The organism is Novosphingobium endophyticum (assembly GCF_014640675.1).
Classification (GTDB): domain Bacteria; phylum Pseudomonadota; class Alphaproteobacteria; order Sphingomonadales; family Sphingomonadaceae; genus Novosphingobium; species Novosphingobium endophyticum.
The window spans coordinates 113321-170478 of the sequence record NZ_BMHK01000007.1 but is presented as its reverse complement, the minus strand read 5'-3'; the positions used below and the strand labels follow the sequence as shown (position 1 = coordinate 170478).

The window sequence follows — 57158 nt, the reverse complement described above, 5'->3', positions numbered from 1 at the left end:
CCGCCACGCTCAGCCGGTATCCTCATCGGTATTTTCATGCCGCGGGAGGTGGCGCGAGACCGATCGTGCCCTGGGCGGGCGCGGCGGACTTGTCGCTGAACCCGCCTGCGGCGGTATATCCGCCATCGACCGCGAGCGTCTGGCCGGTAACGTAGGGCGACAAATCCGAAAGGAAAAAGGCTGCCGCCTTGGCAATGTCATCGACCTCACCCCGGCGCTTCATCGGCACGCGCGCCATGCCCTCACGTTCGCGCGCGCGCGACCCCAGCGGTATGCGCGGGGTCACGATGCCGCCCGGGGCAATGCAATTCACGCGTATGCCGGCCTCGGCCCATTCGGTCGCCATGGTCTTGACCAGATTGATCAACCCGGCCTTGGCGGCACCATAGGCGGCATGATTGGGGGCGGAACGTAGGCCATCGACGGAAGCGACCGCGACGATCGTTCCCTGCGTCTTGCGTTCGATGAGCCGGCGGGCGATCTCGCGTGCGGCGAAGAAGAAGTATCGCAGGTTGCGCCGATGATCGCCGTCCCAGGTCTCGGCGCTCAGTTCTAGCAGCGTACCCCATCCCGCCATGCCGACGACGCTGACCATACCATCGAGTGGGCCGAACTCGCGCTCGGCCCGATCGATGGCGCGTTCGGTCGCCATCTCGTCGGTGACGTCCGCCGCGATCGAATAGGCGGCGCCACCGGTGGCGCGGAGCTTTTGGGCAACCTTCTCCGCGCGCTCGCATTCGAGATCCAGTACGGCGATGCCGCATCCCAGCTTCGCGAGGAGCGTGGCAGTGGCTTCGCCCATTCCCTGCCCTCCGCCGATCACAAGTATCCGCTTGCCGCTCAGGCCGAACAAACTGTCCATCGTTCTGCCTCCCTCAGTCTGGATAAAGCTCGAGCTTGACGTCTTCCGACCAGAGCGTCTCGGCGACCGACTTGCGGACCGCTTCCTGGATCTTTTGCTCGAGGCCTGCCGCGAGTTGACCCGATCCGCGCCGCTTGAGTTCGGGAATGACCCGCGTGCCCAGCAGCTCGATCGACTTCATGATCGCCTCGTGCGGCAGATATCCGAAGTTCAGATAGCAGAGGAGCTGATCGACGCCCGCGGCTTCGTAACGCAGCAGCTTTTCCAGCACTTCGTCCGGCGTGCCGACGATGACCATGTCCTCGCGGTCGAATTCCTCGATGTCGAATTCGCCGCGCGCCCGCGACTCCAGTAGCGGAAAAGCAGCCGCCTTCTGCTCTTCGGTCAGGTGCCCCATTTCCCATCTGAGGTGGAATTCTGCGAGGCCCTTGTACCACCACCACATCGACTCCCACAGGCGGTTCGTTTCGAAGTCATCGCGGCTTTCGGCACAGTGGACAAGCGTGTAGACCCCGACCTTGTTGGTGTGAACGCTGGTCAATGGTACCGCCGATTTTTGCGCCTCACGGTAGGCGTCGATCACCAGCTTGAGCTTGTCGAGCGGCTGCATGATCGAGAAGCACAGCAGGCCACAGGCGTTCTCGCCGGCCATGCGTGCCGAGGATTCGGTCGATGCGGCCATCCAGGCCGGCGGGTGCGGATACTGGTAGGGCTTGGGCGTGACCATCCGTGCGGGAAAATCGAGGTATTCCGAGTGCTCCTCGTAATACTGTTCTTCCCACATGCCGACGACGGTTCTTGCGGCAGCCTTCATCTTCTCCTTGCTGGCCGGGATATCGACTCCGAAGGCGATCTGTTCCATGGGCGTCGAACGGCCCATGCCCCAGACTGCGCGGCCGCCCGAGAGAAGATCGACTGTCGCGACCTTCTCCGCGATGCGTGCGGGATGAATGAACTCGTGCGGCATCAGCGCGACGCCGAAACCCAGGTTAATGTTGCGGGTGCTCTGCGACAGCGCTCCGAGGACAACCTCGTTGCACGGCATGTGGCTGCGGTTCTCGCGAAAGTGATGCTCAACCAGCCATACCGTGTCGAAGCCGAGCGTATCCGCCAGCACGATCTGCTCGATATTGTCGCGATAAGCTTTGCGCTCGGCCATTCGCTGACCCCAGGGGTGTTCGCCAGCCCAAGGTTGCGGAACGTCGAATTCGTATAGCAGGCCAAGTTCCATGTCTTTCTCCTCTCGCTGCGATTTCGAGGATGAGAAATAGGTGTGGGCGCCGGTTACCCTCAACAAATAGCGTGTTTTACGACTCAAATTCGTAATTACGCGAAACCATCCGCGTATATACGAATTTCGCGCCTTTCCGTCCCGGTCGCTTGACCCCTCCTGCTTCCGGCCCGCAGCTACACCCCGTTTGGAGAGATGACGGGAGAGGATCGTTGCAGGAAAATCTCGCCCAGGCTTTCACCCTCGATGGGCGCATAGCGGTGGTCACCGGGGCAGCCTCCGGGCTTGGACGCGAAACGGCCGTGGTCCTGGCGGAGGCGGGCGCCACTCCGGTGCTGTGCGACGTGAACGAAGCGGGGCTCGGGGAAACCGCGGCGCAGGTCCAGCGAGTGGGCGCCAAGGCGATCGTCTGCCCGGCGGACGTGGCCGATCGCGGCGCGGTGGAAATGGTAGCAGACAAGGCGGCTGCGCTCTCGGGCCGGGTTGATATCTGGGTCAACGTGGCCGGAATTCTGGTCAACCGTCCGGTGATCGAGGCGATCGACGAAGAGGTCGACCGGATGCTCGCCATCAATCTCAAGGGCGTCTATTGGGGCTGCGCAGCGGCCGGAAGGGTGATGTGCCCCAACCGCAGCGGGTCGATCATAAACTTCTCGTCGAGCGGTGCCGACAACCCGGTGCCGGGCCTTTCGCTCTACTCTATGACCAAGGCGGCGGTGAACATGCTGACCCGCACCGTCGCAAAAGAGTTCGGCGCCTACGGCATTCGCGCCAATACGGTCGCTCCGGGCTGGGTCGAGACCGCGATGGGCACGCATGGCTTCCGCGACGAAACCGGCGCGATCGACTCCGACAAGCGCGAAGAAGGCATGCGTCTGCGCGCCGGCGCGTCACCCCTGGGGATCGTCGGCACGCCGCGCGATATCGCGCTCGCGGTGCTGTACCTGGCCTCGGATGCCAGCCGGTTCGTGACGGGACAGATACTGAGACCCAACGGCGGAGTGAGCATGCCATGAGCGAAGCAGGCAGATTGAATGGCAAGGTTGCGCTGATCACTGGCGCGGCGCAGGGGATCGGCGAGGCCATCGCGCGCAAGTTCGCCCAGCACGAGGCGACTATCATCATCGGTGACGTGCAGACCGAAAGGGGCCGGGACGTTGCGCGAGGCATCGGCGCCAGCTACGTCGAACTCGACGTTACCGACCCCGTATCGTGGGCCGCTGCCCTCGCCGAAACCGGCGGGCTCGACGTGCTGGTCAACAACGCGGGTGCCGGCTGCGGCGGCCCGATTGAACACCAGGACGTCGACCAGCATCGCGCCATCGTCGATCTCAACCTCCATGGAGTATGGCTGGGCATTCGCGCGGCGGTTCCTGCAATGGCAGCGCGCGGCGGCGGTTCGATCGTCAACATCTCGTCGATCGACGGGTTGGCCGGAGTGGCGCATCTCAGCACCTATGTTTCGACCAAGTTCGCCGTCACCGGTATGACGAGGGCACTTGCGCTCGAACTCGGTGATCGCAACATCCGCGTGAACAGCATCCATCCCGGCATCGTCGAGACCACCCGTGACCGCGCCATGGCCCCCGCAGCCATGGCGCGACTTCAAAAGGCGATCGCCCGCCAACCGATCAAGCGAATGGCCCGCGCCGAAGAAATCGCCAATGCCGCACTGTTCTTCGCCTGCGACGAAAGTTCCTATTGCACGGGATCACAACTGCTGGTCGACGGAGGTCATCTCGCCGGACCCTTTCGCGATCCCATGGAGGGGTGACTCGACGTCTGTCGGCTCCGCATGTGAGAGATTGAGTTTGTGTGGACTGTAGATAGCTTCCCACACGAACTGGACACATCGGACGCGCGCTCGCTAGCAGCCAACGAATGAGCATCATCGCCACGATTATGAACACGGCAACTGGTCTGCCTATCCAGAAGATGAAGTTTGGCCGCATGCCCAAACCCTGGATCAGCTTTAACCTTGAGACGGGTGAGTTGGTCACTGCGGAGAGGATTGACGTGGGAAAGCCCGCGCCGGGTAAATTTTTGGCGCCGGTCGATATCTGGGTAACATTGAAGCCGAGGGAATGATGCGGCGTTCAGTTTGACGGCATAGATCTCGGACCCGGCAATCCGCAGTTTTCCGCTCGACTTTTCGCATGTTCGAAGCGCTGGTGATCGACCGGGTCGCGCCAGCGTGATGAGGATTTTGTTGACCTCGTCGGTGTCGCCGAAATCCCAGCAATCAAAAATGCTTAAGTGACTGTCGCTGCTGCGATTACGTTCTGTTCGTCCTTGTTCGGGGGAGCGGACGTCGCCACCATGCCGGGAGGCAGCGCGCGTTGTTTCCAGATCGGCCTTGTCTATCTCTGCTGTGACGTCACCCCGCCAGTTGCCCAGGGGAACGATTTGCGCCTGGCCCGGTTTCATCGAGGTATCGTGAAATCCGGGGGGCAAGAATGTGAGACGCTTCATTCCGGGCATCGTCATCGCTTTCGGGACTACCGCTGCCTCAGTCGTGGCCCAGGACACGCAGATGCCTGAAAGCGCGGATCGCCCGTCGTCAGATCCCTCGATCGAGGAAGGCGAGGCAAGGAAGGACCGGATCACGACCGCTGTCGGCGCAGCGGTCGTCAGCACGTACATTTCGAGAGGCATAAGCTTTTCCGAGGAGCCGAGCCTTCAGGCTTACGTCACGGTGACGGTGGATGTGCCCGAACTGACGGGCGGGGCGGTGACCAGGGTCCAAGTATTCGTCGGCAACTGGAACAGCATCAAGCTCGGCCCGGTAGAGCCGACCGAGACCGGTCAGTTGACCCGCTTCTATGAAAACGACCTCTACGCCGGAGCGAGGCTGGAACTGGGTCAGCGCTGGACCGTTTCGGCGACGTATTATCGCTATGAATCGCTGAGCGAAGCTTTTGAAGGCTACAACGATCTTGAACTCATTGTCGGGTTCGATGATACCGGGATTTGGGCTGGCGCCATCCCGCTCGATGCCTTTTCCCTCTCGCCCTCATTACGCATGGTCCAGGAAGCCGGCCGTCCCGGAAGGCCGGACGCTCTGTACACTCAACCGTCTCTTTCGCCCTCCTTTAACCTCGGCGATCCGGAAAGACCGGTGCGAGTCTCAGTCCCGCTCGTCCTCGGCATCTCCGATGAATATTACGACGACGTGCGCGGCGGGCATGAAACCGTCGGCTTCTTTCGCACCGGGATCACGATTGCGGGACAGCCCTTTGCAGACCGCATCCCGGCTTTGTCCGTCGATGGCGGGGTCGACGTCTGGTTCCTCAACGACCGCGTCGCCAACGGGCTTGGGAACAGCGAGTTGACGGGACGCGTCGGGATTGTCTGGAGTTTCTGAAGCGCCCCAGTCAAGCCCCAGCCAGCTGGCGGGTTTGTGGGATTATCGAACAAACCCGTCCGTCGTACAAAGTCCCACCATTCCGAAATCAGGTTGTCGAGCGCTTCGGCTGGCGCTGGCACGTCGGATTTCGTCAAGGCTTCCGCGCATTGGACGATATAGAAGATCGCACAATGTAGGGCGGCGTCACATCGCCGCGCCATTTGGTCGATCGGCGTATTTCGCCAGGAGACGAACCGCTCCCGCACATGCGGAAAATGAGACGAACCGTTAGGCGGTCTCAACCGCCGATTTCATGTGGGATGCCAAGTCTTCCCTTACAAAATTCGGCGTAAAAACAACCGTTTAGTAAGGGAATTGGCGGAGACGGAGGGATTCGAACCCTCGGTACCGGATTTACCAGTACGACGGTTTAGCAAACCGTTGGTTTCAGCCACTCACCCACGTCTCCGGATGCGGCTCAGGGCGGCCCCTATAGCGGCGGGGTCTCGGGGCATCAAGGGGCATTTGCGCATTGCCCTCGTTTTTGAAAAGCGGCGCCGATTCACGGCCTTGCCGATTCGGTCTGCCGCAAAACGGACTCGGTCCATCGCCCATTCATTGCAGGGTAAGGCGCGGTGGATTCTTGTCGCGTATCATAATTTTATCGCGCGCTCCGAGGGGGTTTTCGCATCGGATCGCGAGGAAGGATCGGAAGAATGTCTGTCTGCATGCCAACACTGGTCAGGAGCCGGAGAACGGCTAGTCGAAAGACCGGCGCGCGCGCTTCCCGATCGCTGATCGCGCTCGCGGCGGCCATGCTCGCCCTGGTTTCGCCGCTCGCACCGGCCATGGCGCAGGTCACGACCGTCGATCCCGATGCCGCGATCGATGGCGATCTGAACAGCGACGGGACCACGTTTTCGACCGCGCCTGCCGCCGAGCTTCCGCCGGAGAGCCCGGACGCCGCACCGACCGCCAACGGCACGCCGCCCTCCCCCGACAACGGGGTATCCACCTGGAACCCGGAAGAAATCGGCACTCCGCCCGCCGGCACCACCGCGCCGTCCGCCGACGGCTCGGCGACCTACCACGAGGACGACCTGATCGGCGCCGCCGAAGGCGTCTTCGGCAAGGGGGCAAAAGGCCTTGCCGATGTCATCAAGGATCTGCTCGCCAAGCAGGGTGAGCCCAACGGCTATATCGTCGGGCGCGAGGCGGGAGGCGCGATCGCCATCGGCCTGCGCTACGGGTCGGGTACGCTCTACCACAAGGTGGAAGGGCAAAAGCCTGTCTACTGGACGGGTCCCTCGATCGGTTTTGACGCGGGCGCCAATGCCGGCAACGCCTTCGTGCTCGTCTACAATCTCTATGACACCGAGGATCTCTACCATCGCTTCGGCGCCGGCGAGGGACAGGCCTACCTCATCGGCGGCTTTACCGTCAGCTACCTGCGCCGGGGCGACGTGGTGCTGATCCCGGTGCGCGCCGGGGCCGGACTGCGCCTGGGGGCGAATGTCGGCTACATGAAGTTCTCTCACAAGCAGCGCTGGCTGCCGTTTTAAGCATCGGTCCGCTCCCCATTGGATTTCCCTGAGCGGGACATCCAATGGGGAGTGGGCTGGTCCCGGTGCGGTGAAGGATCGCTCCTTCACCGCACCGGCGCTTTCCATCACCGGCACCGCAGGTACGCAGGCCGCTCAATTCTCGCGCGATCCCCTGTTGCTTCCATCTGCCGGCAAGAGTAAGGCCGCGCCCGCCATGCTTAGCAATCTTCAACAACAGCCCGCCGACGCGCTTCTTGCGCTGATCAAGCTCCACAATTCGGACCCGCGCGCCGACAAGATCGACCTTGGTGTCGGCGTCTACCGCACCGGTCAGGGCGAGACCCCGGTCTTCGGTGCGATCAAGGCGGCCGAGAAGAAGCTGGTCGAGACGCAGGATTCGAAGGCCTACCTCGGCCCCGAGGGCGACATGGCCTTCGTCGAGGCGCTGATGCCCTACATCTTCGGCAAGGCGAACCCGACCATGGATGGCCGCATTGAGGGCATGCAGACGCCCGGCGGCACCGGCTCGCTTCGCCTCGCGATCGCCATGGCCAAGCGCGCCGGCGTCAAGCGCCTGATCGTGGGCAAGCCCAGCTGGCCGAACCACAACCAGATCTGCGCCGATCTCGGCCTCGAGGTGCTGGAATTCAGCCACGCCACCGCCGAAGGCACGCCCGACATGAACGCGCTGCGCGGCGCCGTCGCGGCGGCAGAGGGAAGCGATGCGATTCTGCTCCACGGCTGCTGCCACAACCCCACCGGCATCGACTATTCGAACGACGAGTGGGACGAAATCGCCGGACTCCTCGCAGAGAAAGGCATCCTGCCGATCATCGACCTGGCCTATCAGGGCCTGGGCAACGGCATGGAGGAAGATGCCTACGGCGTGCGCCGTGTTCTCGCCGCCGTGGCCGAGGCCATCGTGTGCTATTCCTGCGACAAGAACTTCGGGCTCTACCGCGACCGTGTCGGCGCGCTCTACTGCATGGCCGCCGACAAGGCCGAGCTTGTGAAGATCATGTCGAACGGCCACGCCCTCGCCCGCGCGAACTGGTCGCAGCCGCCGGATCACGGCGGCGCGGCGGTCCGCCTAATTCTGGAAGACGAGGCGCTGACCGCGCAGTGGCTCGACGAGCTCGACCAGATGCGCGAGCGCATGCGCCAGGTTCGCGCCAAGCTGGCCGAGGCCGGCAAAACCGGCGGGGTCGATCTCTCCCCCATCGGCGGCCAGAACGGCCTGTTCTCGATCATTCCCTTCACTCCCGAACAGGTGCAGGCGATGCGCGAGAAGCACGGCGTCTATTTCGCCGGCTCGGGCCGCATCAACGTCGCCGGCCTGACCACCGGCAACATCGACAGGTTCATCGCCGCCGTCGCGGACGTGACGGCCTGACATGAACCGGCAGCCGGTCCTCGAAGGGGACCGGCTTCGCCTGCGTCCCTTGCGCCCCGGGGACCGGGATGCTCTCCACGCCGTTGCCCGCGACTCCGAAATCTGGGCGATGCACCCCTCGCGGGATCGCTGGCAGGAGCCGGTGTTTCGCCGGTTCTTCGACGAAGCGCTGGCGCGCGGCGGGGCGCTGGCGATCATCGACCGAGCGACCGGCGGGATTATTGGGTCGAGCCAGTTCGCCGAGCTGGAACCGGAAATCCCTGACGAGATCGAGATCGGCTGGTCGTTCCTCGCCCGCGCGTATTGGGGCAAGGGCTACAACGCCGAGTTCAAGCGGCTGATGCTTGTCCATGCCTTGCGCCATTTCGAGCGGGCGATCTTCCAGGTTGGCGAGGACAACCTGATCTCGCGCCGAGCGATGGAAAACATCGGCGGCGTGCTGACCGACCGGACCCGCACGTTCGAACGTACCGGAGTAATGGTCCGGCATGTGATCTATGAGATCACGCGCGACACCTTCGCAATCACCCCGCTGACGTGACGACACGCCATCACGCGCTTTTCCCGCGGTTCGCGGCGACACCCCTCCCCGCCCTCGGTTCAACGGATGCCTGACGCGGCACGCAGATAGCCGCTTGCGTTCAGCCGGGCTCCCACTGGTATGCCCGGAATGGATAATGCCCGTCGGACCGCCGTCATTCCGGTAACTGGAGGGGAGCATGATCTTCGCGTTCTTCGAGGAGGCGCTCGATGGGATCGGGCGATGCCCGTCGCCCGGATGTCAAACGCCCGAGACGCGCGCGATCGCGCTACAGGCCCCATGATCCGGCGCCGCACCACCCTGATCGTCGCGGGATTCGCGGCGGCATGGTTCCTGCCAATCCGCGCTGAGGCGCCGACAGTCCGCGTAGCGATGGCGGAAGCGGACAAGACGCGCGTGAAACACCCCCGGCCGGAACGCGGCTTTCACATGCCACCGATCGCCTTGCCGTCCATTCCGAAAGCCATTTCTTACAAGAGCATGGGGCCGTGGAAAATCCGATCCAGCTCGAACGGCTGGAAGCAGCTCCGCCTTGAAAACAATTGGCTGTTCGTGCGCGGCGGCGGCGCCTCCGGTCTGCGGCTGACCGACATCGAAGCCAGATCTCACGGCATCATTATGCGGGGAAGCAACCTTCCCAAACTCCGCGTGGAGCGCGTCCGCGTTGTACAGGGCCGGACATCGAGCGCGGGTGGCGGCATTGTGACGGTCTGGAACGGGGCGGACGGCGCGGTTTTCCGCGACCTCACTTATGTCGGCGATCCGAAGAGACCCGCACCCAATGGCTCCTCGCCGTGGGCAGGGATAGCCCTCGCCGGAAAAGACGCGAACGACACGGGCTCATTCTCGATCGAACGTTTCGATTTCAGCAATCTCGTCACTGAACCCGGCGATCGCTATCCCAATGCCGACGGGATCTCGACCGAAAGGGGTTACTCGGGGACGATCGCCAACGGACGCGTAACAAACGCGAGCGACGCCTGCCTCGATATCAAGGGCGATGTCTCGGTCGACAACGTCTATCTGTCCGGCTGCCGGGAAGGCATCAAGGCATGGTCCGACCAGAAGCACGGCCTGATCGCGATGGGAACCAACCGGGTGGCCGCCATCCTCGGGGCGGGTACGCCTTCCCGAAGCCGCTCCATGTACATCGAGACGCTGATCCTCGACGGGAACCCTGCCAAGCCGCTCCTGAGGGCGGAAAAGGGCATCTTCAACCTCACGATCGGCACGCTGGTCGCGGCCAGGGACCAGAAGCTGATGGACGAGAACTCCTTCAAGGGATCGTCGGTCAAGATCCTCCGCCGCGTTACGCGCTGACGGATCAGCTCACCGTGAACCCGCCGTCGACGGCAAGGACCTGATTGGTCACCAGCCGCGCCATGGGCGTGGCGAAGTAGAGCACGGCCGAGGCGATGTCGCGCGGCGTGCAGCGCCCCAGCGGCGGCATGCGGTTGCCCGGACCGACCGGCGGCGGCCCCTCGGCGGCCATGGAACCTGGCGTGCCGACACCGCCGGGCAGCACCGTGTTCACGGTGATCCCGTGCCCGGCAAGTTCGAAGGCCGCGCTCGTCGTCAGGGCCGCCAAGGCGCCCTTGGAAGCCATATAGGCCGCCAGCCCCTGAACGAACTGGCCCACCAGGCCCGAGGACGCGCAATTGACGATGCGGCCCCCTTCACCCTTCTCTATCATCGCGCGGGCAATCTCGCGTATCGTTAAGAACGGCGCGCGTGCGTTGATCGCATTGATGCGATCCCAATGCCGCGAAGTGCCATCGACAAGCATCTCCCGATGCTGCAACCCCGCATTGTTGACGAGCAGCCATGGCGCGCCATGACGTTCGACCACTTCGGCGCAGGCCGCGACGATCGAAGCCTCTTCGGCAAGATCGACGGTCACGAAATCGGCCGCTGCCCCCTCCTCGATCCGCGCCCTCGCCCCCGTCTCGTCGCGGTCGGCGATGACGACGCGGGCGCCGGCCTCAGTGAGGACTTCGCAGATTCCCGCGCCGATGCCGCTGGCCCCGCCGGTCACGAGCGCCACGCGCCCCGTCAGATCGAATGCTCCGCTCAAACCCTTTCTCCTACGCAGTCTCGCGCGCTTCACCGCACGCGCCGTCACAGTGCCTCGTCTGCTCCGGGATCACATAGCCCCCGCGCATCGCCTCGGTGATTGATGGGAAATCTGCAAACGAAAGGGCGCGGGAGAAGATGCCTCCCCGCGCCCTTCGTATCTTACGCCGAAAGTGAGCTTCAGGCTGCCTGCTTGTGTCGCGCCGCTGCTTCGAGATTGAGCAGGTCGGCCATTTCGAAGGCGAGTTCGATCGACTGCGCACCGTTGAGACGCGGATCGCAGTGCGTGTGATAGCGATCCGCCAGCGCCTCGTCGGTGATGGCGATGGCGCCGCCGGTGCATTCGGTCACATCCTGGCCGGTCATTTCGATATGGATGCCGCCCGCGTGCGTCCCTTCGGCGCGGTGAACGGCGAAGAAGCCGCGCACTTCGGCAAGGATGCGGTCGAACGGCCGCGTCTTGAAGCCGGTCTCGGTTTTGATGACATTGCCGTGCATCGGATCGCAAGACCAGACCACCGGATGTCCCTCGCGCTTCACGGCGCGGACCAGCTTGGGCAGGCCGTCCTCGACCTTGTCATGGCCGAAGCGGCTGATGAGCGTCATGCGGCCCGGTTCGCGCCCCGGATTGAGCGTGTCGAGCATGCGCAGCAGCGCTTCGGGCTCAAGGCTGGGTCCGCACTTCATGCCGATCGGGTTGCCGACACCGCGCAGGAATTCGACGTGGGCCGAGCCCTCGAAGCGCGTGCGGTCACCGATCCAGAGCATGTGGGCCGAGCAATCATACCAGTCGCCGGTCAGCGAATCGCGGCGGGTCAGTGCCTCCTCGTAAGGAAGCAGCAGCGCCTCGTGGCTGGTGTAGAAGCTGGTGCCCTGAAGCTGCGGCACGGTCGTCGGATCGACGCCGCAGGCGGCCATGAAGTCCAGCGCCTCGCCGATGCGGTCGGCCATCAGCGAGAACTTCTCGCCCCAGGGGCTGCGGTCGATGTGATCGAGCGTCCACTGGTGAACCTGGCGCAGGTTGGCATAGCCGCCGGTGGCGAAGGCGCGCAGCAGGTTGAGCGTCGCGGCCGACTGGCCATAGGCGCGCAGCATGCGTTCCGGATCGTTGCGGCGCGTCTCGGGCTCGAACTCGATGCCGTTGATGATGTCGCCGAAGTAGCTCGGCAGTTCCAGATCGCCGGACTTCTCCGTTGCCGCCGAGCGCGGCTTGGCGAACTGGCCGGCCATGCGGCCCACCTTCACCACCGGCTGCTTGCTGGCGAACGTCAGCACGACCGCCATCTGCAGCAGCACGCGGAACGTGTCGCGGATGTTGTCCGGGTGGAACTCGGCGAAGCTCTCGGCGCAGTCACCGCCCTGGAGCAGGAAACCCCGTCCCTCGGCCACTTCGGCAAGGTCCTTCTTCAACTCGCGCGCCTCGCCGGCAAAGACCAGCGGCGGGAACTTCGCGAGCGTGGCCTCTACCTCGCCCAGCTTCTCCGCATCGCCATATTCCGGAAGGTGGCGCGCTTCCTGCGCCTTCCAGCCGTCCGGGGTCCAGTTGCTAGCCACTTCAAGTACTCCTGATGCCGCCGCCCTCCTCCGGGCGCGCGCTCATATATATGCAAGGGCCGCGCCATAGCCGCCGCGAGCAATTATTGCAAAGCCGGTTTGACCGATCAGTGTGATCGGTTGCGTGGGAACCGGCGCGGCAATCGCGCCCACATCATCCCACGCTCTTCCCCGGGGCCGCTGGAAGGCCGATTGCCTTGCTCCTGCCGGTCTGTCTGCCGGCCCATCCTCAACGGCTCGCCACCGTTCCCGACGCCTTGCCTTCCGGCATGACCTCCAGCCGCCAGGAACTGTTCTTCCCGAGATAGCGAGCAGCCAGCGCCTGCATCTTTGCCGGCGTCGTTTCGGTGTAGTCGTACAGTACCGTGCGAATGGTTCCGAAACGCGAAGGCTCTCCTGTTGCTCCTTCGAGCTGGCTCATGAAGAAAGCCGTGCTCGAGGCGGCGCGCGTCACCTGCTGGCGAAGCGGTTCGGTCACCAGCGCAAGTTCCTCCGCCGTGGGCGGGTGGTCGATGAGGTCCTGCGCGATCTCGTCGGCGGTCTGGAAGAATACCGTGACCGACCTGGGATCGAGCTGCGCCATCGCCGTGATCGACCCGCCCGCCTGCAGATCGACCGGCCAGGATGAATAGACATAAGGCGCATAGCTGACGCCCAGCTTCTCACGCACGGCATCGAGCAGCCGGTTGGTGAAGAGCTGCGTCAGGATTTCGAGCTGGCGCGATTCACGGATGCCCATGGACCCGCCGCCGGTCGGCCAGGAAATGACGGCGGCCGCCTGATCCGGATCGCCATGATGGTGCAGCACGATCGGCTTGTCCGACGGGGGCGGCACGCTGATCCTGCCGGCATCGGCAGTCGAAACGGCCGGTTCCCGGGGCTTGAGCGCGCCAAAGGTCTTTTCCAGCGCGGCGATCGCCGCTGCCTTGTCGAAGTCACCGAATATCTGGACTTCGACAGGCCCCTCGCCCAGCGCCTTGCTCCAGACCTTCTTGAAGCCCTCCGCAGTGGTGGTTTCAATTCTGGCGGGCGTGGGCGTTGCGAAGCGCTGGTCCTCTCCGCGCTGGTAGAACTGCAGGTCACGATTGAGCACGCCCTGCGGCGAAGTTGCGAAAGTGTCGTACTGGATCTTCGCCGCGGCCTTGCCCCGCAGGAACGGACTCTGGTCCCAGCGCGGCATGTCGAGCTTCGCGGCGAAAAGGTAGAGCTGGTCGGCAAGGTCCGCCGGCCGGGTCTCGGCCGAGAACTGGAAAGAAGCATCCTGCACCTCGAAATCGAAGCCCAGCTTGCGGCCGGTGGCAATGCGGTCGAGGTCGTCCTGCCCCAGCGTCGCGACGCCCGAACCAACAAGCGCATATTCGCCCAGCGTGATGTACGGGGCATCCTTGGGATCGATCGAACGATAGCCGCCGCCGAAGCGCACCTTGACCATGACGCGCCCCGGTTCTTCCTGGACCGGCCAGAGCAGGACCTTGACGCCATTGGCAAAAGTCAGTTCGTCGATACCGAGCAGGCCGGTCGGCGCTTCCGTTTCGGGGTTCGCAGGCTTGCCGATGGCCGGCAGCTTGTCGAACGAGACCGGCGGGGCATTGATCGCCATGCGCGCGCTCTCGTCAGGCTTGACCGGATCGAGCAGCGCCTGCCGCAGCTCGGAATCGCTGGCCTTCCCGGCACTCTGCGTAGTGAACAGGGCGCGGGTTACCGTCCCGGTAAAGAGCTGACGCGTGTGCCTGAGCACGGCTTCAGGCGTGAACAGCGGCCTGGACTCACGGAAGATGCGCAGCACATCCTGGGGCGCGGCAACGGTTTCGCGGATGTCGAGGGCGTTGACCAGATCGTCGGCCAGCTTCGATCCCGGCAGGATCCGCTCCTGTTCGACCGGCACCTGGAAGGCGACGTCGAGTTCGGCCACTTCCCGATCGATCTCTTCCTGCGTCGGCGGACGGCTGACGGCATCGGCGATCACCGCGCGCACGTCGCGCAGGGCGGCTTCCCAGTCATCGCCGAGCGGCGTCACCGAAACGAATGTCGCATCGGCCGAGCGCGAGACATCGTCCTGATTGACCGAGGCTGAAAGGAAGCTGCCGCCCGCACGCGCCTTGGTTTCCAAGCGGCGGTTGATGATTGCCTGCGCGATCGCGTCGGTCATCAGCCCCTGATTGTAGACGATCGTATCGTCGACCTGACGCCACGGGCGCAGCACCGCGTACATCAGCGAGGGCGGAAGGTCCGGTTCGACGAGAACCCGCGTCTCTCCCACGGGGTTCTTCGGATCGACGCCCTGGGGAGCGACGGGATCGCCAAAGCTGGGCGCGGGTGCGCGCGCGCCGCTCGCCTTCCAGCCGTCGAACCATTTTTTCACATAGGATTCGAGCATCGCGGGTTCGGCATCACCGGCAACGATCACCACGACATTATCGGGACGGTACCAGCGTTCGTAAAACGCGCGCACCGATTTGGGCGTGGCCGAGGTCAGGCTTTCGACCGTGCCGATCGGCTCACGCTCGGCGAGCGGCTGACCGGCGTAGAAGACTTCCTGCATCGCTTTCTGCACGCGCTTCGCGGCGCCGCCGCGCTCGCGCATTTCGGCCATCACTATCGGCAGGTCCGCCTTGAGGTTGGAAGCCGAAAGGGTCGGCGCGGTCACCATGCCGGACATCAGCTTGAATGTCTCGTCGAGCGAGGTCGGCGCGGCATTGGGCAGGTCAAGCTTGAACACCGTCTGTGTGGTCGACGTCACCGCATTGGTATCGCTGCCGAACGTAGCGCCGAGGCGCTGGAACGCGGCTATCGCCGCCCCTTCGGGGATGTATTTCGACTGGCGGAACAGCATGTGCTCCAGAAGATGGGCGTAGCCGCGCTCCGAATCCTTTTCGTAAAGCGAGCCGGCATCGACACGGATGCGGATCGAGACCTGCCCCGGCGGGACGCCATTCCTGCGCACCGCGTAGCGCAGCCCGTTGGACAACTCGCCGAAGTGCCACGCCGGATCGGGCGGCACATCGCTGTTCCGGTACAGCCACGGAACTTCAGCCGCTTGAGTATGTTGCGAGGCGCCCTGCGCCAGGACAGGCTGGGCCGGAACCTGGACGAGAAGCAACAGGCAGGCGAGCGAGCGAGCGGCGCGCGGAATGATAGTCATCCCCCAAGCTATAGGCTCCGCGCGCCTTAAGGACCAGTGAATAGCGGCAATACACCGCGCCCTGCACTTGACCGGCCGCCCACTTGTCCTAAATCGAGGGGACCATGTTCATCGAAACCGAAACCACGCCCAATCCCGCCACGCTCAAGTTCCTGCCCGGACGGCAGGTCATGAGCGCCGGCACACGCGACTTCACCTCGCCCGAGGACGCTAGCGCGTCTCCGCTGGCCGAAGCGCTGTTCGACCTCGGCGACGTGACCGGCGTGTTCTTCGGACAGGATTTCGTATCGGTGACGGCAGCCCCCGGCGCCGAATGGCCCGCCCTCAAACCGCAGGTCGTCTCGATCCTGCTCGACCATTTCGTCTCCGATGCGCCCCTCTTCGTCGGCGGCGACGCCAGCGGCATTGCGGTTCCGGGCGAAGACGGGAGTAATTTCGACGATGATCCCGCCGATGCCGACATCGTCGCGCAGATCAAGGACCTGATCGAGACGCGCGTACGCCCGGCGGTGGCCAACGACGGCGGCGACATCATCTACCGCGGCTATCGCGAGGGCGTGGTCTACCTGGCGATGCAGGGCGCATGCTCGGGCTGCCCTTCCTCGACGGCGACGCTGAAGCAGGGGATCGAGAGCCTGCTCAAGCACTACGTGCCCGAAGTCACCGAAGTCCGGGCTGCCTGACGCGCGGCGGCGGCGCGGATAGAGCGGTGATCAGCCAGCGCACACTCGTTATCGACAGCGCCTCGGAAGCCTGTTCGGTCGCGCTGTTCGAGAACGGGAAACTTGTCGCCGGCGAGTTCCGCGTGCTCGGGCGCGGCCACGCCGAAGCGCTCGTACCCATGATTTCGGCGCTTCCCGGGCGCGGCCGGGCGACGCGTATCGCGGTCGCTCTGGGGCCGGGGAGTTTCACCGGCGTCCGGGTCGGCCTGGCGGCGGCCCGCGCCCTTGCGCTGGCCTGGGGAGCGAAGACCTGCGGCTATTCCACTCTCGCGATGATCGCGGCGATGGCGCGCGGCGAAGCGGGCGCACAGCCGGTCGGCGTGGCCGTGACCGGCGGACACGGGGAATGGTTCGTCGAAGGCTTCGACGCCCAGGGCGCCACGACACGCGCGCTTGCCTCCCTGCCGCCGGAGCAAGCCACTGCCGTCACCGCCGAGGCGCTTGTCGCCGGCAGTCAGGCCCGGAGTCTGGTCCATGCCCGCGGCACCGGCCGGACCATTGACGTGATGCCGGATGCCCGAGCCTTTCCGCTCCTTCCGGCGGGGGCGCTCCTGGAAGACGACCGCCCTCTCTATGGCCGCGCACCGGACGCGAAGCTGCCGACACGCACGACATGAACGACGACGTCGATCGGATCATGGCGGTCATGTCCGCCGGATTTGACCCATTTTGGGGCGAAGCCTGGAACCGCCGCCAAGTTGAAGACGCGCTAAGATTCGGAAACACCCACTATTTCCTTGCCTCTCCGAACGGCGAGCAGCCGGTGGGCGACGAATTTACCGCAGGTTTTTCTTTGTCTCGCACGGGTTTCGAAGAAGAAGAACTCCTCCTCCTTGCGGTCATGCCCGAGTACAGGAACAGGGGACTCGGTAGATCCTTGCTGAATACTCTCAAAATGACAGCGAGTGCGAGAGGAGCGAAACGCCTTTTACTGGAAATGCGAAAAGGAAACCCAGCGGAATCGCTCTACAGAGACTTCGGATTTCAAGTCATAGGTGAGCGCGCGGAATATTATCGAACTTCTGACGGCCAGCGCATTGATGCCATTACATTCGCCTGCGACATAACCCGATGATGGAACGGTACTTGAAAGCGCCGACTACACTTCTTTAATAAATTCCGTGCAAAGAGCACAATAAACTTGTATTCTCGATACACATGGTTCAGTGAATCGCGCCGGCAGGCGAATAAGCGCCGCCCCCTCGTTATGACGGTCGCAAAAGAGGCAGAAAATGGAAAATATTCAAACCGATACCAATGAGACGCTGATAACACTGACGTCTGACATCGTTGCTGCGCACGTCAGCAACAACAGCGTGTCCGTCGAGGATCTGCCGACGCTGATAACCAACGTCTACGGCGCTCTTGCCGGACTTGGCAGTGCCGCGGCCGTCGAGGAAGAAAAACCCGAGCCCGCCGTATCGGTTCGCGCCTCGGTAAAACCCGATTACATTGTCTGCCTTGAGGACGGCAAAAAGCTGAAGATGCTGAAGCGCCACCTCATGACTCACTACAATATGACTCCGGATGAATATCGTGCGCGCTGGAACCTGCCCGCGGACTATCCGATGGTCGCACCCAACTATGCCGAAAAGCGCCGCGAACTGGCCAAGAAGATCGGCCTCGGCCGCAAACCCAACGCACGTCGCGGCCGCAAGCCCAAGGCTGCCGCCTGATCGGACGAACGGGTTGTGATTGCAGGCGCACCGGCCTAACATGGCCGGCGCGCCTTCTTCATTTTTACAGGTCAAACGTGCATCAACCGATCGACATCGAAGCCCTTTGTCACGAACGTGGTCTGCGGATCACCGAGCAGCGTCGCGTCATTGCCAAAGTGCTTTCCGAAAGCACCGATCATCCCGATGTCGAGAAGCTCCATGAGCGCGCGACGGCAATTGATCCGGGCATCTCGATCGCCACGGTCTATCGCACCGTGCGCCTGTTCGAGGAGGCCGGAATTCTTGACCGTCACGATTTCGGCGACGGCCGCGCCCGCTATGAAGCGGCACCCGAAGCACATCACGATCACATGATCGATGTCGAGACGGGCACCGTGGTCGAATTCGTCGACCCCGAACTCGAGGCGCTCCAGCGCCAGATCGCGGAGCGACTGGGTTTCCGCCTCGTCGACCATCGTATGGAACTTTTCGGCGTCAAGCTGGAACGGGAGGACGGTGAAAACCGCAAGTAAGCGATCAACCCCGGCCTCGCACATCGCGATCTGGGGCTGGCCGTTGGTTGCCGCGCGCATCGCCGCGCTCCTGGCCTTGGTGGTGATCTGCGTCCCGCTGCATTACGCCGTCGCGCCTTTCACGTCGGCAAAGCCCGTCCCGCGCCTTTTCCTGCGCCTTGTCGGCACTGTGGCCGGACTGCGCGTGCGATCGAGCGGACCGCAGCCGGCGCCGCGCACGTTCTTCCTCGCAAACCACGTCAGTTGGCTGGACATTCCCGCGATTGCCGGGTTGACCGGCTGTGCTTTCGTGGCCCACGACGGGCTGGCGTCGATCGGGCCGCTGCGATGGCTATGCCGGCTCAACGATACCGTGTTCGTTGCCCGCCATGATCGCCGCAGCGTCGCCAGGCAGGTCGAACAGGTGCGAGAAGCCCTGTGCGAGACGGGAGCGCTCGCCATCTTCCCCGAAGGCACCACTGCGACTGGCACCCGGCTCCTGCCGTTCAAGTCCTCGCTGCTCTCGGCAATCGACGCCGATGCGGAGCACGTTCCGGTGCAACCGATCTGGCTCGACTATGGCCGCCACGTGGGCGATATCGCGTGGGTCAACGACGAACCGGGCCTTGCCAATGCCCTGCGCATCCTCGCGCGCTGGCGGCCGATCCCGCTAACCATCCACTTCCTTGCCCCGCTCGAAGGCGCGGACCGCGCCGACCGCAAGGCAATGGCCCGCACCGCCCGCGAGCAGATCGAAGCCGCGATGCAGCGCGGATGAACGTGCCGCCTCTCAAGAAAGGGAACGACTCAGCGCGTGGCGTTGTAGGACAGTTGCTTCTCGTCGAGCTGAAAACCGACAAGCACTTCGAATGTGGCACGCGCAACCGCGGCCTTCACTTGCGGGTCGGCAAGCGGATCGAGTGCGGCATCGGTATCGCCGGCCTTGCGCTTGCGGGTAATGCGGTCGCGAACCTCCTCCGGCAGCGTGGCGGCGGCACGGTCGATATAGGCCGTCCCCGTGCCGTGGGCCTGCGCCCGCGCCTGACCGTCGGCGAAAGCGAGCGTGACGTTGCCCACGCGTTTGGAAACAACAGAAGTGCCGCCCTGCAGCACGGTCACGAAATACGGCAGCGTCACCTGACGCGCACCACTCGTGTCGCTGCGGGTGGCAAGCACGTCGAACTCGACATTGGCGAAGACCTTGTCGCCGGCGTCCTCGTTGCACTGGGTGCGCACGTTGGTCATGGCGGCGACCACGTCGATGCCGGCAGCGCTGCGATCACTGGCGTTGCGGAACAGCGTCACGTCGCCCGTGTAGTTGGGAATGCCCACAGCCGGGCAACGGCTGCGCACCGCCGTGATGCCGACACCGGAATCGACGACGATATCACCTTTCGACTTGCAGCCACTGAGCGCTGTCAGCGCGGCGGCGGAGCAAAGAACGGTGGCGGTCAGTCGGCGTGCATTCATCTTGGCTTCCTCGAGTGGCATGCGCTTGCCCTAGCGATGCGAGCGGCAAAGCGCTAGAGGCGGCAACATGAACACCCCCTTTCCGTCCGAGAAGATGCTGCCATTGCGCCTCCTGATCGCCGCACCGCGCGGATTCTGCGCCGGAGTCGACCGTGCCATCGAGATCGTCGAACGCGCGCTCGATATCTACGGAGCCCCCGTCTACGTGCGCCATGAGATCGTCCACAATAAGTTCGTCGTGGACAGCCTCAAGGCCAAAGGCGCGGTATTCGTCGAGGAACTGGACGCCGTGCCCGATGGCGTGCCCGTGATCTTCAGCGCCCACGGCGTGCCCAAGGCGGTTCCCGCCAAGGCGAGCGAGCGCGGTCTCGAATGGCTCGACGCCACATGCCCGCTCGTCAGCAAGGTCCACCGCCAGGCGGAACGGCAGATCGAGGCCGGGCGGCACATCCTGTTCATAGGCCATGCCGGGCACCCTGAAGTGATCGGCACTTTCGGGCAGGTCCCGGAAGGCAACATGACGCTCGTGGAGACGGTCGAGGACGTCGCATCCCTGCGTTTCGGGCCCGACGAGGAACTGGCATACCTTTCGCAGACGACGCTTTCCGTGGACGATACCGCCCAGATCATTGCCGCGATCAAGGCGCGCTATCCGCAGATCGCCGGCCCGAAGGCGGAGGACATCTGCTATGCCACCTCGAACCGCCAGACCGCTGTGAAGCAGGTGGCCCCGCTATGCCAGTTGATGATGGTGATCGGCGCTCCCAACAGTTCCAATTCGCTGCGCCTTGTCGAAGTCGCCGAGCGCGCGGGCGCAAGGGCCGAGCTCATCCAGCGCGCGACTGACATCGATCCGGCCTGGCTCGAGGACGTGGAAACGGTCGGCCTCACCGCCGGCGCCTCGGCTCCCGAGGAGCTCGTCAATGAAGTCATCGCCCGGATCAGGGAACTGCGTGACGTCGCAAGCGAGGAAGTCGTGACCGAACAGGAAAACATGACTTTCAAGCTCCCTCGCCAGCTCGTGCGCTGAGGAGGCGGAATTGGCGGTCTATACACGGCTCGGCGCGGAAGAGATGGCCGCGATCATCGAGGCCTTCGACGTCGGCACACTGGTTTCGGCAAAGGGCATCGCGGAAGGCGTCTCCAACAGCAACTGGATGATCGAGACGCAAGGACCGGGCGGGCACGCCGGCCGCTTCATCCTGACGATGTACGAGACTCGCACGGACGTTGGCGATCTTCCCTTCTTCCTGGGGCTGCTCGATCATCTCGCCGCCCGGCAGTGCCCGGTCCCGCGCACGATCCACGACCGGAAAGGCGCCAGCTACCGCCTGCACAAGGGCAAGGCGCTCGCCCTGATCGAGTTCCTTCCCGGCGTCTCGGTGAGCGAGCCGACCGCAAGTCAGGCTCGCGCGGTGGGCAGCGCCTTGGCCCAGGTCCACGTCGCCGCCGCCGACTTTCCCGGGTCGCGGGAAAATTCGCTGGGCCCCGACGCCTGGAAGCAGCTTCTGGGCGACTGCGGACGCGAAGGACTCGAATCCATCCATCCCGAGCTTGGGCGGATCGTCGAACACGAACTGGCCGTGCTGACCGCGCGCTGGCCCTCAAGCCTGCCGCGCGGCGTGATCCACGCCGACCTGTTCCCCGACAACGTGCTCATGCTGGGCGACAAGGTCACGGGCCTGATCGACTTCTACTTCGCCTGCACCGACGTGATCGCATACGACTTCGCCGTCACCCACGCCGCGTGGTGCTTCAACACCGACGGTTCGCGGTTCCTGCCCGAACTCTCCTCGGCGCTGCTGGAGGGGTATGAGAGCGTAAGGCCGCTCTCTGCCCAGGAGCATGAGGCCATGCCGCTGCTGGCACGCGGTGCCGCGATGCGCTTTCTGGCGACGCGCGCCTACGACTGGATGAACACGCCCGACGATGCGCTGGTCACACCCAAGGACCCGATGGCTTTCGCGCGCCGACTGGAATTCTATGCCGACCCTGGAAATGCGGAGGTCTTCGCGCCATGAAATGTGTCGATATCTTCACCGACGGTGCCTGCAAGGGCAATCCCGGCCCCGGCGGCTGGGGCGTGCTGCTGCGCATGGGTGAGCACGAAAAGGAATTGTCGGGAAGCGATCCCGAAACGACCAACAACCGCATGGAAATGATGGCGGTCATCAAGGGTCTGAACGCCCTGATCGAACCGTGCGAGGTCGTGATCCATACCGACAGCCGCTATGTGATCGATGGCATGACCAAGTGGATCCACGGCTGGAAGAAAAAGGGCTGGATCAATGCCAGCAAGCAGCCGGTGCGCAACGCCGACCTCTGGCACGACCTGATCGAGGCTACCGCCCGGCACAAGGTCCATTGGGAATGGGTGCGCGGCCACTCCGGCCATATCGAGAACGACCGCGTCGACAAGCTTGCCAGCGATGCGGCGCTGGAAGCAGGCCTGTAACCGCCGGCTTCCTGTACTCGTTGACGCCAAGACCAGGATCGAAAGCTGCGTTGCGGCGAGACAGCACTTCCCGGCCCCGCTTCCCGTCGGGAGCCTTAAACGGCAAACCGCGAGGGGGCGAAAGGCCGGGGGTCGACCGGGCCAGCCTCGTCGCCCAGCAACAGGCGCGCGCCGAGTTCGGCGGCAGCCGGCGCGGTCTGGATGCCGAAGCCGCCCTGCCCCGCGAACCAGAAGAAGCGGGGCTCGTCCGGCGCGAAGCCGTAGACGGGCAGACGGTCGGGCGCGAAGCTGCGCAGACCCGCCCAGCGGTGCTCCAGCCGTGCGACCGGCCAGTCGACGGCCCGCTCGAAGCGGTCGATGGCGTGCGCGACGTCGATTTCCTCAGGGGCGGCATCGCAGGGCTCGCTCGGGGTCTCGTCGTGCGGGCTCAGCCAGATACGCCCGCTTTCGGGCTTGAAGTAGAAGCTGCCGGAAATGTCGAGCACCAGGGGCAGATCGCCGGGAACCTCGGGCGAAACGGCAAGCTGGACGATCGTGCGCCGATAAGGCGTGATCCCGAGCGGACGCTGCCCCGCAAGGCGCGCCACCGGATCGGCCCACGCCCCCGCCGCGTCGACCAGGATCGTCGCCGATACCTCTCGTCCATCGGAGAGGGTCAGGGCCCATCCGTCGGCGGTCCGCTGTGCCGCGGCCAGCCCGGCTCGGCACCAGAGCTCGGCGCCGCCCTTGCGAACCCGTGCCAGATAGTGCTGGTGAAGGCCCGCAACGTCGATGTCGCAAGTGTCCGGCTCCAGCGCGCCGCACGTCCAGTGCTCGCGCAAGTGCGGGACGCGCGCGTCGAGAGCAGCGCGATCCAGAAGCTGCACATCAACGCCGACGGCGCGATAGGTTTCGGCAAAAGCTTCCACGTCCCCTTCCTGCCCTGCGCTGCCGAGGGTCAAGGCCCCGCGCCGCACGAGCAGGCCAAGTTCGCGCAGGACCGGTCCCGAAGCCGCCGTCAGCGGCTGCACGCCCGGCCCGCCGTAACTCTCGACCCAGAATGCGGCGGAACGGCCCGTCGCGTGGTATCCGGGCTGCGCCTCGCCTTCGAGTATGAGCACGCGCGCCCGATCGCCGATCGCGGCCGCCAGCGAAGCTCCGGCCATGCCGGCACCCACAATGGCTATATCGTAACGCGCAACCATGCCGGCAGCCCCTAGAGCATCACGAAGGCCCGTGGAACCCGGCGCTGCGCGTTTCAGACGGCATCATCGTCCGCGCGCTCATACCAAGCTGCAGCTTGGTATCAGGCGTCCGGGCGGGGCGCCACCCGATCGAGGAACGAACGGATCGCTTCGAACGCGCGGTCACGCACCGGGTCTGCCTCGCGCAGGATTTCATGGCGGCATTCGGACCCGAAAGTTACGAGTTCGCTTTGCGGCAGCCTTGCGGCCGTCCGGCGGATCGCGCGCCAGGAGACCAGTCGGTCGGCCGTCGTGCCCAGCAGCAGCACCGGCACCCGAACCGATTCGAGAACGCCGGCCGCTTCGAGCCTGCGAATCGAAGCGAGAGCGCGTTCGATCCAGCCCCAGCTCGCCGCCCCCATCGCGATTCCGGGGCGCATTTTGCGCCACCATTGTTCGTCATCGTAACGCGATTCATCGTGGGTCAGGATCGCCGAACGCGCCTTGGGCGCCAGCTCCGGCCGTTCGCTCATCTTCCAGGCCGACCGGCGCGGATCGCCCAGGCCGGACAGTATCCGGGCGACCGCGTGAAGCACGCCGCTCGGCACGTGCTGGGGCAAGAAGCCCAGCATCGGAGCCAGCAGGACAAGCGCGTCGGGGCGGAGCCGGCCTTCGGCGACGGCACGCAGGGCGAGATGCCCACCCATCGAATGCGCGACAAGGATGTGAGGGCCGGGCCCGTCCTTGCACCAATCGCCCCAGAAAGCCGTGAGGTCGTTGATCCATACCGAGAAATCGTCGACATGGCCGGTGGCTTCGTCATACCCGAAGCGCCCGCTCAGGGCCTGGCCGCGCCAGTCGGCGGCGGTGACGGCCCAGCCTTGCCCATGCCACTGGTCGAGTGCCTCCAGCCACTTCTCGTAGGCATCGGCGCGCCCCGGCATGAACAGGATCGATCCGCGCGGAGCCAATCGCGGCGCGGGCCAGTCTATCCGCCGAATGCGAGCGCCATCGGGCGCGGTCCACCACCCTTCGCGGGCATGGGCGGGTATTGCTCTCCGGGCTACGGGAGATGGGCTGCAAGTCTCCGGGGCTGTCACTTGGCTAATTCGGGCCTCAGTGGCTTGGTTACTATTTGATAAGTGATACTCGGTAAATCGGTCCCCTGTTCAAGGGGGACTTTTCCGAATGCAAGGCGGGTACTTTTCGTACGCATTGCTGGTCGCGTTGGCAACCGCACTGCTTGTTGCCGCCTTCACCGACATCAAGCGGCGCGAGATCGACAACTGGCTCAACGCGGCAATCGCGCTGGCCGCGCCGCTATGGTGGCTGGCGACAGGATACGGCTGGCTCGATGTCGCTTTCCAGCTCGGCCTCGCCCTCCTCACGCTGTTCATCACCGCACTGCTTTTCGCCCTGCGCCAGATGGGCGGCGGCGACGTGAAACTGCTGACGGCTCTCGCGCTATGGTTCACCCCGCCCAGCTTCATCCAGCTTATCGTGATGATGGCGGTGATCGGAGGCGGGGCTTCGGTGGCAATGGCCTTCCTCAACATGAAGCGCATTCCCGGCGAGTACATGCGCGACGCACTGGCCGGCGTGGTTGCCATCGCCTGGGTCGCATTTGCCGCTATCCTGGCTTTCGCGCTGGTCACCCGCCGCCCGATCGGATCGGGAGCGGTCGCTGCTATCGGCAGCGCCAGTCCGCAGCCCTGGATGCTGGCGCTGGGCGTCATCGCTCTTCTGGCGGTCTGCGCGGTCAGCTTCCGTCATATCCTGCGGCGGCAGAGAGCCCGCCTGCCCATTCCCTATGGCGTTGCCATCTCGCTGTCGGGCCTGTGGGTCCTAAGCGAGCAGGTACTTCCGGCAGCGCTCTTGGGCGCAGCGCAGGGGTGAACCTCATTTTAACCAATTTGCCCGATTGTGTCTGGAACACGTCGGGGATCTGTAGGGGGCTTCATAGCCATGGATAAGAAGAAGCTGGTGCTGCTGGTCATCGCACTGCTCGTGGCGGCAGGCACGGCCTTCGCCGCCCGTTCGATGCTGACCGGCGCTTCCACGCCGCAGGTCGAAGCCGGACCTGTCAAGCCGACGGGGCCGAGAGTTCTGGTGGCGCAGCGCGCCCTGCCCGTTGGCACGATCATCACCGCCGAAGCCGTCTCCTTCCAGGACTGGCCCGAGGAACTGGTCAAGGACGCCTACTACATCGACGGCGCGGCCGACATGTCGAAGCTTCTCGGCACTGTCGTGCGCTTCCCGATCACGGCCGGCCAGCCGGTCACGCACGGTACGCTCGTCGCGCCGGGCGACCGCGGCTTCCTCGCCGCCGCGCTCGGGCCGGGCATGCGCGCCGTTACCATTCCGGTGTCGGCCAAAACCGGCGTCGGTGGTTTCGTCTTCCCGGGCGACCGGGTCGACCTCGTCCTGACCCAGGACGTCACCGGCGAAGGCGAACCGCTGCGCACCGCCGAGACAGTCCTGCGCAATCTTCGCGTCCTCGCAACCGACCAGGCCACCGACAGCGAAGTCGTCGACGGCAAGACCGTGGTCCGAGCCTTCCGCACCGTCACGCTCGAAGTCACGCCGCGCATCGCGGAGAAAGTCGCCGTCGCGCAAGAGATCGGCGAAATCAGCCTCTCGCTACGCTCGCTCGCCGACAACCAGGGTGAGTTCGAACGCATTCTCGCCGAAGGCGAGATCAAGGTGCCCGAAGGCGCGACCAAGGAGCAGGAAGAAAAGATCATGCGTCAGGCGATGAACCGTCCGATCGAAGGCAACACGACCTACGTGACCGGCGGCGACGTCTCGCGCTTCCAGCGCTCTACCCGACCGGCGACTTCCGACGAGCGCCCCCGCATCGGCCCGATGGTCATGGGGGCCCCCGTCGCCTCGGCAGGCCCCGTTCGTTCCGGCCCGGTCGTGCGCGTCACGCGCGGCAAGACGACCACCGAAGAAGCCGTGAGTGCCAGGTAATGGCTGACCGCGACGCCATAGAGATCACCGCCATGAAGGGCTTCATCATGAAACCGCGCCTTCTCAATTCCGTACTGAGCGCCGCATGCGCCCTGTCGCCGCTGGCCGTCTCGGTGCCGGCTCCGGCCGCCGCGCAGTCGGTCGTGCGTCCCGCGCAGGACATCACGCTCTCGATCGGCAACGGGCAGCTGGTAAACGTACCGGGGACGATGACCGACGTCTTCGTCGCCAATGACGCGGTCGCCGACGTGCAGGTCAAATCGCGCGACCAGTTCTACGTCTTCGGCAAGGCCGGCGGCACCACCACGGTCTACGCCAGCAATGCGGCCGGCGCCGTGATCTGGTCGGGCAACATCCGGGTCGGCTCGAACATCGACAGCGTCGATTCGATGCTGCACCTGGCGATGCCCGAAGCAAAAATCGGCGTGTCGACCATGGGCTCCAACACCTTCCTGCTGACCGGGACTGTAAAGACCCCGGAAGATGCCGCCGAGGCGGAGCGTCTGGTGCAGGCCTACGTCGGCGACAAGTCGAACGTTATCAGCCGCCTGCGCATGGCGACGCCGTTGCAGGTCAACCTGCAGGTACGCATCGCCGAAGTCAGCCGCTCGCTGGTGAAGACACTGGGGGTCAACCTCACCTCAGTCGACACGACCGGTGGCTTTCAGTTCGGTATCGGCCAGGGCCGTTCGCCCGGTGATGTGTTCTCGCGCAGGGCGCTGGGCGTGGGCAACAAGCCATCGGTCGTGGGGATCGACCCGGTGACCGGGGAACCCGCCTTGCTTCCGGGAACCGACGTCGGCCTTGTCGGCAGCGCCACGACTATCGCCGCACAGGGCAAACTGCTCGGCCTCAATCTGCTCGGTGCGCTCGACGCGGGCGAGACCGTCGGCCTCGTCACCACGCTTGCACAGCCCAACCTGACCGCGCTCTCGGGCGAAACCGCCGAGTTCCTCGCCGGCGGCGAATTTCCGATCCCGATCAGCCAGGGCCTGGGCTCGACCTCGATCGAGTACAAGAAGTACGGCGTCAGCCTGAGCTACATGCCCACCGTGCTCGCCAATGGCCGCATTTCCCTGCGCGTACGCCCGGAAGTGTCCGAGCTTTCCAGCCAGGGCGCGATCGTGCTCGACAACTTCGAAATCCCCGCGCTGACCACGCGCCGCACCGAAACGACGATCGAACTCGGCTCCGGCCAGAGCTTCATGATCGCCGGCCTGCTGAGCAACAATTCGCAGAACACGATCACCAAGATGCCCGGCGCCGGCGACCTGCCGATCCTGGGATCATTGTTCCGCTCCACCAATTACAGGCGCGGCGAAACCGAACTGGTCATCGTCGTCACGCCCTATCTCGTCAACCCGGTCAACGCCTCGCAGATCGCCCTGCCGACCGACGGCTTCCAGGCGCCCAACGAGTTGCAGCGGCTCCTGGGCAACATGAACTCGGACGGGGTCAGCGGAGCCAAGACGCCGAAACCCTCGCAGGCTCCGGCCGCCGTGGACGGTCCCGGCATCGGCGACGCGGGAAGCGCCGCCCCCTCGAAGAAGAAGTCGAAGCGCTCGGCTTCCGGCGAGTCCGCCAGGCCCGGCTTCAGCCTGAAGTGAGAAAGGTAATCACCATGCGCAATTCCCACTTTGGGCACATGCCGACAATGGCTCTCGCGGGCCGGGCCGCTCTCGCATTCGCCCTTGGCCTTGGGCTCGCCGGATGCGGCGGGGTTCCGACCAATCGTTCGATGAGCAGCGTCCACCAGCCGGTGGTGGAGAAAGTCAACTACACGCTCGACGTGTCGACCGGCAGCGCCGGCCTCGCCTACGGCGAACAGCAGCGTCTTGCCGGCTGGTTCGATGCGATGGGCGTCAAGTATGGCGACAAGGTCTATGTCGATGCCTCCTCCGCAAGCGACGCGACGCGCAGCGCGGTCGAAGCCGTGGCCTCGCGCTACGGGCTTCTCCTCAGCGAAGAGGCACCGATGACCGGCGGCTACGTTCCGGCAGGAACCGCTCGGGTCATCGTGACCCGCACCAGGGCGAGCGTCCCCGGCTGCCCGAACTGGTCAAGCAACAGTGACTTCAATCCGAACAACGGCCTCAGCAGCAATTACGGCTGCGCCACCAATTCGAACCTTGCCGCAATGATCGCCAATCCCGAGGATCTCATCCGCGGCGCGGAGACTACCGGCAACACGGTGGTGATGAGCTCGTCCAAGGCGATCGACGCCTATCGCAAGGCCGCGCCGACCGGTTCCGAAGGCCTGAGCAAGGCATCCACACAAGGGAACTGATCCATGACCGCACCCAGGAAACCCGGGAGCCCCAACGGGCGTGACCAGTTCGCCGCTTATCTGTGCGACGAAGACTCGCTCGATGTCCTGCGTCCGGTCGCGATGGAAATGGGCTGGCAGCCGGAAAAGTGCAACAAGGGCGGCCTGCGCAACGCCATCCAGTCGCTCTCGATCACGGCGAGCCCCAACATCCTTCTGATCGACCTTTCCGAAAGCGGCGATCCGCTGAGTGACATCAATGCCCTCGCCGAAGTCTGCGAGCCGGGCACCGTCGTCATCGCCGTGGGTCAGGTCAACGACGTGCGCCTCTATCGCGACCTGATCGCGAGCGGCATCCACGACTACCTGCTGAAGCCGCTTTCTCCCGGCCAGCTCCGCGACGCGCTCGCCCATGCGCAGACCGTGTTCTCGACGCCCAAGCACAATGACGCCGGCGCGGGGCACCAGCACATCGCCACTGCCGTGATCGGTACGCGCGGCGGCGTCGGCGCCTCGACGCTGGCGACTTCGCTTGCCTGGCTCTTCAGCGCCGACCACAAGCTGCCGACCGCGCTGCTCGACCTCGACATTCACTTCGGCACCGGCGCCCTGTGCCTCGATCTCGAGCCCGGCCGCGGCCTGACCGACGCGATCGAGAACCCGAGCCGCATCGACGGGCTGTTCATCGAGCGCGCGATGATCCGCGCGAACGATAATCTCGCGATCCTCTCGGCCGAGGCCCCGATCAACTCGCCTCTACTGACCGATGGCACGGCCTTTGTGCAGCTGGAGGAGGAATTCCGGCACGCCTTCGAAATGACGGTCGTCGATCTTCCGCGCAACATGCTGATCAACTTTCCGCAGGTAGTCGCCGATCTCAACACGATCTTGCTCGTTACGGAAATGACGCTGGCTTCGGCGCGCGACACGATCCGCATGCTGTCGTGGCTCAAGGCCAATGCCCCGCACGCCCGCGTGATCGTGGTCGCCAACAAGGTCCAGGCGAGCCTTTCGGAAATCAGCAAGGCCGACTTCGAAGCCTCGATCGAGGCCAGAATCCAGCTATCGATCCCCTATGATCTCAAGGCGGCGTCAATGGCGGCCAAGCTGGGACAGACCTTTGTCGACGCAAACCGCTCGAGCAAGGCGAGCACGGTCATACGCGATCTTGCGCGCCTGATTCTCGACAGGGATGACAGCGACACGCCCGCCGGTGCGGGCAAGTCGTTGCTGGGCAAGCTCGACCTCAAATCGATGATGACCAAAGTTAGCAAGAAGGCGGAGGCCGGCGCGTGACCCTGTCCGGGAGGCGATGACTTCCCGGCGGCACGGCGGACGGCGGGTAACGGAAGGCGCATAACGGCATGGACATAATCCAGGTAATGCTGCTGGCGGCCGGAATGGCGAGCGTCATTGCGCTCGTCTACGTGGCATTCTCCGGCCCCTCCCCGGCCAAGGAAGCCTCGCGCCGCCTGAACTCCGTGCAGTTCCGGCATTCGCAAAGCGCGACCGCGCGCGTCGAGGCGCAGATGCGCAAGGCCGTGGCCGCGCGTAAGCCGAGGATGCATACCATCGCCGGCTCCAGTTCGCGCATCGAGGCACTTGCGCTGCGCCTCCACCGCTCGGGCCTGCCCTGGACGCTTTCGCAATACATCTATGCCTCGCTCGGCCTCACAGCGGCCGTCACCATCCTCATCTATCTCAAATCCGGTGCTTTCCTGCTTTCGCTGGCATTCGGGCTGTTCGTGGGCGCGGGACTTCCGCACGCGGCAGTGAACCAGTTCATCAAGCGCCGCACCAACGCCTTCAACACCAAGTTTCCCGACGCCATCGAACTGCTCGTGCGCGGTCTGCGGTCGGGCCTTCCGGTGACGGAGACGCTGGGCGTCGTCGCCAAGGAGGTTCCCGGCCCCGTCGGCGAGGAATTCAAGCTCGTCACCGAACGCATCAAGATCGGCAAGACCATGGAGGACGCGCTTCAGGAAACCGCCGATCGCCTGGCCATTCCCGAATTCAACTTCTTCTGCATCACCCTGGCAATCCAGCGCGAGACCGGCGGCAATCTGGCCGAGACGCTGGCCAACCTTTCCGACGTGCTGCGCAAGCGCGCCCAGATGAAGCTGAAGATCCGCGCGATGAGTTCGGAATCCAAGGCTTCGGCCTATATCGTCGGCGCCCTGCCCTTCATCGTCTTCGGCATGATCTGGTGGATCAACCCCGGCTATATCGGCAAGTTCTTCATCGATGAACGCCTGATCGTCGCGGGCATCGGCGGCATGATCTGGATGGGCATCGGCGCCTTCATCATGGCCAAGATGGTCAGCTTCGAGATCTGAGCGAGGAACGGCAGCAGATGATCCAGCAACCGTCCGGCCCGACTCTCCTCGGCTTCGACGTCGTCCTCGTCGGCACCTTGCTGGCCGCCGTCGCCGCGGTCGCCATGATGCTGGCGATCTACGCCGCGGTGACCGTGCGCGACCCGATGGCAAAGCGCGTCAAGTCGCTGAACCAGCGCCGCGAAGCGCTCAAGGCAGGCATCGTCACCACCCCGCGCAAGCGCCAGAGCGTGGTTCGCCGCAACGAAACCACCGACCGTCTGGGTCAGCTCCTTGGCACGTTGAAGGTGCTGCAGGACAGCCAGATCAAGGTTATCCAGCAGAAGCTGGCTCAGGCGGGCATCCGCAACAAGGAATGGGCCGTCGCCGTCATCTTCGCCCGCATGGTCGCGCCGATCGTGTTGGGCGGAACCGCCGCGCTGGTGATCTACGGCATCGACTATTTCCCGGACTGGAGCCCCTTCAAGCGCTTCGGCGGCTTCGCCGTGGCCCTGCTGGCGGGCTACAAGGGACCGGACATCTTCATCCAGAACATGGTCACCAAGCGCACCGACGCAATCCGCAAGGGCCTGCCGGACGCGCTCGACCTGCTGGTGATCTGCGCCGAGGCCGGCCTCACCGTCGACGCCTCCTTCGAACGCGTCGCGCGCGAACTGGGCCGCGCCTATCCGGAACTGGGCGAGGAATTCTCGCTGACCTCGATCGAGCTTTCGTTCCTCACCGAGCGCCGGCAGGCCTTCGAAAACCTCGCCTGGCGCGTGAACCTCGACGCGGTGCAGGGCGTGGTCACGACGATGATCCAGACCGAGCGCTACGGCACCCCGCTCGCCTCGGCGCTGCGCGTGCTTTCGGCCGAGTTCCGCAACGAGCGAATGATGCGCGCCGAGGAAAAGGCCGCGCGCCTGCCGGCGATCATGACCGTGCCGCTGATCCTGTTCATCCTGCCGACGCTGTTCGTGGTCATCCTCGGCCCCGCCGCCTGCTCGATCGCCGACGCCTTCTCCGGCGACGGCCCGGGGGGCTGAGGCGGAACCGCGACAAGCGCCTCCTGCGACCCGTCGCACTTGACGCACGGGAAGCCGGCGCGGCGTTCCTTTGCCGGGCTGCACCGATTGGCCTTGACGCTCACTTGGTGGCATCAGGCCCGTAACCTTCGGCGAAGTCGCGAAAAAAGGAAATCTGTTGTTCGGTTTGTACCGCCTGGCGCTGGCGCTTGTCGTGATGGTGCATCACCTGCTCGGCGTTCCGGTTATAGGGCAATACGCGGTCTTCTCCTTCTTCGTCTTGTCCGGATTCCTGATGACGGCGGTGATGGCGGGAACCTATGGCTACACTGCCGGCGGCTTCCTGCGCTTCGCGGCCAATCGCGCGCTGCGCCTCTATCCCGCCTACCTCCTCGCAATTGTCCTGGCGCTCGCCGTCATAGGCATCTGCGGCGAGACCTTTACCCGGGGCTACCGCCAGGCACTGTTCCTGCCGCAAGGGGTTGGCGAATGGGCGGCCAACCTGTCGATGGTCTATCCGCGCCTCATGCCTTATGATTTCGCGCCCCGCCTGCTGCCGGCGACGTGGGCGCTCACCGTCGAGCTGACGTTCTACCTGCTGATCGGCCTAGGCCTGTCGCAGACCCGCGCGCGCTCGGCGTTTTGGCTGACGGCCAGCCTGATCTACACCGGCGTCATGCTCGCTGCCGGGGCGGGCTACTATGAACTCTACGGTCTCATCCCCTCCGGATCGCTGCCTTTCGCCGCGGGGGCCTGCGCCTGGCACTGGCGCGAGGAACTGGGTGCGTTCATCGAACGCTCCCTCCCTTTCCCGCCGGCCCTGCTGATGAGCGCGGGCATGGTCTGGTTCCTCCCGTTCGCCCTGATCGACAAATATACGCAGCTCGACGCCGCCAGGATCGCCGGGCTTTACCTCGGCATTCCCGTCGCCGCTATCGTGACCATCGCTCTGTTCCATGCCAGCGCAGGCCGCGAACGTCGCCGGCGCGACAGCTTCCTCGGCGACTACAGTTACCCCGTCTACCTGCTCCACTGGCCGATGGGCGCGCTGGCTTCATGGATACTATACCGCCAACCGGTCCACGGCATCAGCATCCCCTCCCTGCTGGCATTCGCCCTGGCCCTGCTGCTGACCCTCGCCGCTTCCACGGCCGTGATCCGCCTCGTCGACCCGGTCATCTGCCGCCTGCGCGCCGCGATGAAGCAACCCCGCGCCAGCGCTGGCCGTGAACATGCCCCGCTATCGGCCGAAGCCCGGGAAACCGCCTGAGCCGTCTTCACGTCGGCATGGGTGGCGCGTTCGACATCCCCGCGACGCGCCGCCCGACGTGCTATGGGCGCGCCCCCCTCGATACCCCCCTACTCCCGCTCGCCAAAAATCCGGCACGCAATCGCGTCCAGCCGCGCCACCAGTTCCGGGTCGCGCGCCTCGGACGCGGTTACCAGCGCATGCTCCAGCGCGGTGTCGATCGGGCTCGGCTCGCGAACATCGGGCAGGCTTGCTGCCAGCGCGCGCACTGTCCGGCGCGCCAGTTCGGCGTTGGCGTGCATTACTTCGAGGATGTGGCTCACTTCCACGCCTGCCTCTTCCTCGCGCCAGCAGTCATAGTCGGTGACCATGCCAAGCAGCGCATAGGGCAGCTCCGCTTCGCGGGCGAGGCGCGCCTCGGGCATGGCGGTCATGCCGATCACGTCGGCGCCCCACTGGCGGTACGTCCGGCTTTCCGCGCGGGTGGAGAACTGCGGGCCGTCGATGGCGATGTAGCACCCTGCCGGGTGAACATTGCCGCCGGCCAAGCGCGCGGCGGCGGTCGCCAGGCGCGAAAGCCGTTCGCAGATCGGATCGGCAAGGCTGACATGCGCCACCATGCCGGGGCCGAAGAAGCTGTTCCGGCGTCCCACAGTACGGTCGATGAACTGGTCGACAGCGACGAAGTCTCCCGGCGCCATCTCCTCCCGCAGCGAGCCGATGGCGGATAGCGCCAGCACGTCGGTTACGCCGCAGCGCTTCAGGACGTCGATATTGGCGCGGTAGTCGATCGCGCCCGGCGGCAGGCGGTGCCCTGCCCCGTGGCGCGCGATGAAGGAAAAGCGCACGCCGCCGATGTGCCCGGTCGTGACCGGGCCCGAGGGCTCTCCGAAAGGACTGGAAACCGCAATCTCCTGCGCCTCGTCCAGATCGACGCCGGCGGCGAGGCCGGAGCCGCCGATCACGCCGATGTGCCAGTGGGAACTCTTTTCAGCGCGCAAGGATGCCTGCCATGATAATGTCGATCGTGTGTTCGCGGTAGCGGTCGCGCAGTTCCTCGGTCAACGTGTCCTGATCGAAGCAATGCTTCAGCACCAGCCGCGTCGAGAAGAACCGGTCGACCGCCCCGGTCACCGTGAAGTAGAAAAGTTGCGGATCGATTTCGCGGAACGCACCCGCCTTCACGCCGTCGCCGATAAGCTGTTCGTAAGCGCGGTAGATCGGCGAAAGGTAGCATTCGGCGATGCGCCGCGCCTCGGCATCGTCGCTCTCGCGGATGACGCGCATGGTCAGGCGGTTGAGATAGGGCACCGCGTAGAAGGTATCGACGACCTTCCACAGGTGTCGGCGCAGCTTCGCTTCGGGATCCCACCCGTCCTTGGCCAGGAGCGCGTCGACGCTGGTGACGATCGCCTGCCAGTCCCGGTCCAGCAGGGCCTTGAGCAACCCTGCCTTGTTGCCGAAGTAATACTTCACCAGCGCCGAATTGAGGCCGGAGCGCAAGCTGAGCTCCGACAACGAGATGTCGATCACGTCGCCTTCGCGCATGATCGCGCTGGCCGTGTGGAGCAGAAGCGCGCGCGCGCCGGGAGGTGCCGTAAGGTCTGCTTCCGCCATGGTAGTCCGACCTCTCATCGCTGCGTCCTGTGCCGCCCCGGCTTACTTCGGCCCCATGCGGATGGCGCCGTCGAGACGGACGCACTCGCCATTGAGGTAATCGTGCTCGACCATGAAGAGCGCGAGCGCGGCGTATTCGTCCGCCTTGCCCAGCCGCTTGGGAAACGGGACCATCGCCGCCAGCGCATCCTGCACCTGCTGCGGCATGGCGGCCATCATCGGTGTTTCGAAAATGCCGGGCAGGATAGTGTTGACGCGGATTCCGTCGTTCATCAGGTCGCGCGCGACCGGCAGCGTCATCGCCTGAACCCCGCCTTTCGAAGCCGCGTAGGCCGCCTGGCCGACCTGCCCGTCCTGCGCCGCGACCGAAGCCGTGTTGACGATCGCGCCGCGCGAACCGGCTTCGTCCACGGGATCGAGCGTGACCATGCCGGCGGCCGACTTGGCGATACAGCGGAACGTGCCGACCAGGTTGATCGCGATCGCCTTCTCGAACAGCGCCAGGTCGTGCGCCCGGGGCTCGCCCGTCTCGCGGTTCTTGCCGACGGTCTTGGCGGCCGGCGCGATGCCGGCGCAGTTCACCAGAACGCGCTCCTGCCCGTTCGCCGCGCGCGCCTTTGCAAAGCCGGCATCGACGCTGGCCTCGTCGGTGACGTTCACTTCGCAGAATACGCCGCCGATCTCTTTCGCCAGCGCGTCGCCCGCCTCGGCACTGAGATCGAAGATCGCAACCTTCACGCCTTTCGCCGCCAGCGCCCGCGCGGTCGCCGCGCCAAGCCCCGACGCGGCGCCCGTGACGACAGCGGCGAATGAGTTATCGAGATTCATTACATGTTCCCTTTCGTGGGCAATCAACATTCTTCCGGAGCGCGACCCCGGAAAAACGCCGAGCAAAGCAGTTTAACCAGCCGATTAAGAGCCGGAACGCCCCCGGTCAATGCACCCGGGCAAGACGGCTCGCCCATACGCAACAAGAATTCGCCACGGCGACGCAGAGTGAAATTATTCGGCAACAATGCGCCCTACTGCAACAGGTCTGTTGTGCGCGCCACGCCTCTGAATTCGTCGAGGTAACAATGAGTCGGGGCGGAAAACCGCAGTTTACTGTTGCGTCAATATCACAGGCCCGGCCGCAATTTTTACGCGCCACGCGATTAACATTGAAAGGGCATCCGTGTGGCGCGACAAACCGGCCCATGACAGATGCGTGCCTGGTGCATCCACCTGTCGCATTCGGGCCACTTGCCGGACTTGGTCACGCATTCGGTAAGCGGACTAAAAACAAGGGACACACAACGTGAAAACAACCATGCAGAAGGCCGCTCTTCGGAGCGCGACGAGCCTTACGGCTTTTGCCCTGTTGTGCGCATCGAGCGCATACGCTCAAGACGCTGCGGAGCCGGCTGCCGAGGCAGCGGACGACGGCGGCGTCATCATCGTTACCGGCACCCGCATCCAGACGGACGTTCCCACCACCGTCGCGCCCGTCCAGGTCGTCAGCGAGGACCTGATCGAGAGCTCCGGCGCGATCAATATCCAGGAAACCCTGCTTGAAAATCCGGTTTTCGGTACGCCGACGTTCTCGCGCACGAACACCTCTTTCCTGACCAGCGGCTCGGGCCTTGCGACCGTCGACCTGCGCAACCTTGATGTCGACCGCACGCTGGTCCTGATCAACGGCCGCCGTGTCGTCTCCGGCCTGCCGGGCAGCGCCGCCGTCGATCTCAACATGATCCCGACGCAGATGCTCGAACGCGCCGAAGTCCTGACGTCGGGCAGCGCCTCGGCGGTCTACGGTTCGGACGCGGTCGCCGGCGTCGTCAACTTCATCCTCAAGGATGACTTCGAAGGCCTCGAGATCAACGCGCAGTCGGGCATCACCGAAGTCGGCGACAGCTTCACGCTCGACACCGGCGTACTTCTGGGCGGCAACTTCGACGACGGACGCGGTAACGCCACCGTCTTCTTCGGATACTCCGAACAGGGCGCGGCCTTCCTGAAGAACCACAAGACCGAAGCGGGTCCATCGGACGTCGACAGCATTTCGGCAATCTTCTTCGGCGGTGATATCTTTGATTCCGTCGAACCGTTCAATTCATCGTATGCGCCGCAGGGCCGCTACTCGACGGACAACTTCACTTGGACCTACAGCCCCACCGGCGCTCTGCAGCCCTGCTTCGACGCGAACGCGGCAACGTGTACGTCGGATATCGGAGACGGCGTTGGCCCTAACGGCTTCAATCGCCAGGCTTTTCGTTATCTCGCGGTCCCTGTTCAGCGCTATACCGGTTATCTGAACGCGCACTACGACATCACCGACAACATCACCGCCTTCCTCGAAGGCTCGTTCGTAAGCACTAACGCCAAATCGAACATCGAGCCGTTCCCGTGGGATACGGATTCGAGCGGAACCCAGTATGTCGACGGGCAGATGCCGATCGAAACGCTGTTCAACGGCGCGATCGTTCGCAATCCGTTCGTTCCCGATGCCATCTACAACGATGCGTCCGACACCAACGGTGATGGCCTACGCGACATCTTCGTCGCCAAGCGCCTGTCCTCGTTCGGTCCGCGCGCAACGGAAGCGACCCAGGACACCTTCCGCCTCGTTGGTGGCGTGAGGGGCGAACTGGCGTCGAACTGGAACTACGAAGTCTTCGCCAATTACGGCCAGACGAACATCACGCAAACCGGCACCGGCCAGATCAACGTCCTGAACTTCCGTTCCTCGCAGCAGATCGTGCCCGATGGCGAGGGCGGCTTCATGTGCGCTGATCCGAACGCGGTTGCGAATGGCTGTATTCCGGTCAACATCTTTGGACTTGACAGCATCGGCGAGGAAGGCGTGGCCTATCTGGAAGCGCCGAGCTTCTACAAGGCGGTGCAGAAGCAGACCCAGGTCGGTGCCAACCTGTCGGGCTTCTTCGGCAATCCGCTCGGCGCGAACGACATCGGCATGACAGTGGGCGTCGAATACCGCCGCGAGTCGCAGGACTCCCGCTGGGACGCGCTCCAGTCGGCGGGCCTCAACGGCGGTAACGCGCTTCCGCCGACCTCAGGCAGCTTCGAAGTAAAGGAAGCCTACGGCGAAGTTCTGGTTCCGTTGATCAACGACGGCTTCGTTCACGAGCTCTCGGTCCGCGGCGCCGCGCGCTACTCGGATTACAGCTCTATAGGCAACACCTTCAGCTGGAACGCCGGCGGTGAGTTCGCGCCGATAGAAGACATCCGTTTCCGTGGCATGTACGCGGTCACGGTGCGCGCTCCGAATGTCGCCGAACTGTTCGAGGGCCTGAGCCAGGACTTCCCGACGGTCAACGATCCGTGCGACGGCATCGGCGCGACGGGCGGTGGCGCGCTCGGCGACAATTGCCGCGCGGCTCCGGGCGTTCTGGCCAATATCGCGGCCAACGGTACCTTCCTCGTCACCCAATCCGACCGTCAGGGCGTGACCGGCTTCTCGGGCGGCAATCCGAACCTGCAGGAGGAAAAGGGCAAGACCCTGACCGCCGGCGTGGTCATCAACCCGAAGTCGATCCATGCGCTTCGCAACCTCACCATCACCGCGGACTATTTCCGCGTGAAGATCCAGGACGCGATCGTCGAAACGCCCGAGCAGTTCATCGTCGACCAGTGCTACAGGCAGGGTGTCCAGAGCTTCTGCGATTTCATCGAGCGCCGCACCACCCAGCAGGGCACGAACAGCGCCGGTTCGCTGCGTGAGGTCAACACGGGCGTCACCAACAGCGGCGGCATCAAGACTTCCGGTATCGACGTCACGCTGAACTACGTTCACTTCTTCGACGTCGGCAACGAGCGCCTGCGGACCAGCCTGAACGTGGCCTATACGCATCTTCTGAGCGGTTACGAAATCCCGCTTCGGGGAGAGGCCAAGGACTACTTCGAGGGTGAAGTCGGCTCCGCCAAGGACCGTTTCACGGTCAACACCGCGATCGGTACCGATGACTTCAGGCTGTCGGCCACCGGCACCTACATCGGCGCCTCGTGGATCGACGACCAGTTCGACGGTTTCCACGTCTACAAGGTCCACCCGGAGTTCTACCTGGACCTGCAGCTTCGGTACTTTATCGAGGGTGGCACGGAGTTCTACGTCGGCGCCGACAACGTGCTCGACAACGATCCCGTGTACTTTGCCAGTGTAAACGGCTCGACTACGGGCATGGAGTCGGACACGGGTACCTACGACCCGCTTGGCCGCCGCTTCTATGCCGGCGTCAAGATGAAGTTCTGATCGAACTTCTCAGGCAGTCACAAATGGGAAGGGCGGAGCCGCGGCTCCGCCCTTTTCGTTTGGCCGTCCCGATATCGAAGCCGTCCCGCTATTGGGTGCGGACCACCACGGCCTTGCCCGTAACCCCGCCCACCGTCATGCGGTACCCGCTGAACAGGCCCGGCCGGATCGTGGCGATCTGCCCTTCCCGCAACCAGTCGATCATGCGGCTGCCGTCGGTGACCTTCCAGATCATGCCATTATCAAGCGTCACACGTCCGCCGCGAACCGACGCGATCTTCGCGCTCACCTGCTCAACCTCCTTGCGCTCCTCCGGGGCTTTCTGTTGCTCGTTCAGGCCGAACTGCCGGGTCTGGCGTTCGATGCGCTTATCGGGCGTTTCCGGTTCCCCAGGGGAGGAAAGAGAGTCGTAACAGGCAAGCCGGGCTGACGGTTCGGATATTTCCCGACATTTTTTCAGATTCTCCGCCCCGGCGGCAGGCGCCGCCTGCATTGCCACGAGCACCATCCCCATAGTCCAGACATGCTTGCTTGCCATGCAACTCGCTCCATCGTCGCTGTCCCGGTGAAATATCGGGATAACAACTTCATAGGACGAAGTCGGCGGCACATACAAACATGCCCGCGATCGCCTTTCCGGCGGCCGTTTGAGCGCGCCTCGCGTGAGGCGTGGCCCGCCGCGCGGTTGATGCGTCAAGGCACCAGGTTGTGGTCTCCCGGTCACAAGCGTCAACACAAAATTCACCGTGAGCCGATAAAAGCCCCAAGCGAAAGACGGCGGATTTACGGCCCGCCGGCCGAGGACTGTCACCGGGAGCGATCGCCTCCGGTGAACATAACAAGGCAACGAGAGGGACACCCCTAGTGCGAACCAGAAACAGAAGTGCCGCGTTGAGATGTGCCGCGTGCATCGCCGCTCTGGCGAGCGGCGCCGTCTCCGCCCAGGCACAGGAAACCGATGGAACCGCAGACGCCAGCGCCATCATCGTCACCGGCTCGCGCATTGCCCGCGCGGAACTGGATACGACCAGCCCGGTCGTCGCCGTCTCCAACCAGGATATCGTCAACTCGGGCACGACCAACCTGACCGACTATCTCCAGACGATCCCGGCCCTGCAGGACCCGCTCGGTTCCTTCGACCTCAGCGGGAGCCGCGCCGGGATCGGCACGACCGGACTCAATCTGCTGGATCTGCGAAATCTCGGCGCCGAGCGCACGCTCGTCCTGATCGACGGCCGGCGCCACGTTGCTGCGGTAGAGGGACTGCAGGCGGTCGACATCAACACCATTCCGACCGACCTGATCGAGCGGGTAGAAGTGTTCACCGGCGGCGCCTCGGCAATCTATGGCGCGGACGGAGTCTCGGGCGTCGTGAACTTCGTCCAGAAAAAGGATTTCGAAGGTGTCACCGCCCGCGTTCAGTCGGGCATCTCCGAAAAGGGAGACGCCGGGCAGCGCCTCATTGCACTCACGGCAGGACACAATTTCGCGGACGGACGCGGCAACCTCGCGATTGCCTGGGAACACAGCGAAGAAGACCGCCTGAGCCAGCACCGGCGCAAGCGCTACGACGGGGCCGAACAGGTCGGCTTCTATCTCAATCCCGCCGATACGGAATTCGGCAGCGGCAACAACGACGGTATCCCCGATTACATCCCGCTGGACGACGTCCGCTACTTCGATACCTCGCGCGAGGGCGGCATCGATGTCGACTTCGATCAGATACCCGATTTCTACGGCGCCGAGGGTCTGCCTTACGATCGCGGCGCGTTCGTCCCGCCGTTCTACCAGCAAGGCGGCAGCGGAACGCTGGTCTCGGACTATGGCAACGACCTCCTGCCCGAGATCAACCGCGATATCGTGAGCGCTCTGGCCCATTTCGACTTCAGCGACGCCTTCACGCTCTATGCCGAGGGCAAATACGCCAACACCCGCTCCTTCTCCCTGGGGCAGCCGACCTTCGATTATTACCTCTTCGTCCCCGCGGACAACCCGTTCATCCCCGATGCGGTCCAGCCTTTCGTCAACCCGTTCATCGGCGGTGTTCTCGTCAATCGCGACAACTTCGACCTTGGACGACGCGGCGAGGACATCGAGCGCAAGACGGTTCGCACCGTGCTGGGCGCCAGGGGCGACCTCTCGCCGAACCTGTCCTATGACGTGTCCTATGTCTTCGGCCGGACGAAGACCACCAACCGTCACGTCAACGACATCCTTTCCGACCGTTTCTACGCCGCGATCGATGCGGTCGACGACGGCAACGGCGGCGTGACCTGCCGCGCGAACCTCGATCCGACGTGGATGCCGTTCCAGCCGGCCGTCTACACGCGCGCGCCGGTTCCGCCGACGACGTTTTCGTCCGGCGACTGCGTGCCGCTCAATATCTTCGGCGAAGGGGTCGCCTCGCAGCAGGCGATCGACTGGATCAAGGCCGACACCACCAATCGGTCGAAGCTCACCCAGCATGTCGTCAGCGGCGTTCTGACCGGCAATACCAAGGGCACGTTCGAACTCCCCGGCGGCGCGATCGATTTCGTCCTGGGCGGCGAATATCGCAAGGAAAAGAGCAGCTTCGTCGCAGATCCCCTGGCGCAGCAGGGCCTTACCTACACCACTGTCCTTGGCGATTTCGCCGGTGATTTCGATGTATGGGAAGTATTCACGGAAGTCAGGCTACCGCTTCTGGCCGACATGCCATTCGCCCATCGCCTCGATGTCGACGGCGCATTTCGCTATTCCGACTACTCCACCATTGGCTCGACCTCGGCGTGGAAGATCGGCGGCAGTTGGGCGCCGGTGCGGGACATGGCCTTGCGCGGCACCTATTCCGAGGCCGTCCGCGCTCCCAATATCCGTGAACTGTTCGGATCGACATCCCAGACGGCGCTGCCGATAAATGACCCCTGCCACGTGGCCAATCTGCAGAATGGCACGCAATTTCGTGCGGCAAACTGCCAGGCACTTCTCGGCGGTCTGGGAGTAGCCGATCCCGCGAACTTTACTACGGTGAGCAGCAGCAGAACCCCCGGCCTTGTCGGCAGCAACCCTTCGCTCAGGGAAGAGACCGCGAAGACGATCACCGCAGGCATTGTCCTGCGACCCGGCCTTGTTCCGCGTCTGGTCGTTACCGCCGACTGGTATGACATCACCATCAAGGATGCGATCAACACGGCCAGCCCCGGCGAACTCGCGGCGCTTTGCGTGGATCAGGCAAGCCTGAACAACCCGTACTGCCCTCTTGTCGCCCGCCAGAACGGCGGCGCGAATGCGGGACTGATCACGGGGTTCATGCTGCAGCCGTTCAATGTCGCGAGCTTCAAGACTTCCGGCCTCGACTTCACAGTCAACTACCGGCTTCCGACGGCCAGTGCCGGCACTTTCGGTGTAAGGCTGGTCGGCAACTATCTTCACGAACTGGAATTCATTCCGGTCCCCGGCGCGGGAGCGGTGAACGAAGCCTACGTGCCCGGCGCGCCCAAGTTTCAGGTTACCACGGACCTGATGTGGGAGAGCGGGCCGTTCAGCCTCGACTGGCAGATCAACTACGCCTCGAAAACCTACCGCTTCGACCGCCAGACCATCGCGAACAACCCGGATGTCGTCGCGCCGGAATACCTCAAGTACAAGGCCCGCTTCTCGCATGATCTCAGCTTCAGATACGAAGCGAGCGAGCAGTTCGAATTCTACGGGGGCGTGAACAACCTCTTCAACCAGAAGCCTTCGTTTGCGGTGCTGAATTACGGAGGCGCAGCGACGGGGCTGAACACGCCCGTTAGCGCCATCGGCCGCTTCTTCTTCGTCGGAGCACGGGTCGGTCTGGCTGATATCTTCGGCGGCGCACAGTAAGCCGAGAAGGACGAAAAGGAAGGGCGGGGCCGCGATGGTCCCGCCCTTTCTCGTTCACCCCACGCTGATCTCCAGCGCCCCCTCGCCCTCGTCGATCCGCACGGGCGAGCCGTCGGGGATTTCCCCGGCGAGCAGTTTCTCGGCCAGCGGGTCCTGCAGGTAGCGCTGCACCGCGCGCTTCAGCGGGCGCGCGCCGTAGACCGGATCGTAGCCCACGCGCCCCAGCCAGCGTTTGGCGGCGTCGGTGAGGTCGAGGGTGATCTTGCGGTCCTTGAGCAGCTTCTGCACACGGCCCACCTGGATCTCGACGATCGGGCCCATGTGCTCCTGGCCGAGGCGGTGGAACAGGATCACTTCGTCGAGGCGGTTGAGGAACTCCGGACGGAAGTGCGCGCGCACGACTTCCATCACCTGCGGCTCCACGCTGTCCACGTCCTTGCCGTCCTCGATCTGGGTGAGGAACTGGCTTCCCAGGTTCGACGTCAGGATGATAAGGGTATTGGTGAAATCCACCACCCTGCCGTGCCCGTCGGTCAGGCGGCCGTCGTCGAGCACCTGCAGCAGCACGTTGAACACATCCGGGTGCGCCTTTTCGACCTCGTCGAACAGCACGACCTGATAGGGCCGGCGCCGCACCGCTTCGGTCAGCACGCCGCCTTCCTCATAGCCGACATAGCCCGGAGGCGCGCCGATCAGGCGAGCAACCGCGTGTTTTTCCATGAACTCGCTCATGTCGATGCGCACCATCGCGGTGTCGTCGTCGAACAGGAAGCCGGCGAGTGCCTTGGTCAGCTCGGTCTTGCCGACACCCGTGGGGCCGAGGAACAGGAAGCTGCCCAGCGGCCGGTTCGGGTCCTGCAGGCCCGCGCGGGCGCGGCGCACGGCCTTTGAAACCGCCTCGACCGCCTGGCTCTGGCCGATCACGCGCTCGCCGATCACCTCCTCCATCTTGAGCAGCTTCTCGCGCTCGCCTTCAAGCATCTTGTCGACAGGAACGCCGGTCCAGCGGCTGACGACACCGGCGATGTCATCCTCGGTCACTTCCTCGCGCAGCAGGGCATTGGCGGACTGGTCCTGCGCTTCGGCGAGCTGTTTCTCGAGCGCGGGGATCGTGCCGTACGACAGTTCGCCCGCGCGGCCGAGGTCGCCCGAGCGCTGCGCCTGCTCCAATTCGATCCTCGCGGCGTCGAGCTGTTCCTTGATCTTTCCCTCGGCGGCGATCTTGTCGCGTTCGTTCTGCCAGCGGGTGGTCAGCTCGCTCGATTGCTGTTCGAGGTTGGCAAGCTCCTCGCGCAGGGCCTTGAGCCGGTCGGCCGAGGCCTCGTCGGTCTCCTTGGCCAGCGCCGATTCCTCGATCTTGAGCTGGATGATGCGCCGGTCGAGCGCCTCGATCTCCTCGGGCTTGGACTCCACTTCCATGCGGATACGGCTGGCGGCCTCGTCCATGAGGTCGATCGCCTTGTCGGGCAGGAAGCGGTTGGTGATGTAGCGGTTGGAAAGCGTCGCCGCCGCCACCAGCGCGCCGTCGGTGATGCGCACGCCGTGGTGCAGCTCGTACTTCTCCTTGAGGCCCCGCAGGATGGAGATGGTGTCCTCGACGGTCGGCTCGTCGACGAAGATGGGCTGGAAGCGGCGCTGCAGGGCGGCGTCCTTCTCGACGTACTTCTGGTATTCGTCGAGCGTGGTCGCGCCAATGCAGTGCAGCTCGCCGCGCGCGAGAGCGGGCTTGAGCAGGTTGCTCGCATCCATGGAGCCTTCGGAAGCGCCCGCGCCGATCAGGGTGTGCATCTCGTCGATGAACAGGATGATCTCGCCGCCCGCGCCCTTCACTTCGTCGAGCACGGCCTTGAGCCGTTCCTCGAACTCACCGCGATACTTGGCGCCCGCGATCAGCGCGCCCATGTCGAGCGCCATCAGGCGGCGGTCCTTCAGGCTGTCGGGCACGTCGCCGTTGGCGATGCGCAGCGCCAGCCCTTCGGCGATGGCGGTCTTGCCGACGCCGGGATCGCCGATGAGCACGGGATTGTTCTTGGTACGGCGGGCGAGGATCTGCACAGTACGGCGGATTTCCTCATCGCGGCCGATGACCGGATCGAGCTTGCCTTCGCGCGCCGCCTCGGTGAGGTCGCGCGCGTATTTCTTCATCGCGTCATAGGCCTGTTCGGCATTGGCCGAATCGGCGCTGCGGCCACCGCGCAGTTCCGTGATCGCGGCCTCGAGCGCCTGGGGAGTGACGTTCGCCGCTTCCAGCGCCTTGCCCGCCGGCGTGGTCTTGGCGAGCACCAGCGCCAGCAGCATGCGCTCCACGGTGACAAAGCTGTCGCCCGATTTTGTCGCCGCCTGCTCGGCCGCGTCGAGCACGCGCACCGCATCATTGTCGAGCCCGGGCGAGGCCTGCGCGCCGCTGCCCGAGACGGCCGGAATCCGCCCGAGCGCCTTGTCCAGTTCCTCGGTGGCAAAGACGGGGTTGCCGCCTGCGCGCTTGATAAGCCCGGCGGCCATGCCCTCGGGATCGTCGAGCAGCGCTTTCAGCATGTGCTCGGGACTGATGCGCTGGTGGTTGAGCCGGATCGCCACGGTCTGTGCCGCCTGCAGGAACCCTTTGGCCCGGTCTGTGAATTTTTCGAGATTCATGATCTTGGATGCCTCCTGACCTCGAAGATATAGTGTTGCAAATATGCAACACAAGAGCCTCGCGCAAGTTTATCTCGTGCAGCACTTCGAAGGCCGCAGGACATTGATCCCGCACAATATCCGACGGCGTTTTCGCAGACGACTTGCCTTCCCGGCAAAGATGGTGGCTCCCCCGGCGATTGCCAATGCCTGCGATCTTTCGCGCGGGGCGCCTGCGCGTAAATTCTCAGGCCAGGACGCGGAAGGATCCCAGGGCTCGTGCCTTGGCGTGAGACAGCAACGTCGCTCCGGCGTTAATCGACGGCTCTGTCTATTTGACCTTGGCGTTGCCGCCGCGCTTGCCTAGCCTCGAGCCTCGTAACGCACCAAAAGGGAAGAGGCAGGACACGTGGCAAAATTCACACCCGAACAGGCAGCGGACGTGCTGGCGATCAAGCAAGTCATCTACGAGTGGGGCGACGAGCTCGACATCAACAACGGCCTGTCCATGCGTGAACGCGACTGCCTGACCAAGGACGTGCAGTACAACGTCGGCGGCGAATGGCGCGAGGGGCTGGAGGCAGTCTCCGCATTCTACAACGGCCGTGCGGAAGCGATGCGTGCGGGCGCCGGTCTGATGACCATGCGGCACATCATTACCAGCCTGCGCGTCGGTTTCGACGATGCCGATCATGCCAGCGTCGGTTATCTTCTGGTGTTCTTCGCGGCACAGGGCGAAGGACCTTTCGACAAGTACTGCGACCCGCTGGCGGTTGCCGACGTGAAGATGGAATGCCGGCGGGACGACGACGGCGAATGGCGCATTTCCCGGTTCGACAGCGGACAGATCTTCCGGCGCGGTTAACCGCGCGTCGTTGCCAGAGAAGCGCTAGCCAGCGGCGCGGCGCGTGCTAGACCTTTCGCCATGCGAATCCGTCCCCTAACGAGCGCCGCCGCGCTTGCCGCAGCCCTTCTCCTTTCCGCCTGCACAACAACTGCATCGACGGCTCCGGCCGCCGCGCCGACCCCGGCGGAGCATACCGCGAGCGTCCAGTCGGCCACGCCGCAGGAACTCGTCGCCAAGGTCGAGATCCCTTACGATAAGTTCGTGCTGCCCAACGGGCTGACGACGATCGTCCACACCGACAGCAAGGCGCCGATCGTCGGGGTCACGCTCTACTACAAGGTAGGTTCCAAGAACGAGCCGCGCGGCCGCACGGGCTTCGCCCACCTTTATGAACACCTGTTCTTCGGCGGTTCGGCGAACGTGCCCGATTTCGACGTGCCGCTGACGGCCGCCGGCTCGACGCCGACCAACGGCTCCACATGGTACGACCGCACCAACTACGTCGAGACGGTGCCCACCGGCGCGCTCGACCTGGCGCTGTTCATGGAAAGCGACCGCATGGGCTACCTCCTGCCCGCGGTGACGCAGGACAAGCTCGACAAGCAACGCGGCGTTGTCCAGAACGAGAAGCGGCAGGGGGACAACCAACCCTACGGCCTGTTCGAATATGCCCTGGCGGAAGGCCTGCTGCCGGTGGGCCATCCCTATCGTCATGCCCCGATCGGCTCGATGGCCGATCTCAACGCCGCCACGCTTGTCGACGTGCGCAAGTGGTTCATCGACCACTATGGCCCGAATAACGTCGTCCTCGTGCTCTCGGGAGACATCGACGCGGCGACCGCGCGACCGAAAGTCGAGGAGTGGTTCGGCCAGATTCCGCGCGGCCCCGAAATTCAGCCAGTGGCCGCCGGGCCGGTCACCCTGCCTGCGCCGGTGACCCGCGACATTGCCGATCAGGTGCCCGTCCTGCGCCTCACGCGCAACTGGACCGCGCCCGGCCTCAATGATCCGGACACGCCCGCGCTCAAGGTCGGCATGCATATTCTCGGCGGCCTCGCCAGCTCGCGGCTCGACAACGAGCTGGTGCGCGGCAAGCAGCTTGCCGTCTCCGTCACCGCCTATGACCAGGTTTTCGAGCAGCTCAGCTTCCTGCAGATGACGATGGACGTGAAACCCGGCGTCGAGCGCGTCGTGGCGGAAGGCGCCTTCGACAAGGTGGTCGCCGACTACCTGCGCGATGGCCCGACCCAGGACGAGCTGCGCCGCGCGGTCGTGAGCATGCTGTCCAGCGAGATCGGCGGCCTCGAACGCGTCGGCGGGTTCTACGGCAAAGGGGCGACGCTGGCCGAGGGACAGGTCTATTCGGACGATCCGGCGCAGTACAAGCGGGATCTGGATGCCATGGCCGCGCTGACTCCCGCTCAGGTCAGGGAGGCAATGGGCAAGTGGCTGTCGCGCCCGGTCTACGCCCTCAACGTCGTGCCCGGCCCCCGCACCGACAGCGGCGACACCATGGGCGGATGGGGCGACGAGGCGGACAGCCCCGCCCCGCCGCCTGACACGCGCGCCAAGGCGCCGCCCCTGCCCCCTGCACCCGAGCGTGCCGCGCCGCCGGTACAGCCCGTGAAAGACCTCGTCTTCCCTGCGATAGAGTACGCCACCCTGTCAAACGGCATCCCCGTGGCTCTGGCGCGCCGCACGGCCGTCCCCAAGCTGACGCTCGCGCTCGATTTCGACGCCGGCTATGCAGCCGACGCGCTCGACACGCCGGGCACCCAGGGCCTGATGCTGGACATGCTCGACGAGGGCACCACGACCCGCAACGCCACCGAGATCGCCGAAGCGCAGGAACGGCTCGGCGCGCGGATCGACATCAGCGGTTCGCTCGACACAAGCACCGTGACGCTTTCGGCCCTGTCCGACAATCTCGCGCCCTCGCTGGACCTCATGGCGGACATTGTCCTGCACCCGGCCTTCGCGCCCGACGAGGTGGCGCGGCTGAAGGCCAAGACGCAGGCGGAGCTGGCACAGACCCTCGCCACGCCCAATGACCTGGCCGCGCGGGCGCTGGGCGCAAGCCTCTTCGGCAACCATCCCTATGCGCAGCCGGCCGACGGGCTCGGCAACGCCGCCTCGCTCGCCGCGCTGACGCCGGAGAACCTGCGCGCGGCGCACGCGAAGTGGCTGCGTCCCGATCTTGCCCGGATCACGGTGGTCGGCGACATCGCCATGGACGCACTCAAGCCGCTGCTGGAGCGCGCCTTCGGATCATGGCGCCCGCCTGCGGGCGCGGCCCCGGACAAGCCGCTCGATACGGCGATCCCGGCGGCAAACGGCCGGATCGTCCTGATCGACCGGCCCAATTCGCCGCAATCGGTCATCATGGCCGGCCGCGTGTTGCCGATCACCGGCCGCACGCCGGACACCGAAGCGCTGAACCTTGCCGACGACGTGCTCGGCGGCGGTTTCCTGTCGCGCCTCAACCAGGACCTGCGCGAGGAGAAAGGCTGGAGCTATGGCGTCGGCAGCCAGGTCTCGCAGCCCGTCGGCCCGCGCACTTTCGTGCTGCGCGCGCCCGTCCAGGCCGACCGGACGGGCGACGCGATCGCGGCGATCATCGCCCAGTTGCGCGCCTTCCCCGCGAAGGAACCGGTCACGGCGGAAGAACTGCAACGCGTGACCGAAGGCACTATCCGCGAACTGCCCAACCAATTCGAGACCAACGCCGCCGTGCAGGCCGGAATCCGCAAGAACGCACAGCTCGGCCGCCCCGATGACTACTACGTGACGCTGGCATCGAAGTTCCGCGCGATCGACGCAGATACCATTGCGGCGGCAGCCACACGGTACCTGCGGCCGGCCGGCCTGACTTTTGTGATCGTCGGTGATCGCAAGATCGTCGAACCACAGCTCGGCAAGCTGGGCCTGCCCATCGAAGTCCAGGTCGCTCCTGCAGGGGCAGCCGAAGAAAGACAGGAATGATGCTGGCCGGAAGCCGTTACGCCTGCGTGACGTAGCCCAAAAGGCGGTCGTTCCGGACGAGGATAAACGCACCTCGTAAGCCCATCCGTTCGTGTCGAGCGAAAGACAGGTCGCGCAGCTTCTCGCTGCGCTCGTTTCACCTCACCTTTGGTGAAAGCGTCAGCCCAGCTTGCCCTTCAGGATCTCGTTCACCACCTGCGGGTTGGCTTTGCCCTGCATGGCCTTCATCGTCTGCCCGACGAAAAAGCCGAACAGGGCCTGCTTGCCGCCCCGGTACTGCTCGACCTTGTCGGCATTGTCCGCCAGCACCTTGTCGACCGCGGCCTCGATAGCGCCGGAGTCCGACTCCTGCTTGAGGCCTTCGCGCTCGACGATTTGGCCGGCGCCGGCGCCGGTCTCCAGCATGATCTCCAGAACCTGCTTGGCGATCGAGCCGGAAATCGTGCCCTTGCTGATAAGCGCGAGAAGTTCGCCGCCTTTTTCAGGAGTTACCGGCGATTCCTCAAGCGACGTGCCCAGCTTGTTGAGCGCCCCGAACAGTTCCGAGATCAGCCAGTTGGCCGCCTGCTTGGCGACTTCGGCGGGCTGTTTTCCGGCAGCCCTGGCGGTCTGGGCCAGCAGCAGCTCGAACCAGCGCGCGGTCTCGACATCGGCGGTCAGCACGCCCGCGTTGTAGGGCGAGAGGCCAAGGTCGCTCTCATAGCGATGGCGCTTGGCGTCCGGCAGTTCGGGCAGCGAATTGCGGCAGTCCTCGAGGAACGCATCATCGAGTTCGAGCGGCAGCAGGTCCGGGTCGGGGAAGTAGCGGTAATCGTGCGCGTCTTCCTTGCTGCGCATCGAACGCGTGGTGCCGGTGTTCGGATCGAAGAGGCGGGTTTCCTGCACGATCTTTCCGCCGCTCTCCAGCACATCGACCTGACGGCTCGCCTCGTGCTCGATCGTCTGCATGACGAAGCGCACCGAGTTGACGTTCTTGGTTTCGGTGCGGGTGCCGAACGGCTCGCCGGGCCGGCGTACCGAGACGTTGACGTCGCAGCGCATCGAGCCCTGATCCATGTTGCCGTCGCACGAGCCGACATAGCGCAGAATCGTCCGCAGCTTTGCGACGTAAGCCCCTGCTTCGGCAGGAGAACGCATGTCCGGACGGCTGACGATTTCCATCAGCGCCACGCCCGAGCGGTTGAGATCGACATAGGACATCGTCGGGTGCTGGTCATGCATCAGCTTGCCCGCGTCCTGCTCGACATGGATGCGCTCGATGCCGATGGTCTTGGTCGAACCTTCGGGATCCTTGTCGTCAAGCACGATCTCGATCGCGCCCTCGCCCACCAGCGGGTGGTAAAGCTGGCTGATCTGATAGCCCTGCGGCAGATCGGCGTAGAAGTAGTTCTTGCGGTCGAACCGGCTCCACTTGTTGATCTGCGCGCCCACCGCCATGCCGGTGCGCACCGCCTGGCGGATGCACTCGCGGTTCGGCACCGGCAGCATCCCCGGCATCGCCGCGTCGACCAGCGACACCTGCGAATTCGGCTCCGCGCCGAATGCCGTCGCCGAGCCGGAGAACAGCTTGGAATTCGAAGTGACCTGCGCATGGACCTCGAGGCCGATCACGACCTCCCATTCGCCGGTTGCGCCCTGGATGCGGTATGTGGATTCAGTCATTGGTCGGTTCCGGTAGAATCAGGTCTAGTTCTGGGAAATAGGAGCGAAAGCGGCGCGGGTCACGCGTAAGAACGCGCGCACCGTTCACCGAGGCATGGGCACCGATCACGAAATCGGGCAGCAGCGCGCCGCGCCGGCCTCCATTGCGGATCCAGGCCTTGAAAGCCTGCCCTGCCCGGAACGCTACTTCGTCGGTGAGCGGCTCCACCGGTATCCGCAGAAGATCGAGCATCCGCTGCAGTTCCTCAACGGAAATCGCGCGCGCGGCCAGTTCGGCCACGACGATGTGATTGAAGAACACACCGCCATCAAGCGCGTCCGCAAGACGGTCCTGCGCCCAGCCGTGGAAAGGCGAATCCGGATCGAGCGCATCGATCGCGACATTGGAATCGACGAAGATCACTCTTTGCCGTCACGCTCGAACGGCTGAAGAGGTTCGCGGATCATATCCATGTACTCGTCGGTCGACATGCCGGGGAAGGCATCGTTTGCCTTGAAGATCGCCTGGGCCTCTTGCAGCCGGTTGCGGAAATCGGCTTTCTTCCGTTCAATCTCAGCATCCGTGTCTACCTTGAGGATGCGCGCATTGCCGTCGGCGTCCAGTTCGAACTCGACCGGCTGGCCCGGCAAAAGGCCCAGCGCGTCGCGGATGTCCTTGGGCACGGTGACCTGGCCCTTGACCGTCATGTTCGACTGGTAATGCATGGATTTGGTAATACCAAGCGGGCGGACGACGGTCAACGAAGCTGGCGAGTTCCTCTCACCACCACTTCTCCGGCTTCGCCACGAATCCCGCCCGCTGCTCGATCGCCAGACCAGCGTTCAGCACACCCTGTTCGTCGAAGGCCCTGCCAATCACCTGCAGCCCCAGCGGCAGCCCTTCGCGGTTGAGGCCGGCCGGGACCGACATCGCCGGCAGGCCCGCCAGCGAGGCCGGCACAGCGAAGACGTCGTTGAGGTACATCTTGAGCGGATCGTCGACGTTTTCGCCCAGCGCGAACGCGGCGCTCGGGGCGGTGGGGGCGAGGATCACGTCGCAGCTCTCGAAGGCGTTTTTGAAATCGAGGCTGATCAGCGTGCGCACCTTCTGCGCCTGCGTGTAGTAGGCGTCGTAGAAGCCCGCCGAGAGCACGTAAGTGCCGATCAGGATACGGCGCTTCACTTCGGCGCCGAAACCGGCCGCGCGGGTGGCGGCATACATGTCCTGCAGGTTCGCGCCCTCGGGCAGATCGCGCAGGCCGTAGCGCACGCCGTCATAGCGCGCGAGGTTGGAAGACGCCTCGGCCGGGGCGATGATGTAGTAGGCCGGCAGCGCATACCTGGTGTGCGGCAGCGAGATATCGACGATCTCCGCGCCGGCATCCTTGAGCCAGGCGATACCGTCATCCCAGGACTTGAGGACATCCTCGTCCATCCCGTCCATCCGGTATTCACGCGGGATGCCGACCTTCTTGCCTTTCATGTCGGCCGAGAGGTTCGCTTCCCATTCGGGCACGGGCATGTCGAGGCTGGTTGAGTCCTTGGGATCGAAACCGGCCATGGCCTCCAGCATGATCGCGCAGTCACGGGTGTCACGCGCCATGGGCCCCGCCTGATCGAGCGAACTGGCGAAGGCGACGATGCCCCAGCGCGAGCAGCGGCCATAGGTCGGCTTGATGCCGGTAATGCCGGTGAAGGCGGCGGGCTGGCGGATCGAGCCGCCGGTGTCGGTGCCGGTCGCCGCCGGGCACAGCCGCGCCGAGACGGCCGCCGAGGAACCGCCCGAGGAGCCGCCCGGCGCCAGCGAGGCATTGCCGCCGTCGTTGCGCCGCCACGGCGAGATGACGTTGCCGAAGTAGCTCGTCTCGTTCGAGGAGCCCATCGCGAACTGATCGAGATTGAGCTTGCCAAGCATGCCCGCGCCCGCATCCCACAGCTTCTGCGAGACGGTGGATTCGTATTCGGGCCTGAAGCCTTCGAGGATGTGGCTCGCCGCCGTGGTCTGCACGCCGACGGTGGCGAAGAGGTCCTTCATGCCGATCGGCACGCCGCCCATCCCGCCCAGCGCCTCGCCTTTCGCGCGTTTGGCGTCGGTGGCCTTAGCGGCCTCAACAGCCTTTTCGGGCGTGGCGACGATGAAGGCGTTGAGCGCGTCCTGCGCGGCGGCGACATTGGCGTTGAACGCCTCTGCCACTTCGACGGCGGTGAAATCGCCTTTGGCAACACCGTCGCGGATCTGGGCTACGCCGAGTTCGGTAAGGTCAGTCATTTATCTTCATCCGTCGAAGGTCGCGCTCGCTCACTCGATCACCTTGGGCACGCCGAAGAAGCCGTGCTCGGCCGCCGGCGCATTGGCGAGCACCTTGTCGCGGATGCCGCCGCCGGTCAGCGGGTCGGCGTCGATCACGTCGTCGCGCAGGCGCAACGTGTTGGGAATGACGGCGGTCATCGGCTCGACGCCGGTGACATCGACTTCGCCCAATTGCTCGACCCAGGCGAGAATGCCGTTGAGTTCGGGCACCATGGCCTCGAGTTCCTGATCGGTCACCTTGATGCGGGCGAGGCTGGCGATCTTGGCCACGGTTGCGGTATCGACCGACATGGCTGTTCCTCAAAGATTGCGGGCCGACAGGCGGCCCCTGTCTGGAAATGGGCTAAGAGCGGGCGCTAGCACCCGCTCCGGGCCGCATCAAGCGGCCGCGACCGGGATCAGGGATGGGCCGGGGCGCCCGCTTCGGGAGCACCGCCCTGCATCTGCTGGAGCTGCTGAAGGATGCGCTGCTGCTGCTCGATCTCGGCGCGGCTCTTGAAGTCGATCAGCTCGATCTCGAAAGTCAGGTCGGTGTTCGCGGGAATGTCGCCCACGGCCTTGTCGCCGTAAGCCAGCTCCGAGGGAATCTCGACGTTGTACTTGCCGCCGCGCTGCATCTTCACCAGCGCCTTGGTGAAGCCGGGGACGACTTCATTGAGCGCCATCGGCACCTGCTGCGCCTCGTCGAAGACATTGCCGTCCGGCAGCGTGCCCTTATAGTTGATGAGCACTACGTCATCGACCGTGGGCGACTCGCCCGAACCGGCGGTCAGCGTCTGCACATCCACCGAAGGCGGCAGCGCCGCCCAGGCCACGCCGCCCGCGGCGAGCGCGATGGCGGCCACGCCGAGCCAGATCTTGGTAACGGCGCCCTTTGCAATCGGCTGGAGCGGGACGCGGGTGATCTCTGTCATCTTCGTTTGGCCTCGTCAGGAAGTCGCCCCAAAGGCAGATACACAAAGGGCGCGGATGGAATTTCCGCGCCCTCATGGCTCAAGCAGGTTCGGCGTTCAAGCAGGAACGCAGCCTCGCGGTGTTTGCCCGGCCTCGCGGGCCGAAGCAAACCACGGCTTACTTGGCGCCGTCACGCTCCAGACGCTTGCGCTCCAGCTTGCGGGCGCGGCGCACGGCGGCGGCCTTTTCGCGGGCGCGCTTTTCAGACGGCTTCTCGTAGTGACGACGCAGCTTCATTTCGCGATAGACACCTTCCCGCTGCAGCTTCTTCTTCAGCGCACGAAGGGCCTGATCAACATTGTTGTCGCGAACCATGATCTGCATAAACCGAAACACCTCACAAAACACAAACGACGCCCGCCCCGCATCACTTCCGGCGAGGCGAACCGCGAATCTGAAAGCCAAAAACAGGACCGCAACCGGTAAAGGCGCAGCTCGATTGCGCGGCCCGTTAGCAAAGCAAACGTCGCAGGACAAGCGCAAACGCCGCAAAATCACGGCGCACCGCTCCTGCGTACCCGCAATATAGTGGCTGAACGGCAACAATTCAACACCGGGACAGCCCGGCCGGACCGCCGCCACTCAAGGTTCACGGACGATTGGATTATTGCCGATTCGCGGCTAAGGCGGCGCCCATGCCTCAACCTTCCTTCCTCGCCGCGTCGTTGCTTGTGGCCTTCGGCGGCGGCTTCGGCGCCTGGCTGCGCTTCCTCGTCGGCCGCGCCTGGGTCGCCGCGATCGGCCCGGTACGCGCAAGCGACTTTCCTTACGGGACGCTGACTGTCAATGTGCTCGGCAGCCTGTTCATGGGCCTTCTGGTCGGCTGGTTCGCCCGCCACGGCAGCCATGGCGAGGGAACACGCCTGCTTCTCGCGGTCGGCGTGCTGGGCGGCTTCACGACCTTCTCGTCGTACAGCCTCGACATCGTCAGCCTCGCCGAGCGCGGCCAGCTCGGCCTCGCCGCGTTTTACACCGGCATTTCGGTGATCGCCGGCGTCATGAGCCTGTTCCTCGGCCTCTCGATAATGCGGCACGTATGATGAGCCAGCTTCCTGACCAGGTCCGCCAGTTCACCGTCGGCAGCGACGACGACGGCGTGCGGCTCGACCGCTGGTTCAAGCGCCACTTGCCGCAAGTGGGCTTCGCCACGGTTTCGCGCTGGGCGCGCACCGGCCAGATCCGGGTCGACGGCAAGCGCGCCGATGTCGACACGCGGCTGGAGGCGGGCCAGACCCTGCGCGTGCCGCCCGGCGGCGAAGCCAAGCCCGGCGGCAAGGCGGCCCGGCCGAGGCGGGAACTCTCCGAAGAGGAACTCGCGCTCGCCGATTCGATGGTGCTGACGCAGGACCGCGCCGCCATCGTGCTCAACAAGCCACCGGGCCTCGCCACGCAGGGCGGGCTTGGCATGAAGCAGCACGTCGATGGCCTGCTCGATGCCTATGCGGCGCAAGGGCCGAGGCCGCGTCTCGTCCACCGGCTCGACAAGGACACTTCGGGCGTCCTGCTGGTCGCCCGCACGCCGGGCAGCGCCGCGTACTTTTCCAAGCGCTTTTCGGGTCGCTCGGCCCGGAAGATCTATTGGGCGCTCGTCGTCGGCGTGCCGAGCATCGCGGACGGCATGATCGAACTGCCGCTCGCCAAGCAGCCCGGCACCGGCGGCGAGAAGATGCAGGTCGACGAGGAAAACGGAAAGCCCTCACGCACCCGCTATCGCGTGATCGACAGGGCTGGCAACCGCGCCGCTTGGGTCGAGCTGTACCCGATGACCGGGCGCACTCACCAGCTGCGTGTCCACATGGCCGCCATTGGCCACCCGATCGTTGGCGACGGCAAGTACGGCGGGCAGGATGCGTTCCTCTCCGGCTCGATCAGCCGCAAGCTGCACCTGCACGCCCGGCGTCTGGTCATAGATCACCCGGACGGCGCCCCGCTCGACGTCACGGCCCCCCTGCCCGAACATTTCGCCGCCTCGATGGCCCAGCTCGGCTTCGACGAGGCCGACGGCGCCGAGCTTTCCGCCCCGCCGCCCGAATCCGACAAGCAGGACCAGAAACGCGCCGCCAAGGCGCACGCCAAGCAGTACCGCAAGGAACGGCGCGGCGAACGGCGCTCACGCGGCGATGGCAGCCCCTCGCGCGGCAAGCCCGGCGCAAAGGCGGGCAAGCCGGGCAAGCCTTCGCGCCCTTCAGGCAAGCCGGGCCCGAGGAAACCGGGCGCGCCGAGGGGCAGGCGATGAAACTTGCGGTCTTCGATTGCGACGGCACGCTGATCGACGGCCAGGCCTCGATCTGCGAGGCGATGGAAGCCAGTTTCGCCATCCACGGGCTGACCGCTCCGCCACGCAATGCGATCCGCCGCGCCGTGGGGCTCTCGCTGCCGCAGGCGATGCGCCAGCTCGTGCCCGAAAGTGACGCCGGGCAGCAGGAGGCCATGGCCGAGAGCTACAAGGAGGCTTTCCGCGCCGCGCGCAGCGAAGGCCGCGTGTCGCAGACGCTGTTCCACGGCGTCGAGGCCTGTCTGCGCGATCTCGCCGCCGCCGGCTGGACGCTGGGTGTCGCCACCGGCATGTCGGACCTCGGGCTCAACCATTGCCTGACGAAC

The 57158-nt window shown here is 64.8% G+C and carries 53 protein-coding genes and 1 tRNA gene (2 of these 54 running past the window's edge); 32 read left to right on the top strand and 22 right to left on the bottom strand.

The features are described 5' to 3' along the window. The 3 genes in view from IEX32_RS07585 to IEX32_RS07575 are tightly spaced (at most 13 nt apart) and all read right to left on the bottom strand, a layout consistent with a single transcriptional unit that may run on beyond the window. On the bottom strand, window positions 1–26 hold the 5' end (the start) of the coding sequence (locus IEX32_RS07585; RefSeq protein ID WP_188770084.1) for an alpha/beta hydrolase. The gene continues 865 nt to the left of window position 1, outside the view; only the first 26 of its 891 coding nucleotides appear in the window; the start codon lies at window positions 24–26; its stop codon lies off the left edge, out of view. 8 nt (window positions 27–34) lie between these two features. Continuing rightward, the gene (locus tag IEX32_RS07580; RefSeq protein WP_188770082.1) at window positions 35–862 is read right to left on the bottom strand and encodes an SDR family NAD(P)-dependent oxidoreductase; all 828 of its coding nucleotides are present in this window, start codon (window positions 860–862) and stop codon (window positions 35–37) included. A gap of 13 nt (window positions 863–875) precedes the next feature. After that, a complete protein-coding gene (locus tag IEX32_RS07575) occupies window positions 876–2093 on the bottom strand; it encodes an LLM class flavin-dependent oxidoreductase (RefSeq protein WP_188770080.1) in 1218 nt (405 codons plus the stop codon). 212 nt (window positions 2094–2305) lie between these two features. On the opposite strand from IEX32_RS07575, the gene IEX32_RS07570 reads away from it, so the two are divergent. From IEX32_RS07570 to IEX32_RS07555, 4 genes are all read left to right on the top strand, one after another. Next, a complete protein-coding gene (locus tag IEX32_RS07570; protein WP_188770078.1) occupies window positions 2306–3109 on the top strand; it encodes an SDR family NAD(P)-dependent oxidoreductase in 804 nt (267 codons plus the stop codon). After that, entirely contained in the window at window positions 3106–3867 is a 762-nt protein-coding gene (locus IEX32_RS07565) for an SDR family NAD(P)-dependent oxidoreductase (protein ID WP_188770076.1), read from the top strand. The genes IEX32_RS07570 and IEX32_RS07565 overlap by 4 nt, the downstream gene beginning before the upstream one ends. A 107-nt stretch (window positions 3868–3974) precedes the next feature. Further along, window positions 3975–4181, top strand: a complete 207-nt coding sequence (locus tag IEX32_RS07560; protein ID WP_188770074.1) for a hypothetical protein — start codon at window positions 3975–3977, stop codon at window positions 4179–4181. Between the two features lie 370 nt (window positions 4182–4551). Next, window positions 4552–5457, top strand: coding sequence for a hypothetical protein (locus tag IEX32_RS07555; RefSeq protein WP_188770072.1), 906 nt, complete (start codon window positions 4552–4554; stop codon window positions 5455–5457). 358 nt (window positions 5458–5815) lie between these two features. Here IEX32_RS07555 and IEX32_RS07550 read toward each other — a convergent pair. After that, window positions 5816–5908: transfer RNA gene (locus IEX32_RS07550), tRNA-Ser, on the bottom strand. A gap of 247 nt (window positions 5909–6155) precedes the next feature. On the opposite strand from IEX32_RS07550, the gene IEX32_RS07545 reads away from it, so the two are divergent. The 4 genes from IEX32_RS07545 (at window position 6156) to IEX32_RS07530 (ending at window position 10237) form a co-directional block, all read left to right on the top strand. After that, window positions 6156–7001, top strand: coding sequence for a DUF1134 domain-containing protein (locus tag IEX32_RS07545; RefSeq protein ID WP_188770070.1), 846 nt, complete (start codon window positions 6156–6158; stop codon window positions 6999–7001). Window positions 7002–7197: 196 nt separating this feature from the next. Beyond that, complete coding sequence (locus tag IEX32_RS07540) at window positions 7198–8376, top strand: amino acid aminotransferase (RefSeq protein ID WP_188770069.1); 1179 nt, start codon at window positions 7198–7200, stop codon at window positions 8374–8376. Between the two features lies 1 nt (window position 8377). After that, window positions 8378–8917 carry a GNAT family N-acetyltransferase gene (locus tag IEX32_RS07535; protein ID WP_188770067.1) on the top strand — a complete coding sequence of 180 codons (540 nt, stop codon included), beginning with the start codon at window positions 8378–8380 and terminating at the stop codon, window positions 8915–8917. 279 nt (window positions 8918–9196) lie between these two features. Continuing rightward, complete coding sequence (locus IEX32_RS07530) at window positions 9197–10237, top strand: hypothetical protein (protein WP_188770065.1); 1041 nt, start codon at window positions 9197–9199, stop codon at window positions 10235–10237. A 4-nt stretch (window positions 10238–10241) separates the two neighbouring features. Here IEX32_RS07530 and IEX32_RS07525 read toward each other — a convergent pair whose 3' ends face one another. The 3 genes from IEX32_RS07525 to IEX32_RS07515 all read right to left on the bottom strand — a co-directional run bounded on the left by IEX32_RS07525 (window position 10242) and on the right by IEX32_RS07515 (window position 15686). Continuing rightward, window positions 10242–10991 carry an SDR family NAD(P)-dependent oxidoreductase gene (locus tag IEX32_RS07525; RefSeq protein ID WP_188770063.1) on the bottom strand — a complete coding sequence of 250 codons (750 nt, stop codon included), beginning with the start codon at window positions 10989–10991 and terminating at the stop codon, window positions 10242–10244. Between the two features lie 179 nt (window positions 10992–11170). Continuing rightward, entirely contained in the window at window positions 11171–12544 is a 1374-nt protein-coding gene (locus IEX32_RS07520; RefSeq protein ID WP_188770061.1) for a class II 3-deoxy-7-phosphoheptulonate synthase, read from the bottom strand. A gap of 229 nt (window positions 12545–12773) precedes the next feature. Beyond that, entirely contained in the window at window positions 12774–15686 is a 2913-nt protein-coding gene (locus IEX32_RS07515) for a M16 family metallopeptidase (protein WP_188770059.1), read from the bottom strand. Window positions 15687–15790: 104 nt separating this feature from the next. Here IEX32_RS07515 and IEX32_RS07510 point away from each other — a divergent pair, with 104 nt between their 5' ends. The 6 genes from IEX32_RS07510 to IEX32_RS07485 all read left to right on the top strand — a co-directional run bounded on the left by IEX32_RS07510 (window position 15791) and on the right by IEX32_RS07485 (window position 19356). Then, window positions 15791–16369, top strand: coding sequence for a NifU family protein (locus IEX32_RS07510; RefSeq protein ID WP_188770056.1), 579 nt, complete (start codon window positions 15791–15793; stop codon window positions 16367–16369). 29 nt (window positions 16370–16398) lie between these two features. Continuing rightward, a complete protein-coding gene (tsaB, locus tag IEX32_RS07505) occupies window positions 16399–17025 on the top strand; it encodes a tRNA (adenosine(37)-N6)-threonylcarbamoyltransferase complex dimerization subunit type 1 TsaB (RefSeq protein WP_373285426.1) in 627 nt (208 codons plus the stop codon). Beyond that, entirely contained in the window at window positions 17022–17483 is a 462-nt protein-coding gene (locus IEX32_RS07500; protein ID WP_188770052.1) for a GNAT family N-acetyltransferase, read from the top strand. Before tsaB ends, IEX32_RS07500 begins: the two co-directional genes overlap by 4 nt. Window positions 17484–17640: 157 nt before the next feature. After that, entirely contained in the window at window positions 17641–18084 is a 444-nt protein-coding gene (locus tag IEX32_RS07495) for a Ros/MucR family transcriptional regulator (RefSeq protein WP_188770051.1), read from the top strand. Window positions 18085–18161: 77 nt separating this feature from the next. Beyond that, window positions 18162–18599, top strand: coding sequence for a Fur family transcriptional regulator (locus IEX32_RS07490; RefSeq protein ID WP_188770050.1), 438 nt, complete (start codon window positions 18162–18164; stop codon window positions 18597–18599). Then, the gene (locus IEX32_RS07485; RefSeq protein ID WP_188770048.1) at window positions 18583–19356 is read left to right on the top strand and encodes a lysophospholipid acyltransferase family protein; all 774 of its coding nucleotides are present in this window, start codon (window positions 18583–18585) and stop codon (window positions 19354–19356) included. The genes IEX32_RS07490 and IEX32_RS07485 overlap by 17 nt, the downstream gene beginning before the upstream one ends. Window positions 19357–19385: 29 nt before the next feature. Here IEX32_RS07485 and IEX32_RS07480 read toward each other — a convergent pair whose 3' ends face one another. Continuing rightward, window positions 19386–20048, bottom strand: a complete 663-nt coding sequence (locus tag IEX32_RS07480; RefSeq protein WP_188770046.1) for a hypothetical protein — start codon at window positions 20046–20048, stop codon at window positions 19386–19388. A 67-nt stretch (window positions 20049–20115) separates the two neighbouring features. Between IEX32_RS07480 and ispH the strand changes: the two genes are divergently transcribed. The 3 genes from ispH to rnhA are packed head-to-tail and all read left to right on the top strand — an operon-like array spanning window position 20116 to window position 22503. Then, the gene (gene ispH, locus IEX32_RS07475) at window positions 20116–21078 is read left to right on the top strand and encodes a 4-hydroxy-3-methylbut-2-enyl diphosphate reductase (protein ID WP_188770044.1); all 963 of its coding nucleotides are present in this window, start codon (window positions 20116–20118) and stop codon (window positions 21076–21078) included. A gap of 10 nt (window positions 21079–21088) precedes the next feature. Further along, a complete protein-coding gene (gene thrB, locus IEX32_RS07470) occupies window positions 21089–22069 on the top strand; it encodes a homoserine kinase (RefSeq protein ID WP_188770043.1) in 981 nt (326 codons plus the stop codon). After that, complete coding sequence (gene rnhA / locus IEX32_RS07465; RefSeq protein ID WP_188770041.1) at window positions 22066–22503, top strand: ribonuclease HI; 438 nt, start codon at window positions 22066–22068, stop codon at window positions 22501–22503. The genes thrB and rnhA overlap by 4 nt, the downstream gene beginning before the upstream one ends. A 95-nt stretch (window positions 22504–22598) precedes the next feature. Here the strand turns inward: rnhA and IEX32_RS07460 are convergent, their stop codons facing one another. Further along, a complete protein-coding gene (locus IEX32_RS07460; RefSeq protein WP_188770038.1) occupies window positions 22599–23687 on the bottom strand; it encodes an NAD(P)/FAD-dependent oxidoreductase in 1089 nt (362 codons plus the stop codon). Between the two features lie 101 nt (window positions 23688–23788). Then, the gene (locus tag IEX32_RS07455) at window positions 23789–24766 is read right to left on the bottom strand and encodes an alpha/beta hydrolase (RefSeq protein ID WP_188770036.1); all 978 of its coding nucleotides are present in this window, start codon (window positions 24764–24766) and stop codon (window positions 23789–23791) included. A gap of 88 nt (window positions 24767–24854) precedes the next feature. On the opposite strand from IEX32_RS07455, the gene IEX32_RS07450 reads away from it, so the two are divergent. The 8 genes from IEX32_RS07450 (at window position 24855) to IEX32_RS07415 (ending at window position 33515) form a co-directional block, all read left to right on the top strand. Then, the gene (locus IEX32_RS07450; RefSeq protein WP_188770035.1) at window positions 24855–25562 is read left to right on the top strand and encodes an A24 family peptidase; all 708 of its coding nucleotides are present in this window, start codon (window positions 24855–24857) and stop codon (window positions 25560–25562) included. Window positions 25563–25631: 69 nt separating this feature from the next. Then, window positions 25632–26639, top strand: a complete 1008-nt coding sequence (gene cpaB, locus IEX32_RS07445; RefSeq protein ID WP_188770033.1) for a Flp pilus assembly protein CpaB — start codon at window positions 25632–25634, stop codon at window positions 26637–26639. Continuing rightward, the gene (locus tag IEX32_RS07440; protein WP_188770031.1) at window positions 26639–28246 is read left to right on the top strand and encodes a type II and III secretion system protein family protein; all 1608 of its coding nucleotides are present in this window, start codon (window positions 26639–26641) and stop codon (window positions 28244–28246) included. Before cpaB ends, IEX32_RS07440 begins: the two co-directional genes overlap by 1 nt. A gap of 14 nt (window positions 28247–28260) precedes the next feature. Further along, the gene (locus IEX32_RS07435) at window positions 28261–28926 is read left to right on the top strand and encodes a CpaD family pilus assembly protein (RefSeq protein WP_229736233.1); all 666 of its coding nucleotides are present in this window, start codon (window positions 28261–28263) and stop codon (window positions 28924–28926) included. A 3-nt stretch (window positions 28927–28929) separates the two neighbouring features. Beyond that, window positions 28930–30201: a pilus assembly protein CpaE gene (locus tag IEX32_RS07430; protein WP_188770029.1), complete on the top strand. Its 1272-nt coding sequence runs from the start codon at window positions 28930–28932 to the stop codon at window positions 30199–30201. Between the two features lie 68 nt (window positions 30202–30269). Further along, the gene (locus IEX32_RS07425; RefSeq protein ID WP_188770027.1) at window positions 30270–31241 is read left to right on the top strand and encodes a type II secretion system F family protein; all 972 of its coding nucleotides are present in this window, start codon (window positions 30270–30272) and stop codon (window positions 31239–31241) included. Between the two features lie 17 nt (window positions 31242–31258). Beyond that, window positions 31259–32266: a type II secretion system F family protein gene (locus tag IEX32_RS07420; RefSeq protein ID WP_188770024.1), complete on the top strand. Its 1008-nt coding sequence runs from the start codon at window positions 31259–31261 to the stop codon at window positions 32264–32266. 157 nt (window positions 32267–32423) lie between these two features. Beyond that, entirely contained in the window at window positions 32424–33515 is a 1092-nt protein-coding gene (locus IEX32_RS07415; protein ID WP_188770022.1) for an acyltransferase family protein, read from the top strand. Between the two features lie 89 nt (window positions 33516–33604). Here the strand turns inward: IEX32_RS07415 and mtnP are convergent, their stop codons facing one another. The 3 genes from mtnP to IEX32_RS07400 are packed head-to-tail and all read right to left on the bottom strand — an operon-like array spanning window position 33605 to window position 35939. Further along, the gene (gene mtnP, locus IEX32_RS07410; protein ID WP_188770020.1) at window positions 33605–34495 is read right to left on the bottom strand and encodes an S-methyl-5'-thioadenosine phosphorylase; all 891 of its coding nucleotides are present in this window, start codon (window positions 34493–34495) and stop codon (window positions 33605–33607) included. Next, window positions 34485–35111 carry a TetR family transcriptional regulator gene (locus tag IEX32_RS07405; protein WP_229736232.1) on the bottom strand — a complete coding sequence of 209 codons (627 nt, stop codon included), beginning with the start codon at window positions 35109–35111 and terminating at the stop codon, window positions 34485–34487. Before IEX32_RS07405 ends, mtnP begins: the two co-directional genes overlap by 11 nt. A 42-nt stretch (window positions 35112–35153) precedes the next feature. Next, entirely contained in the window at window positions 35154–35939 is a 786-nt protein-coding gene (locus IEX32_RS07400) for an SDR family oxidoreductase (protein WP_188770016.1), read from the bottom strand. 481 nt (window positions 35940–36420) lie between these two features. Between IEX32_RS07400 and IEX32_RS07395 the strand changes: the two genes are divergently transcribed. Beyond that, window positions 36421–39363 (top strand): TonB-dependent receptor domain-containing protein, encoded by a 2943-nt coding sequence (locus IEX32_RS07395; RefSeq protein WP_188770014.1) that lies wholly within the window; start codon window positions 36421–36423, stop codon window positions 39361–39363. Between the two features lie 88 nt (window positions 39364–39451). Here IEX32_RS07395 and IEX32_RS07390 read toward each other — a convergent pair whose 3' ends face one another. Further along, on the bottom strand, window positions 39452–39901 hold the full coding sequence (locus tag IEX32_RS07390; protein WP_188770012.1) for a hypothetical protein: 450 nt from the start codon (window positions 39899–39901) through the stop codon (window positions 39452–39454). 353 nt (window positions 39902–40254) lie between these two features. Here IEX32_RS07390 and IEX32_RS07385 point away from each other — a divergent pair, with 353 nt between their 5' ends. Beyond that, entirely contained in the window at window positions 40255–43209 is a 2955-nt protein-coding gene (locus tag IEX32_RS07385; RefSeq protein WP_229736231.1) for a TonB-dependent receptor domain-containing protein, read from the top strand. Between the two features lie 54 nt (window positions 43210–43263). Here IEX32_RS07385 and clpB read toward each other — a convergent pair whose 3' ends face one another. Continuing rightward, window positions 43264–45843: an ATP-dependent chaperone ClpB gene (gene clpB / locus IEX32_RS07380; RefSeq protein WP_188770009.1), complete on the bottom strand. Its 2580-nt coding sequence runs from the start codon at window positions 45841–45843 to the stop codon at window positions 43264–43266. Window positions 45844–46231: 388 nt separating this feature from the next. Between clpB and IEX32_RS07375 the strand changes: the two genes are divergently transcribed. Both IEX32_RS07375 and IEX32_RS07370 read left to right on the top strand, forming a co-directional pair. Next, a complete protein-coding gene (locus IEX32_RS07375; protein WP_188770007.1) occupies window positions 46232–46687 on the top strand; it encodes a nuclear transport factor 2 family protein in 456 nt (151 codons plus the stop codon). A 60-nt stretch (window positions 46688–46747) separates the two neighbouring features. Next, window positions 46748–49651 carry a M16 family metallopeptidase gene (locus IEX32_RS07370; protein ID WP_188770005.1) on the top strand — a complete coding sequence of 968 codons (2904 nt, stop codon included), beginning with the start codon at window positions 46748–46750 and terminating at the stop codon, window positions 49649–49651. A gap of 159 nt (window positions 49652–49810) precedes the next feature. Here IEX32_RS07370 and gatB read toward each other — a convergent pair whose 3' ends face one another. From gatB to rpsU, 7 genes are all read right to left on the bottom strand, one after another. Continuing rightward, window positions 49811–51313 (bottom strand): Asp-tRNA(Asn)/Glu-tRNA(Gln) amidotransferase subunit GatB, encoded by a 1503-nt coding sequence (gene gatB / locus IEX32_RS07365; RefSeq protein WP_188770003.1) that lies wholly within the window; start codon window positions 51311–51313, stop codon window positions 49811–49813. Then, entirely contained in the window at window positions 51306–51716 is a 411-nt protein-coding gene (locus IEX32_RS07360) for a type II toxin-antitoxin system VapC family toxin (RefSeq protein ID WP_188770001.1), read from the bottom strand. The genes gatB and IEX32_RS07360 overlap by 8 nt, the downstream gene beginning before the upstream one ends. Further along, window positions 51713–52054, bottom strand: coding sequence for an AbrB/MazE/SpoVT family DNA-binding domain-containing protein (locus IEX32_RS07355; RefSeq protein ID WP_188769999.1), 342 nt, complete (start codon window positions 52052–52054; stop codon window positions 51713–51715). The genes IEX32_RS07360 and IEX32_RS07355 overlap by 4 nt, the downstream gene beginning before the upstream one ends. A 19-nt stretch (window positions 52055–52073) precedes the next feature. Continuing rightward, a complete protein-coding gene (gatA, locus tag IEX32_RS07350) occupies window positions 52074–53561 on the bottom strand; it encodes an Asp-tRNA(Asn)/Glu-tRNA(Gln) amidotransferase subunit GatA (protein WP_188769997.1) in 1488 nt (495 codons plus the stop codon). A 30-nt stretch (window positions 53562–53591) separates the two neighbouring features. Beyond that, the gene (gene gatC / locus IEX32_RS07345) at window positions 53592–53894 is read right to left on the bottom strand and encodes an Asp-tRNA(Asn)/Glu-tRNA(Gln) amidotransferase subunit GatC (protein WP_188769995.1); all 303 of its coding nucleotides are present in this window, start codon (window positions 53892–53894) and stop codon (window positions 53592–53594) included. Window positions 53895–54001: 107 nt separating this feature from the next. Continuing rightward, window positions 54002–54517, bottom strand: coding sequence for an FKBP-type peptidyl-prolyl cis-trans isomerase (locus IEX32_RS07340; protein ID WP_188769993.1), 516 nt, complete (start codon window positions 54515–54517; stop codon window positions 54002–54004). Between the two features lie 157 nt (window positions 54518–54674). Next, a complete protein-coding gene (rpsU, locus tag IEX32_RS07335; protein WP_050600999.1) occupies window positions 54675–54881 on the bottom strand; it encodes a 30S ribosomal protein S21 in 207 nt (68 codons plus the stop codon). A gap of 311 nt (window positions 54882–55192) precedes the next feature. Here rpsU and crcB point away from each other — a divergent pair, with 311 nt between their 5' ends. The 3 genes in view from crcB to IEX32_RS07320 are tightly spaced (each overlapping or abutting the next) and all read left to right on the top strand, a layout consistent with a single transcriptional unit that may run on beyond the window. Continuing rightward, window positions 55193–55597: a fluoride efflux transporter CrcB gene (crcB, locus tag IEX32_RS07330; protein WP_188769991.1), complete on the top strand. Its 405-nt coding sequence runs from the start codon at window positions 55193–55195 to the stop codon at window positions 55595–55597. Beyond that, the gene (locus IEX32_RS07325) at window positions 55597–56793 is read left to right on the top strand and encodes an RluA family pseudouridine synthase (protein ID WP_188769989.1); all 1197 of its coding nucleotides are present in this window, start codon (window positions 55597–55599) and stop codon (window positions 56791–56793) included. Before crcB ends, IEX32_RS07325 begins: the two co-directional genes overlap by 1 nt. Further along, window positions 56790–57158, top strand: partial view of an HAD-IA family hydrolase gene (locus IEX32_RS07320; RefSeq protein WP_188769987.1) — the 5' portion only. It continues 282 nt past the right edge of the window; 369 of the gene's 651 nt are visible here — the first part of the coding sequence; the start codon lies at window positions 56790–56792; its stop codon lies beyond the right edge, outside the window. The genes IEX32_RS07325 and IEX32_RS07320 overlap by 4 nt, the downstream gene beginning before the upstream one ends.

Bases quoted from the DNA above. Each gene is read 5' to 3' on its own strand.
- IEX32_RS07580 (WP_188770082.1), bottom strand. From the start codon at position 862: ATGGACAGTTTGTTCGGCCTGAGCGGCAAGCGGATACTTGTGATCGGC.
- IEX32_RS07575 (WP_188770080.1), bottom strand. From the start codon at position 2,093: ATGGAACTTGGCCTGCTATACGAATTCGACGTTCCGCAACCTTGGGCT.
- IEX32_RS07565 (WP_188770076.1), top strand. From the start codon at position 3,106: ATGAGCGAAGCAGGCAGATTGAATGGCAAGGTTGCGCTGATCACTGGC.
- IEX32_RS07560 (WP_188770074.1), top strand. From the start codon at position 3,975: ATGAGCATCATCGCCACGATTATGAACACGGCAACTGGTCTGCCTATC.
- IEX32_RS07545 (WP_188770070.1), top strand. From the start codon at position 6,156: ATGTCTGTCTGCATGCCAACACTGGTCAGGAGCCGGAGAACGGCTAGT.
- IEX32_RS07540 (WP_188770069.1), top strand. From the start codon at position 7,198: ATGCTTAGCAATCTTCAACAACAGCCCGCCGACGCGCTTCTTGCGCTG.
- IEX32_RS07535 (WP_188770067.1), top strand. From the start codon at position 8,378: ATGAACCGGCAGCCGGTCCTCGAAGGGGACCGGCTTCGCCTGCGTCCC.
- IEX32_RS07530 (WP_188770065.1), top strand. From the start codon at position 9,197: ATGATCCGGCGCCGCACCACCCTGATCGTCGCGGGATTCGCGGCGGCA.
- IEX32_RS07515 (WP_188770059.1), bottom strand. From the start codon at position 15,686: ATGACTATCATTCCGCGCGCCGCTCGCTCGCTCGCCTGCCTGTTGCTT.
- IEX32_RS07510 (WP_188770056.1), top strand. From the start codon at position 15,791: ATGTTCATCGAAACCGAAACCACGCCCAATCCCGCCACGCTCAAGTTC.
- IEX32_RS07500 (WP_188770052.1), top strand. From the start codon at position 17,022: ATGAACGACGACGTCGATCGGATCATGGCGGTCATGTCCGCCGGATTT.
- IEX32_RS07495 (WP_188770051.1), top strand. From the start codon at position 17,641: ATGGAAAATATTCAAACCGATACCAATGAGACGCTGATAACACTGACG.
- IEX32_RS07480 (WP_188770046.1), bottom strand. From the start codon at position 20,048: ATGAATGCACGCCGACTGACCGCCACCGTTCTTTGCTCCGCCGCCGCG.
- ispH (WP_188770044.1), top strand. From the start codon at position 20,116: ATGAACACCCCCTTTCCGTCCGAGAAGATGCTGCCATTGCGCCTCCTG.
- rnhA (WP_188770041.1), top strand. From the start codon at position 22,066: ATGAAATGTGTCGATATCTTCACCGACGGTGCCTGCAAGGGCAATCCC.
- IEX32_RS07460 (WP_188770038.1), bottom strand. From the start codon at position 23,687: ATGGTTGCGCGTTACGATATAGCCATTGTGGGTGCCGGCATGGCCGGA.
- IEX32_RS07450 (WP_188770035.1), top strand. From the start codon at position 24,855: ATGCAAGGCGGGTACTTTTCGTACGCATTGCTGGTCGCGTTGGCAACC.
- cpaB (WP_188770033.1), top strand. From the start codon at position 25,632: ATGGATAAGAAGAAGCTGGTGCTGCTGGTCATCGCACTGCTCGTGGCG.
- IEX32_RS07440 (WP_188770031.1), top strand. From the start codon at position 26,639: ATGGCTGACCGCGACGCCATAGAGATCACCGCCATGAAGGGCTTCATC.
- IEX32_RS07435 (WP_229736233.1), top strand. From the start codon at position 28,261: ATGCGCAATTCCCACTTTGGGCACATGCCGACAATGGCTCTCGCGGGC.
- IEX32_RS07430 (WP_188770029.1), top strand. From the start codon at position 28,930: ATGACCGCACCCAGGAAACCCGGGAGCCCCAACGGGCGTGACCAGTTC.
- IEX32_RS07425 (WP_188770027.1), top strand. From the start codon at position 30,270: ATGGACATAATCCAGGTAATGCTGCTGGCGGCCGGAATGGCGAGCGTC.
- IEX32_RS07420 (WP_188770024.1), top strand. From the start codon at position 31,259: ATGATCCAGCAACCGTCCGGCCCGACTCTCCTCGGCTTCGACGTCGTC.
- IEX32_RS07405 (WP_229736232.1), bottom strand. From the start codon at position 35,111: ATGGCGGAAGCAGACCTTACGGCACCTCCCGGCGCGCGCGCGCTTCTG.
- IEX32_RS07400 (WP_188770016.1), bottom strand. From the start codon at position 35,939: ATGAATCTCGATAACTCATTCGCCGCTGTCGTCACGGGCGCCGCGTCG.
- IEX32_RS07395 (WP_188770014.1), top strand. From the start codon at position 36,421: ATGCAGAAGGCCGCTCTTCGGAGCGCGACGAGCCTTACGGCTTTTGCC.
- IEX32_RS07390 (WP_188770012.1), bottom strand. From the start codon at position 39,901: ATGGCAAGCAAGCATGTCTGGACTATGGGGATGGTGCTCGTGGCAATG.
- clpB (WP_188770009.1), bottom strand. From the start codon at position 45,843: ATGAATCTCGAAAAATTCACAGACCGGGCCAAAGGGTTCCTGCAGGCG.
- IEX32_RS07370 (WP_188770005.1), top strand. From the start codon at position 46,748: ATGCGAATCCGTCCCCTAACGAGCGCCGCCGCGCTTGCCGCAGCCCTT.
- gatB (WP_188770003.1), bottom strand. From the start codon at position 51,313: ATGACTGAATCCACATACCGCATCCAGGGCGCAACCGGCGAATGGGAG.
- gatA (WP_188769997.1), bottom strand. From the start codon at position 53,561: ATGACTGACCTTACCGAACTCGGCGTAGCCCAGATCCGCGACGGTGTT.
- gatC (WP_188769995.1), bottom strand. From the start codon at position 53,894: ATGTCGGTCGATACCGCAACCGTGGCCAAGATCGCCAGCCTCGCCCGC.
- IEX32_RS07340 (WP_188769993.1), bottom strand. From the start codon at position 54,517: ATGACAGAGATCACCCGCGTCCCGCTCCAGCCGATTGCAAAGGGCGCC.
- rpsU (WP_050600999.1), bottom strand. From the start codon at position 54,881: ATGCAGATCATGGTTCGCGACAACAATGTTGATCAGGCCCTTCGTGCG.
- crcB (WP_188769991.1), top strand. From the start codon at position 55,193: ATGCCTCAACCTTCCTTCCTCGCCGCGTCGTTGCTTGTGGCCTTCGGC.
- IEX32_RS07325 (WP_188769989.1), top strand. From the start codon at position 55,597: ATGAGCCAGCTTCCTGACCAGGTCCGCCAGTTCACCGTCGGCAGCGAC.